Genomic DNA, 57,671 nt, shown 5'->3' on the forward strand with positions numbered 1-57,671 from the left:
CTCGGCCTGCTCAAGTGCTTGTTGTAGGTTCTCTGGTAACTCGTGAGTTTCCATTTGTGAACCTTGTTCTAACACATAAGCGCGAATTTCTTTCTTCACTGCGGCAAGTTCTGTGTAAGCAACACGCTCAAGTTCTGCGGCTTCTTGTGCTGCATCTCTTTCTTTCTCAAACTGAGCCAACGCCATACCTTCAGCAGACCAAGGGTCCATGTCTGGCAGTTCTTCGATGTTGATCGTTGGCTCGATATACGCATCTTGATGGCGTAGGTCGAGGTTAGTCGCACGAACCGCTGAAATCATCAGCATCACAGAGATAGCAAGCAGTGGTAAGCCACCAACAATCGCCGCCGTTTGTAGCGTACTTAGACCGCCTAAGAACATTAGAATCGTTGGTAAGAACGACAGAGTAAATGCCCAGAACATACGGTTCCAGCGCATTGGCTCTTCGGTCACGTTATTTTGTACAACAGACGCTAGGATGTATGAGATAGAGTCAAATGTTGTTGCCGTGAAAATGATACACAGCATTGTAAATACAGCGATAACCAGCGTGCTCATTGGCAATTGTGCAAGCATCGAGAAGATAGCTTTGGTTGCGCCTTCCGCATTCAAAATGGCAACGACATCTAGCTCACCAGAAAGCTGCAGTGATAGGCCGTAGTTACCTAAGATCATGAAGAACAGGAAACAACCTAGAGAACCAAAGAAGATCGACCCTGACACCATTTGTTTGATGGTTCTGCCGCGAGAGATACGCGCAACAAACAGACCCATACTCGGTGCAAATACTAGCCACCATGCCCAGTAGAAAATCGTCCAGTCTTGTGGGAAGTGAGTGTTTTCGAATGTACCGTAACCACCAAATGGTTCAGCCCACGTTGCCATCACGAAGAAGTTAGACAGTAGACGACCAATTGAGTCTAAGCCTGTTTCTAACATGAAGATTGTTGGACCCGCGATCAGAACGAAAGCCAGTAGACCCATCGCACCCCAGAAGTTGATGTTACTTAGTATCTTGATGCCTTTTTCCAATCCAGCATAAGATGAGTAAGCAAAAATCGCAGTACACACTAAAAGCACCATCACTTGCGTTAGGTTATTTTTAGGTAGACCAAATAGATGATTTAGACCTTCAGTGATCAGAGGAGCGGCTAAACCTAATGTTGTTGCAGCGCCGCCTAATAGACCGAAAATGAATAGGATATCAACGATCTTTCCTGGTACGCCTTTACTACGGTGTTCACCAAGAACAGGCATTAATGCGCTTGAAATCTTTAGAACAGGTTGTTTACGTACGTAGAAGAAGTAAGCGATAGGAATTGCCGGGATTAGGTAGATAGACCATGCGATTGGTCCCCAGTGGAATAGGCCGTAGGTCGCAGCCCAGCGTACTGCTTCTTCACTGCCAGGTTCTAGTTGGAAAGGCGGTGATTGGTAGTAGTAAGCCCACTCAATACAGCCCCAATACAAGATACTTGCACCGATACCGCCACAAAATAGCATGGCAGCCCATGATGCAGTTTTAAACTCAGGCTCTTCATCAGCTTCGCCCAGTTTAATTTGTCCCATATCACTGAATACTACGTACACCATAAATGCACAGGCTGCGAGACCTAGAGCAAGATACAGGAATCCGAGTTGATCAGTCATGAATGTTTTCGCAACCGCAATCCAGTCTGCGCCCTGTGCAGGGAACAAAATGAGCGGGAAAACTATCGTGAGTAGGAGTGCTATAGCACCAAAAAAGGTTGGCTTATCGATAAGCTCAAAAGTGTTTTTCACGAGTATTATTCCATTAAAATGAGAGCGGAATTATGGAATGAACTCGTTTTTTAGACCTAATCGGGTCTATTGTCGTAACGATAAATCGCTTTTATTCTAGAGAATGCGATAGGTTGGCAAGGCTAAATGAGTGCGAGAAGAATACCGCCTACGGTTGCCGCTGCGGACAGGTATTGCCCCGCTGAATAAGAACCATCATCTTCTTCTTCAATCTTATCTGGGTGATCCATACCCAAGGCACCATGAGCGAATGACTCAACTTTATCGGTAACTGTCGCGTTTTCTGCTTCGACTTTCTTCGCTTCTTTATCAATTTCTTTTAGGGCAGATAAGAGTGCTTTGCCTTCATCAGAAAGCCTAACCGTATTTTGCTCAACCTTAAGCGGTGTAGGCTTTTCAGCTTCGTTAGCTGAACTCTTAGCGTTCATCTGCGAAGGCGAATACAGCTGAGTATTACTCGTTCCTACTGGCGTCATATAGCTCTCCTTACCTATCCTTAAATATAGTATCGGCAGAGGTGTGAAAAACTTGTGCAATTAATCATCGATAGTGATGTTTTTTTATTCGCACATTACATTTTCGTCTGCTTGGTTAAATCGTCTATTTACTAAGCAAGTCTTGTGCCGATAAGAATGTTTGATTTTAGATAGAGTTAGGATGAATGACGGGAACGTGATCAAGTTGTGACGATGGGCTAATTATCTAGGATTAGCCCATCGACTCTTTAGCTTAGAAGAGTGGATCAACAGATCCTACTCACACTCTAGGCTAGCGCTACGTTTTGACAGATGCTTGTATGCCTTCATTCGGTTCTCTTTCTTTACAAAGCGAGCCGGCGGCGAAAGCACTTCAAGCTGATAATCACCGCTATCCGATGAGATCGCTTCAACCGGGCTGATGATGGCGATTTTTAAATCAGGGTTACGACGTAGAATTGATGCCGCCGTCCCTAAACCACCCTCGGTGTGGAACTTGCCAGCCACGTGAATCACTTGTTTATCAGGGTTTGATGCTAGGTAATCCACAATCGACTCAGCCATGGTTTCGTCCCAGGTAACCTGAGCGGCAAACTGCTTTTCTGTTTGCTCTGGCGTACCGTGATGCATAGAAGCCATGAACTTTTCTTTGTAAGGGCTATCGCCAGTATCCACTTCGGCAGCAATCCATTGGCGTTGCTCGGTCGATAATTGGTCTAGGTAAGGCAATCCTTTACGGCCAATACACTGCACGAATGGCTTTGGTGCATTTGCCGCAATAACATCGACGTCGTTGGCTTTTGCGAACTCAACTAACGCGCGGTAATCACTTTCGTAATTTGGCCAAGCTGCCGCTTGAGACATGAGAATTTGTTCGCCAATTTCGCCGTTTAAGTATTGGTCAAGTGTGGCTTGGTGCTCTCGAGTGAACTGTTCCATTGAAAGCGCAATGTTTGATGTTGCGTTGCGGCGCGCTTTTAAGAAGTCGGTTTGGAAGCGGTGAATGGCAGAATGCGTGTGCCATTCGCCAATTAGAACCACATCAGCGTCAATCAGCTGCTCGGGTAATGCATCGAGAGAAAGTGTTTCGCCTTGTGGAGAAGCGAACTGGTAGTCATAGAATGTGGAAACGGATTCCGTTTGAGCCACTTTTTGAGAAGTGTCTTTTGCAGGTTGACTAGCACAAGCCGTGAGAAGAGTAGCTAATCCGATAAGAATAATACGTTGCATGAAATGCCTCCTTGAAGAACACGCATACTAAAGGAGGCAAGATAAGATTTCAATGCAAACGATAATCAATATCAATTAAATTTGTTTGCGGTACACTCGCAGCATAAAGTCAGCTTCACAGTTGAATTGCTCTGCCTCGGTGAGTTGTAGTTTAAACTCTTCACTCGCCTTCCAAGCAAACGGCGTCATCTGTAGCAGGTCGAATGCATCTGACCCCGATAGTTCCATCATATAGTTTAGTTGCTCTTGATGCTCAAGCGTAAAACCTTCGATCACTTCTGGATCTTCATCGTGCAAGCGAACGCCATCATAAATCGCATCGCGCAGCTGATACAGGTGTCGGCTGGCTGGTGTCACGGTGATCACGACGCCATTGTCTTTGATGGTGCGCTGTAACTCTTCAGCCTTACATGGCGCATAAATGCGCAGAATGCCATCTAAGCTATTTTCAGCAAAGGGTAGACGATGACTCGAAGCGACTGAGAAGTCGACCGCTGGGTAGCGTTTAGCGGCATATTTGATAGCAATCTTAGAGATATCTAGACCAAAAGTAGCGCCATTCTTTTCTTGAAGGTTTACCGCAATTTCATTGGTGTAATAACCTTCACCACAACCTATATCTAATAGGCTAGGGGCTGTTTCTGGCAGATAGCTAGCGCATAAACCAACAACGGCTTGGCGCATTGGATCGTAGTGGTTGCCTTCAAGGAAGCGGCGACGAGCCTGCATCATCTCTTTGTTGTCACCTGGATCTTTTGAGCGTTTGTGGTGTGCTGGCATCAAATTGACATAGCCTTCTTTTGCTAGGTCGAACTGATGGTTCTTTTCACATTTAAACGTACGATCGTTTTGAGATAAAGGTTGGTGACACAAAGGGCATTGGTAAGTCATGGAGACCTCTAAAGGAGAATAGACAGCGCAAGTGTAACGAGCTAAAACCAAAAAGTAAAAGAGCGACATAAAGCCGCTCAAAAATCGTTTTTTATAACTGTATTTATACGGTTATTGGGCACTAATCACAGTGAACAGTTGGTGGTTTTCACCCGGCCGGAGTGTTTTACCGGCTTCTAGGCTTGGCGCGTGCAGTGTTGATTCTACGCACATCATAGTTAGGTAACCATCGTCTTGCATGTCGCCCATACTTGCAGCGCCTTCTGCCCACGGGTTCCACAGTACTGCAGAGTTATGACCGTGGTTTTCAACCGTTAGAGTACGATCCAGCTTTTTATCAGCAACAAAGATTTGCGCTTCTGGCTGAGTGTAAACGCGATCAATAGTGTCGGTCAGTACCAGTTCAGATCCACCTTGGCAGATCTTGCCACCTTGCAGGCTATCAATGTACTCAGCACCCATACCAGTGGTGGTTGTGTTGTGGATATCGCCAACGTTTAGGTAAGTGTGTAGTGCACCAGAGAAAGTCCATGGCTGAGAATCAGTGTTCTTCACGTCCAGCGTTACTTTTAGTTGTTCGCCGATCTCAACATTCAAGCGAGCATCAAACTGATGAGGCCATACTGCTAGCGTCTCTTCGCTTGGCTTCAGACCTAAGCTAACAATCACGCCAGCTTCGCTTTCACGGTGTTCAACCAATTGCCATTCACTTGAACGGGCAAAACCATGTGCTGGTGCTGCAATGCGACCAAACCAAGGCCAACATACTGGAATACCACCACGCAGAGCCGTTTTACCATCGAACTTAGCTTGTTGGCTCATCCAAATTAGGTCTTCTTGACCTTGCGGTTGGAATGACACCACATGGCCGCCAAACAGTGAAATCGCTGCGTTTGCTTTATCGTGGATAACGCGAACCAGTTTTACACCTTCGTGTTCAACGATAGTGACGTTGTCAGAAAGTACCGCCAGTGCAGGTAGAGTAGATAAATCCATTACATGATCCTTCTAAGGAAATTGAATTCAAATGCTGACTAGAGTGATGCTTGTGTTTTCATGAGTAACAAGCAGAGTCAGTATTAGAATTGAATTTTGCGTTTGGGCTATCTTGATGAGCTTAGACAGACGCGGTTTAAAAGATAGCAGGCATTAAAAAGGCGACACTAAGGTCGCCTTTTTCAAAGTCTGCTCAAAACAGTCTTCGCTAATGCTTATCTAAAGCGATTTCTAAAAAGAAATTACTTAGAGATGTGAGCGATTAGGTCTAGAACTTTGTTTGAGTAACCGATTTCGTTGTCGTACCAAGATACAACTTTAACGAATTTGTCAGTTAGAGCAACACCAGCTTTAGCATCGAATACTGAAGTTTGAACTTCACCGATGAAATCTTGTGATACTACTTGGTCTTCAGTGTAACCAAGAACGCCAGCCATTTCGCCTTCAGAAGCTTCTTTCATTGCAGCACAAATTTCTTCGTAAGATGCAGCTTCTTTTAGGTTAACTGTTAGGTCAACTACAGATACGTTAGCAGTTGGTACACGGAAAGCCATACCAGTTAGAAGGCCGTTTAGTTCTGGAAGAACAACGCCTACAGCTTTAGCAGCACCAGTTGAAGATGGGATGATGTTTTGAGAAGCACCACGGCCACCGCGCCAGTCTTTAGCAGAAGGGCCATCTACAGTTTTTTGAGTTGCTGTAGTAGCGTGAACTGTAGTCATAAGACCAGACTCAATGCCCCACTTATCGTTAAGTACTTTAGCGATAGGTGCAAGACAGTTAGTAGTACAAGAAGCGTTAGAAACGATGTCTTGACCAGCGTAAGATGCTTGGTTAACGCCCATTACGAACATTGGAGTTGCATCTTTAGAAGGACCAGTAAGAACTACTTTCTTAGCGCCAGCAGTGATGTGCTTACGTGCAGTCTCGTCAGTTAGGAAAAGACCAGTTGCTTCAGCAACTACGTCTACGTCGATAGCATCCCACTTAAGGTCTTCTGGGTTACGCTCAGCTGTAACACGTACAGTTTTACCGTTAACGATTAGGTTACCGCCTTCAACTTCAACAGTACCGTTGAAACGGCCGTGAGTTGAGTCGTACTTAAGCATGTATGCCATGTACTCTACGTCGATTAGATCGTTAATACCTACTACTTCGATGTCTGCACGCTCTTGAGCTGCGCGGAATACGAAACGGCCGATACGGCCAAAACCGTTAATACCTACTTTGATAGTCATTGTAGTTGCTCCACAACTTAATTTCTGATTAAAGATAACTGGTAGTAAAATTACAGAATCCAGTATACATCTGCAATAGATAATCCGACTTAACTTGTTTAATGTCAAAAAAAAGCGACGCTTTTCTTAACAATTGGGTGTAAGTGGTTGAAAATTGACCATTGCAAGTGGCTCTGTACCCTTCCAGTTGGGTAAAATACCCCTAAATGATGATTCACTTATGAGTGTATATGTACAATGTTTCCTGGTGAGAAAGTATGTGCTACAAAACGACTCATATGCAAGCCTTTATAGAAAAAAGTAAATATAATAACTGAGAATGTGGAGAGATATTAACGTGATTCAAAAGGGAGGAAATATGATAAAGCCTGATGAATACTGGCGTGAGCGCCTAACGGACGACGAATTTTCAGTGTGTCGTGAGCGTGGTACTGAAGCCCCATATAGCGGCAAGTTACTGCACAACCATAAGACTGGCGTCTATAGCTGCACATGCTGTGAAAGCCCTTTGTTTCTGTCGGATAACAAATATGACTCTGGGTGTGGTTGGCCAAGCTTTGATGCCCCAGTGAATGATGAAGCAGTACGCTATATAGAAGATCTAAGTCACGGAATGAAGCGTGTAGAGATCCGTTGTACCGCCTGTGATAGCCATTTAGGTCACGTTTTTCCAGATGGCCCGAAGACCACAGGTGAACGGTTCTGTGTTAATTCAGTGTCGTTAATTTTCAACAAAAATGACGAAAGTACGAAATAACTTGTAACTATTGTCTAATCCTTACAGGTCGCATTTGTCGATTTAGGAATGCTGAAACGCCCAAGATTTCAGATTTAACTCTAGTACAAATAAAAACAGCTACTAAAAAGGTAGCTGTTTTTATTTGAAAGCAGGTGAATAACAAGCTTAAGTAAGAACACTATAAATGAAGCGATCAGTAACTCGGGACGATTGAAGGGCTGTAAATTCCATCCTCAATCGCTTCGACGATGTTATCTGCGTCTTTATTTAGCTTCTTATAGGTTGCCTTGTCGAAATGGTACAACACCGTGAGCTCGGCTTCAGAAGCAATCGGCACGTCAAAGTCTTTGGCAACCATTGCCCAAACGTACGCTTTTTCCATATGTCCCAGGCTGTGGTTGATACTGGCCATCGACTTGAAGATTTCAGTGTTGGCTACCGAGCCATTAGAAAGCGTTAGCGCATTATTGAGTAGCTTAAGTGTCTTTATATGATTGCGGGTGGTATAGAAGGTTGCCAAGGCATATTGCATCTCAGCTGTGTTTAACGCTTCAGAGCCTTCTAGTTGTAGGAAACTGCGTCTGGCATTGGTGTCCCCAGTTTGCGACCACAAGAAGTAAAGCGTTTCCGGTGTATCAGATTTCGATAGCTCATCAACAATGCGCTCAGACTCTTCGATACTGTGCATTAAAGAGGTAAAGCGACGCTCTTGCAGCTTAGATTGATCGATCGTTTCGATCTGTGCCGCGAGCTCTAGGCACTTTTTGTAGGCAGTGACTAATTCGAATTCTTTAATTTTGTTGATTTCGGTGGGTTGCTTCTGAACTTCAAATCGATGCCAGATGAGGTCGGTACGTGCGACACGACATTGCCCATCGTTCATGTTCAATTGTTCACACTGAAGACCCGGATTGCTTTGGCACAGTTGATCGGTATTTTTGTTCCCTTCAAGACACCCAACCAGAGTGAAAGGCAATAGGCTAATCGCCAACCATTTCATAATTTTCATATTCCTTCACTTGTGATCAGATGCACTTATTATTGGTCAGGTTCTTGACTCAATTCTGTTACGGGTTATTTTCTGGTGAAAATTGTTAAAACTAAGGCTTTACCATGGATGCAGAACAACTTCTTAGCGCAATGACACCCGAGGTCTACGAACGTTTAACCTACGCAGTTGAAACGGGTAAATGGCCAGAAGGTACGGCGCTCTCAAAAGAACAGCGCGACTCGTGTATGCAAGCGGTTATGTTATACCAATCTAAACATAACTCTGAAGCTCAACATATGACAATTGCAGCTGGTGGTGAGATTAGCTTTAAATCTAAGTCTGAACTAAAGAAACAGTTTAAGTCAGATCAAGAAGACATTGTTAGGGTTAACCCGAATCATTAAGCTTAAATTACAACAAAGGGGTGGCAATGTGCCACCCCTTTTAGTTTAACTCGTTTATTTATAAGCAATAAAACGATTTAGTTCACGTTAAGCCGCCGTTACTTTCATAGAATAACTGGCTTTAACGTGAATCCTTGAACAGGTTATAAGCTCATCTCACCGCGCAATACTTGTTGCATCTGAGCCTTCACTTCTTCGTAGCCTAGGTTTTGGCTTAATAGATAATGCAACTTCGCCAGTGCCGCTTCTGGTGTCATATCGTAACCACTCACCACGCCCGCTTCTGCTAGTGCACAACCTGTCGCGTAACCACCCATGTTGACTTTACCAGCCAAACATTGAGTTAGGTTCACCACAATAACACCGCGCTCTGAGGCATCTTTCAGGTGCTGAAGCAGTTCTGGGTTTTGTGGTGCGTTACCCACACCGAAAGTAAGCAGAATCATTGCGTTAACAGGTTGTAATAGCGTGTTACGGATAACTTCGTGTGAGATGCCTGGGTACATTGTGATTACGCCGATAGGTTGCGGAGTAATGTTATGAACCTTGAAAGCACCTTTAGGTTGTTCGTTTACCTTTACGTTATTGCTAAGTTGGATATTGATACCCGCTTCTAGCAATGGATTCAGGTTTGGAGACGTAAACGCATTGAAGCCATCTGCGTGTGATTTTGTGCTGCGGTTACCACGCATCAACTTGTTGTTGAAGAACAGTGTCACTTCGTTGATAGGGTAGTTTGCGGCAATGTGTAGCGCATTCAGCAGGTTTGCTTGTCCGTCTGAACGAAGCTCTGCTAGTGGGATCTGAGAGCCCGTAACAATCACAGGTTTGCCGAGGTTTTCAAGCATGAAAGACAGTGCAGAGGCAGTGTAAGCCATAGTGTCTGTGCCATGCAGGATAACGAAACCATCGTACTTATCGTAGTTCGCGCGAATGTCATCAGCGATAGTCTGCCAATCAAGTGGCGTCATATCTGAAGAGTCCATTAATGGAGAGTATTCGTGAATGGTGTACTTAGGCATCTCTGGGCGATGGAATTCAGGCATGCCAGCTAGCTGCTTATCCATGAAACCTGCGACTGGAACATAGCCGTGGTCAATAGACTTCTGCATGCCAATTGTGCCGCCGGTGTACGCGATATAGATGTGTTTTCTTTCCATGGCGATTAATACTTAGTGTGATGTAGGGAACAGGGGGGCGATTATAGCGAATTATCATGCAATAAAAAGAGGCACCTCACACAGAGGCACCCCTTAGTCATTGAGTTATTGGCTCAACTTATTGAACTTGGCAATTTAAGCAGAAAGCGTATCGGCCTTGTGGGTCGTTAAAGCTGCCTAACAGCTGGCTATCTTGAGCTAACTGCTGAGTAACAGGCTGTAAACTGCTTGGTATCATCGATTGAATATCTAGGCCTATCGACATCTGAACTTGGTTCATAAATTCTTGAATAAATTGTTCAGTGGCCGAAAGTGGCTCTTCTACCCAGTAAATGTTGTAGCTTTCAAGCTCTGCAAGTGAAGCCGCAGCTGCAACCGCATCATCGAAATCACCAATCTCATCGACTAAGCCTTTCTGAATCGCATCTTGACCTGTCCAAACTCGACCTTGAGCAATCTTGTCGACAGCATCGACTTCCAGACCGCGATTTTCTCCAACTAGGCTGATGAATCGGCGGTATCCGTTTTCAATGCCCATTTGGAACGCGTCTTTCGCGCCATCGCTAAGTCCAGTTGTAATACCAAGACCTGAGAAAGGTGAGGTGCCAACGCCATCAGTGTAAACACCAATATCGTTCAACCCTTTTTCGAAGGTGGTGATAACACTGAAGATACCAATTGAACCCGTTAGTGTGGTTGGCTGAGCTAGGATCTTATCCGCACCCATCGAGATCCAGTAACCACCCGAAGCAGCAAGGCTCGACATCGACACAACAACCGGTTTACCCGCTTGCTTGATCGCTTCTATTTCATTACGGATAACTTCAGAAGCAAAGGCACTGCCACCTGGGCTATCGACACGAAGTACAACCGCTTTCACTTTATCGTCGTTACGTGCTTGGCGCAGTAGGGCTGCTGTGGTATCGCCGCCAACGGTGCCACGTGGTTGCTTGCCATCCATAATTGCGCCGCTCGCTACAATCACGGCAACGTCGTGTGATTCACTAGTCATGTTTGGAAGCATGGTTGTACGGTATTCGTAGTAACCAAACGCGTTGTAGCTGTCTTGGCCGTCACTGCCGAAAACATCGGCAAGCTCTAGTCGAACTTGCTGGCGTGTCGCTAGCTCATCCACTAAGCCAAGTTTCTCGGCCAGTTTTGCAATGTCACCGTCCACAGACTCAAGTTCTTTCAAGAAGGTGTCCATGCTTGGGTTCAGTGTCTTAGCGTCTATTTGACGGTTGTTGCTGACGTCATCAACGTACGCACCCCATAGTTGGCTTAACCAACGAGAAGCGGACTCTTTCGCTGCGTCTGACATGTCATCACGAATGAAAGGCTCAATAGCTGACTTATAAGTGCCCACACGGAACACGTGCGTGTTTACGTCTAGTTTCTCTAACAACGTTTTGTAGTAAAGCGAGTAAGCGCTATAGCCTTTAAGAAGAACCCCACCATCTGGTGATAGGAAGACCTTAGTTGCGTAGCTGGCTAGGTAATATTGGCTTTGGTTGTAAAAGTCACCCACCGCATAAATCGGTTTGCCTGTTGCTTTGAACTCATTCAATGCTTTAGCAATGTAGCGTAGCTTGGTCAGGTTGGTTTCTGGCAGCTCTTTGAGAGCTAAAACGATACCAGTAACCTTGTCATCGTCTTTTGCGTAGCGAATCGTTTCAACGATATCAAACAGGATGTTCTCTTTTGGAAGGTCTTTGCCAAGTAGTGAACCTGTGACCGAATCCATCGGATTGATATAGCGGCTTTGTTCCACAATAGGGCCAGACAGATTAAGCACTAAAGCCGAATCCTGAGGAACCGTCGGTTGAGCCGTATCTGAATGGAAGTACACAAAGTAGATGATGGCGATACTGAGTAAAAAGACTAGGTTAACCAGCGCAAGACGTACAAACGTAATGAGCTTCCAAATCCCTTTAAAGAACATGCCTATAAATTTGAATATTTTTTTCATTCTGTCTCCGCAGTGAGATTACGTCGCTTTAACAAGCCGTAGTACCATTAATCTCAATAATATGAACTGCTTAGTATCCTACGATAATTCCCAAGCTCAAACTACACCAAGAATTGTTAATCGATATATATTCTCATTAAGTGTAGTCAAATTAAGGGCTTCTGAACGATTAATACGTGCAGCATTATGATCGGTGTTACAAAAATGTAAACGGTTGTTTGAACTTTTGGTGATTGAACTATACTGTGGTCAGACCACAAGGATAAAATAATAGAAGTGATGTCTGCCATGTACCCACATTTACTTGAACCACTCGATCTTGGATTTACCCAGTTACGTAACCGTGTATTGATGGGATCAATGCATACAGGTTTAGAAGAAAATAAAGAAGGTCTCCACAAACTCGCCGCGTTTTATGAAGAGCGAGCAAAAGGAGGCGTTGGCCTTATTGTTACTGGTGGTTTCTCTCCTAATTTACGTGGCAGATTAACCCCATTCAGTGCTGAATTCAGTAAAGTAAAGCACGCTAAAGCGCACCAAGTTGTTACCGAAGCCGTCCACAAGCACGGCGGTAAAATTGCGCTTCAATTGTTGCATGCAGGTCGTTATGCGATGCACCCATTTGCGCAAAGTGCGTCTGGCATTAAAGCGCCTATCGCTAAGTTCGCTCCAAGTGAGATGAGCCCTCGTCAGATTAAAAAGACCATTGGTGCCTTTGCCAACAGTGCCGAACTCGCCCAAGTCGCGGGTTACGACGGCATTGAGATTATGGGATCTGAAGGTTACTTGATTAACCAATTCATCTGTAAACGTACCAATATGCGTTACGACGAATGGGGCGGTTCTTATGAGAAGCGCATGCGTTTCCCGCTGGAGATTGTTAAATCGATTCGCGAAGCAGTGGGTGACGACTTCATTATTATTTTCCGACTGTCGATGCTGGATTTGGTTGAGCAAGGCAGCACCTTTGAAGATGTTGTTCTATTGGCTCAAAAGCTGGAAGAAGCAGGCGTGACTATTATCAATACCGGCATCGGTTGGCATGAAGCGCGTGTTCCGACTATCGCGACACAAGTACCACGTGGTGCATTCTCTTGGGTGACGGAAAAAGTGAAACCATACGTGTCGATCCCAGTGGTGACATGTAACCGAATTAATACGCCAGAAGAGGCCGAACGTATTCTTAGCTCTGGGCAGGCTGATATGGTGTCTATGGCGCGTCCATTCTTGGCAGACCCGGATTTTGTTAATAAAGCAGCTCAAGACCAAGCTCAGTTCATCAATACCTGTATCGGTTGTAACCAAGCTTGCCTTGATAACGTGTTTAAAGGTAAACGTGCGAGCTGTTTGGTGAACCCACGCGCTTGTTACGAGACTGAAATTGTTGTTCAGCCAGCGCAAGCGACTAAGACCATTGCGGTTGTTGGCGCAGGCCCAGCCGGTTTAGCTTGTGCGACGACACTAGCCCAGCGTGGACACAAGGTTGACTTGATTGAGAAAAATGACCGTATCGGCGGCCAGTTTAGATTAGCAATGCAGATACCGGGCAAAGAAGAGTTCAGAGAAACGATTCGTTATTTTGCTAACCAAATCGATGCATCCGGCGTGAATCTGAAACTGGATACGGAAGCAACGTTTGAGATGTTGTTGAAGTACGATGAAGTGGTGATGGCTGCTGGCGTAGAGCCAAGAAAGCTCGATATTGAGGGCATTGACCAAGAAAACGTGGTCGATTACCAAACCTTGATTCGCGAAAAGACACCAGTAGGCGAAAAGGTCGCGATTGTTGGTGCTGGTGGTATCGGTGTCGATGTGGCAACCATGCTCACCGAGCCGGCGTCACACAACCTAGATGATTGGCTGCATGAGTGGGGCATCGATAAGAACATGGAACACCCAGGTGGTTTGTATCCTTACCCGGATTCATTCAGCGACAAAACGGTTTGGGTGATGCAGCGTAAAGCGGGGCGCGTTGGTAAAGGTCCGGGCAAAACTACAGGCTGGATTCACAAACGCACACTAGAAAAACGCGGTGTTAATCTACTGGGTGGCGTGAGCTACAACAAGATTGATGACCAAGGTCTGCATATCAGCGTTGGTAAGAAAGAGCAGGTGCTGGATGCTGACTCGGTTATCGTATGTGCAGGTCAGGTGTCAGTTCGTCCATTCGAAGACATGTGGCAAGAGTTTGGTGGCAAACTGCATGTGATAGGCGGCGCCGATTACGCGGGTGAATTGGATGCAGTACGCGCAATTCGTCAAGGTGTTGAGCTAGCGATTAAGTTATAGAATCAGCTATCAAACTGTAATCTTATCAGTAGATATTGTTACTTAATTTGCTGAGTTAGATTTTGAACAAGGCTCCTAAGTCATAGATTTAGGAGCCTTTATTGTTTCTAATCTAGCCTAAATGGACAGCCGTTGAGATTTATTATCGTTTGTATTCTGTGCTAAAGTTCAAGTATACAAATAATAAAGAAATAGTAAGGACTTCAAATGGATGCTTTGGATCTGTTGCTCAACAGACGCTCAATCGCAAAACTCTCTGATCCGGCACCTGAAGGTGTGGCGTTAGAAAACATCATCAAAGCAGGGCTGCGTGCTCCAGACCACGGTGCACTAACACCATGGCGCTTTGTTATCGCGCAAGGTTCAGGCCTACAAAAGCTTTCAGACATCTTGGTGCGCGCCGCTGAAGCGGATGACAGCGAAGAAGCGGTTATCGAGAAAGTAAAAAAAGCGCCGTTCCGAGCTCCGATGGTGATTACTGTGATTGCCAAAGTAACTGAGCACGAGAAAGTGCCTGCTATCGAACAACATCTGTCTGCGGGTTGTGCTGCACAGGCGATGCAAATGGCCGCAGTCGCACAAGGTTTCCAAGGCTTTTGGCGCTCAGGTAAATGGATGTTCCACCCAGAAGTACACCAAGCATTTGGCCTAGAAGGCGACGATGAAATTGTTGGCTTCCTATACCTAGGCACTCCAGGCTGTACACCAATGAAAGTGCCAGAGCGCGACTTCTCTAAGTTCGTTGAGTTTTTATAAAGAAAGCTGAAGCTTGAATAGTGGAATGCTAACTGTATAAACAACCAGTTTTTCTTGATTTATTAGAGCCACATTAGATAATGTGGCTCTAATTGTTTGTAGCATCTGGAAAAACATGTCTCGCCTTATTATTGCTGAAAAACCAAGCCTCGGCCGCGCGATCGCCGCTGCACTACCTAATCCACAAAAGAAAGACCAAGGGTTTATCAAATGTGGCAATGGGGATGTGGTGACTTGGTGTATTGGACACTTATTGGAGCAGGTTGAGCCGGATGCTTATGACGACCGTTATAAGAAGTGGAATTTAGCCGATCTTCCTATCGTGCCGGAGCAATGGCAGCTAAGACCGCGTAAGACTTCAAGCAAACAGCTCACGGTGATCCGAAAGCTATTGAAGGACGCCACTCAAATTGTTCACGCCGGAGACCCGGATAGAGAAGGGCAGTTGCTGGTTGATGAAGTGATTGATTACTGCAAAGTCTCTAAGGCTAAGAAAGAGTCGATGGACAGGCTACTGATCAGCGACTTGAACTTACCTGCCGTAAAACGTGCACTTTCTCAAATGCGCAGCAACCGTGACTTTATTCCGCTTTCTATTTCCGCATTAGCGCGCTCTAGAGCCGATTGGCTGTATGGCATGAACATGACTCGTGCTTATACCTTACTCGGTCAAAAGGCTGGCTACCAAGGTGTGTTGTCGGTCGGGCGAGTACAAACGCCTGTACTTGGTTTGGTGGTAAGGCGCGATGAAGAGATCGAAAACTTTATTCCGAAAGATTACTTCACTTTGCACGCTTTGATCCCTTATCAAAATCACGGCCAGAGCTTTGATATTCGTGCGCGTTGGAAGCCAAGCGAAGCATGTAAACCATGGCAAGATGAAGAAGGGCGCGTGCTCAATCGAAAGCTGGTTGAGAATGTGGCTAACCGAATTGCGAATCAACCCGCGACGGTGACGGAATCAGAGCAAAAGCAAAGTAAACAAGCTGCGCCACTGCCTTACTCGCTGTCAGCCTTGCAGATTGATGCGTCTAAGCGTTTTGGTATGAGTGCTCAACAGGTGTTAGATACGTGTCAGTCATTGTACGAGAAACACAAACTCATCACTTACCCACGTTCTGATAGCCGCTATCTACCTAAAGAGCACTACTCGCAGCGAGAATCGATCGTTGATGCTATCGCTAACAATGCGAAAGAGCTGCAAAGTGGCGCTCAAGGTGCGGACCTTTCTCTTAAATCAAAAGCATGGAACGACAGTAAGGTCGATGCTCACCACGCGATTATTCCTACTCCGAAGAAGTCATCGGTGAACGGCCTGTCTGCCAACGAGATGAAAATCTATCAGCAAATCGCTCGTCAGTATCTAATGCAGTTTTACCCACCTGCGGTTTTTGCTGATGCTAAGCTGGTCTTTGATATCGCTGGTGGCGTGTTCATCGCAAAAGGGCGTCAGCTTATCAACCCGGGTTGGAAGGTGTTGATGGGTAAAACGGATACCGAAGAAAAAGGGGATGGCACGGATACGGTTCCTCCATTGGATAAAGGTACGGTGTTGACGTGCCGTGAAGGCGTGATTGGTGATAAGAAAACTGAGCCACCAAAACACTTCACGGAAGCGACATTGCTTCAAGCGATGACAGGTATCGCGCGTTTTGTTGCGAACAAAGATCTCAAAGCCATTTTGAAAGAAACCGATGGCCTTGGCACAGAAGCAACCCGTGCGGGTATTCTAGATACTCTATTCAAAAGGCAGCTGCTAACGCGCCAAGGTAAGAGTATTCACAGTAGCCCTGCGGGCAGAGGCTTGATTCATGCCTTACCTGAGGATTCTACCTTCCCAGACATGACGGCACATTGGGAGCACCAGCTGCAAGGCATGGCAGAACGAAATCAAGCGTATCAGCCTTTCATGCAAGCGTTAGAAAGCAAGATTGATGGTTTAATGGGTAAAGTAAAAACCGGCGAAGTTCCTGAATCACTCCGCCACCTTCCTAAAGTCGAGAGACCTGCCTTCAAACGCCGTAAAGGCGGTGGGGCGAAGAAGTCTTACGCCAAGACAGGTACGTATGCTAAGAAAGGTACTTCCGCTAAAAAGAGCACTAAAAGCTAAGACTTATTGAGGTTAGGATTAGCGACCGACTTTACGGCCACAACGTTTAAACAGTTGCTGCCAATAGTCAACATGGCGACGAGTGGATGATCGAAAGGCTTGATGTGCATCTTGGATGGGAAAGTAATAACTGTGCAGTTCAGGTTGCGCGTCAAACATTCCTAGTTGCGGGGCTATGTGCTGATAGTAGCCATCCAGTTGCGCCATGTAAGGCTGAACCTTACCTATGTATTGTTGCTCGAACACATTGTTGAGATAGCGGAACTTAGTGGTGTCTCGTTGTTTACCACAGATGATCTTGTCATCAAAAGTTGTCAGCTGTTTGGTGATGGTATCAAGCTCAACTGACGCCCGAGCGAGCGAGTAGTATAAATCCCCAAGGGTCGAACTCTTCTCTAATACTTCTTGAACCTCAGTGGTTTTGCCGGAAACGAGCGATGTGTTTAACGCTTGATTGATGTGTTCTAACGCATCACTGGTTTGTCGTACCTGATCGCCTATATCAGCGCGTAACCACTGACTACCCCGCATTTGTGACTGCATAGCATCGCTGGCATAGATGAGATTCCATTGATGCAGTGGAAACTGTGCGAGTTTCTGTTGCTCAATTTCTCTTAGTAATTCTACGATCTCTGGGTCTAATTCATTACTGGATAAACATTTGCCCACGCCTTCAAGTAGCGCGACTTGATAATCGTAATTACGAAACTCATCCGCGACCTTGCCCAGAACCGAATTTCTTTCTGCAATCAGATTGAACAATCCACACTGACGAAGCTGGTAGCTGTCGATGAGGCCGATAGAGAGTGAGGGCACGTCAAGCAGCAGTTCTCGTTTTCTCGGTAGGCTTTCAAATTCCCATTCCTCTATTATCTCGTCAGCATCTTGTACTCTGGCTATCTTTGTTTGATAGTCGTCGAACAAGTCGCCGGGGCCATCACTGAAACAGCCAGCTAGCATCACTGTTAGACAAAACAGCGTTGAGTGCTTAACTAGGTTTGAGAGATGCCCTGCATTCATCTGTGGATTACCAGTCAATTTCGCTGCCATCGAAATTGAAGAAGTGACCACTCACTTCGGTATTCGCTGACTCGATGACTTCAATCAGGCCGGAAGCTGAAGTGTCGGTGTCGATCAGAGCATTAGGGCCACCCATTTCAGTCTGCACCCAACCTGGATGCAGTGCTAACACCGTAAAGCCATCATCGGTTAAGTCGTTGCTTAGGCTCTTCACCACGGAGTTTAGAGCGGCTTTAGAGGAGCGATAGATGTAACCGCCGCCTGAGGTGTTCTCTGACATACTGCCGACTCTAGAGGATAAACAAGCGACCTTTTTGATATCGCTGTCTTTGAGTAAAGGCAATAGCGTTTCGACAAGCTTTAGTGGAGCGATGGTGTTGACTTCGAATACACGACGCCACTCTTCAACATCGGTATTACCCAGCCCGTAGCCTTTAGGGCCATAGTAGCCAGCGTTGTTGATCAAGATATCAATCGACTTTATTTGCGAAGGGAGTTGGTTTACTGCTTGGTAATCGGTTATCTCTAATTGAATACAGGTAAGGTTGGTGTTGTGGTCTGCGAGTGAGAGCAGTTCTTTTGCTGAATTGTCATCACGATAAGTCGCGTACACCTTGTGATTACTTTCCAAGTATTGTCGAGTCAGGCTTAAGCCAATGCCGCGGTTCGCTCCAGTAATAAAAATAACGCTCATGGTGATTCCTTTTCAGTTCAATTAGTTAAGTTTGATGGCTTAACACGAGAAAATCAACGCTCCACCAACTGGCCATTAGCATTCCTACAAAAATCATTACTGCTGCCGCTGAGCCGCAGATCACCCCAAAGATGAGTATTACGTTTTTCATTATGGTCTCTACTTTATAATTAATAACAATGATAACCATTATCATTAATTAAGGTTGTCGCCAAGTTTGAGGCTGTTATGATTTTGAGAAAGATACGCAATTAGCCTGATTATGATTCCTTTAATTTACCACCCAATCTATTCACAGTTACCTTTACCAGAAGGTCATCGCTACCCAATCAACAAATATCAGTTGTTGCATAGTGCTGTTGAGGCGCTGATGAATAGCGAACCTCGATGGAAGTGCAAGTTTGAAGTGTGCCAACCAACGCCGGTTTCGGTTGAGCAAGTAAAACAGGTACATGATAGCGAATATGTTGATTTGCTCGTGTCTGGTAAGTTACCTGCAGCAAAGATGAGACGTATCGGTTTCCCGTGGAGCGAGCAACTTATCGAAAGAACACTCTACTCAAGTGGTGGAACCTGCTTGGCCGCTGAAATGGCAATAGAGACTGGTTTAGCGATTCATTTGAGTGGTGGTTATCATCATGCGCATCATGATTTTGGAAGTGGCTTTTGTTTGTTGAACGATTTGGTTTTAGCGGCAAAACACGCGCTGACCTTTGAACATATCGATAAAGTGCTGATCGTTGATAGCGACGTTCATCATGGTGATGGCACAGCAACTCTTTGCCAAGACAACGACGACATCATTACTCTGTCGTTCCACTGCGATAAAAACTTCCCTGCACGAAAGCCGCTATCCGATTTAGATGTGCCATTAAGTCGTGAAACAGAAGATGAAGAGTTCCTACGTTGTTTTGAACAAGTCACTAAGTTAGCGATTGCTCACCATCAACCTGATCTGATTATTTATGATGCGGGGATAGATATTCATCAAGACGATGAACTGGGTTATTTGAATGTCTCGACACAAGGGATATTTGAGCGCGACTGTTTCATGATTGAATTAGCGAAATCAGAGTCTATTCCGATGGCTTGCGTAGTCGGTGGCGGGTACCGCACTAAACACCAAGATCTGGTGCCGATTCACATGCAGCTGTTAAAAGCGGCCTATCATGTTCACGGTTAACCTCTCAAATTAGCGGCTGATAGTTCATTGAAATGATGGTGTGAAATAAGCGCCTTTTGCACCATAAAAGACACGCTTGCACCATTGTGACTCATATAAAGTACTTTTTTATTAATTACGTATTTGTGTGGTTAATTGTGGTCTGTAAATTGCTTGACCCATGTGTCTATAAAAACACAAGGGATAAAAATGAACCTGACGGACAAGGAACGTAGTTGGCTTAATTGGTTTGGCGCAACAGGAAAACTGGCTATGCGCAGAGCTTGTTTCCTCAATCGAAGTAGGACGGAGGAGCTTGAACAAGCTTTTGAAAGTATTGCTCACACGCGAGTTCAACTTCTGCATAACTGGGTCAAGAATCAATGGGACTTTTTAGAAGACTCTGCTGTTTATTTGGCAAGTCGAACGGAAGAGCAAGCACAGGGGACGTTATCTAGCCTTCTTAAACGCAGTACGGATTTTTCTGAGTTGGCGATCGTCGATGCTAAGGGGATAGCACAAGCATCGAGTTATCATGAGCATGTAGGGGTTAACCTTGGAGACAAGAAGGCTTTAGTTGAAGGGGCTTCAAAGCGTTATCTGCATGGGCCGTATATGGATCAGCGCACGTTGAACGTAGGGGCTTCGAGTTCATCGTTTCATGACCAAGTAACGCTGATGTTTTATGTCCCCTTTTCTCGGGATGAAGGGGCGCCGCAATTCCTATGTGGTCGTGTTCCAAATGATGTTATTGGTGACATTATTCAAAGAGAAGCGGGGCATATTTATAGCGAGTCGGGTGATAACTATATCTTTATGGTCGACTCCATTCATGATCCTCATACTCAGCCGGGTGTTGCGCTCTCTCGTTCTCGCTTTGAAGATAATACCTTTTCACACGGCGAGAACTTAAAGCAAGGGGTTCATACTGATTGGGGAACGGTTAAGATCCAGCACCACACCGAATTTGAGATTCGCTTTACAGACCCAGCCACTAATCAGCTTCACCCAGGCGTAAGAGAAACCATTAAAAATGGCAATAACTTGTTTATTGGTTATCCGGGGTATTCTGACTATCGCCACATACCCGTTATTGGCAAAGGTATCACTTTTCAATTGGATGGTTCACCAGATACCTTTGGCATGATGTGTGAGTCCGATTTAGAAGAGGTCTACAGAGACCGAAGTCTAAGTTATACCTTATCTAAGCACTTTATCAGCTGCATGCTACTGCCTCTATTTGTTCCATTACTGTTTGCCAACCTTTATACACTCACACCTTTTATGCAGAGTGGCATTATGTTCGCTTGCGCGTTGCTTTCATTGGGCTTATTCCGTTTAGTTAGCGCCAAACCACTAGCGAAGAAGATTCATGAAATGACCGGGGTAATGCAGACCTTAGCTGAAGGTGATGGCAACTTAAGTCGGAGACTTGATCCCACCACATTCAGTCATAATGAACTTGGCAACTTAGGGCGCTGGACTAACAGTTTTATCGACAATTTAGATAACACGGTGAGTGAGTTGATCCATGCGAGTCACGAAGTTAGAGAGGTTTCGGAATCGATGTTTCGTCGCAGTGTCGTGATGAAGCAAACCAGTGATGATGCATCACAAGCGTTAAGCAATATGCTTCAGTTGAGTCAGTATCAACAGAGCGAAATTACTCATGCGAGTGTCTCAGCAACGCAAATGGACACGGTGATGAAACAAGCCGTCCTGAGCGCAGATAAGGAGTACAATCAGTCCGTCGAAGGCATGGAGATTGTTCGCAATATCGTAGAAAGCTCGGCGCATAGCGTGAATGAGGTGAATAATGAAATGACTAAGGTGTCTGACATTATAGATATCATTACTGACATTACCGCGCAGACTAACCTTTTGGCCTTGAATGCGGCCATTGAGTCGGCAAGAGCAGGTGAACACGGGAGAGGGTTCTCTGTCGTCGCTTCTGAAGTAAGAACTCTGGCTGACCGAACTTCACAAGCTGCTAACCATATTAGTGACCTAATGAAAGAGCTGCATAGTAAGTCTCGCAGTGCTGTTGAGTCTATGGAGCGAGGCGTGGAGAATGTGAGTAAGGGAAACTTAACAGTAGACTCAAACACCCGCAGTGAACAAATTCAAGCAGCGGTGAGTGACCTCTTTACCACGATGTCTAACTTAGATGAGAACAGTCAGAAAAACGGACAAACGGCAGATAAAGCCCAACGTTCAATATCTGACTTACAACTGTCTACTAAGCAACTCGCACGTCGAGTTTCTTTGATGGGCAATGCATTGAGCCGCTTAGACCAATTGATTGGACGCTTTGAAGTGAGCCGAAAGGTGGCGTAGTAGAAACTACGTAAGCTCTTTACGTAAACGCCAGATACAAAAAAGCCGCTGATTTCTCAGCGGCTTTCTTTAATGTGGTGGAGGGATAGGGATTTGAACCCTAGAACCGCTATTAACGGTTGCCGGTTTTCAAGACCGGTGCTTTCGACCACTCAGCCATCCCTCCAGTGGCGCGTATAATATAAGGGTGGCTTTCGCTTGTAAATACCCTTATTAACTGACTGCTTTTTTTATGAACGCTTTTTGGTATTTTTGTTCTGAATGATTATTTATTGTTCGGTTTATTAAGAAGCCGACAAAATCTAATATTCAATAAGCCAAGTATTCCCAACTTTTGTTATACGTGAAGTGTTTCTGTGCTATTAAAAAAGAAAGTATCTAATTGGCTTGCAGGTAAAGTTATGAGGGGAGTGGCTTAGGCGCATGAACTTTTAGTTTAGAACGGTGAGATCGGAATTTAAAACTAGGTATAAAGTGAATGGGTTTGAAACTGGGACTGTAGAGAGTTTTGTTAGATGAGCTTTATATTTTAAAAAGCTTCAGATGCAAAAAAGCCGCTGATTTCTCAGCGGCTTTCTTTAAAGTGGTGGAGGGATAGGGATTTGAACCCTAGAACCGCTATTAACGGTTGCCGGTTTTCAAGACCGGTGCTTTCGACCACTCAGCCATCCCTCCAGTGGCGTGAATAATATAAGGGGTGGAGGATCTTGTAAACCCTTAATTTTCATAATTTTGTTTTGTTGCTTGTTTTCTAATCATTCACGGCAATAAAAAAGGGAAGCCATTGGCTTCCCTTTGCTGTTTGCTGATTATTTAGTCATTTTTTGTGTAGAAACGCTGTAGCTCTGTCAGGCCTTGCATCAACACAGGTAAGCGAGGGCTTACGTTTTTCAGGCGCTTGTAATTTTGGTCGTACAATTTGTAGTTACCAAATTTATCCAACACCGTTGTTTGCTGGTCAGTAACAAGAGCAAGTTCACGAGAGTCGCCCGCGAGAATCCACTTTCTGTTACGTTCATTAAACAGGCTGCGACCACTACTGAAATCTGTTGGGTTCGAAGATACACCCAATAGCTCTTGCATCAGTGTTACTGACACGTCTAGATGACTAGAACGGTGGGTGTATTCAGAAGCAGACTTGCCAGGCCAGCTGATAAACAGTGGTACTTGTAACTGATAACGACTGTAGTTGGAGTTTGCACCCCAGCTGTTGGTTTTGGTTTCGTTAAACTCAGTACCGTGGTTAGAGGTAATGATAACCACCGTGTTATCGGCAAGCTCTAAGCGTTCCAGTTCAGCGTAGATAGTTGCTAGCTGAGCATCGGCCGCTGTCGCCGACTTTTGATAGTCTGCTGCAAAACGCTCTGCTGTCGTTAGCGTAGAGTCCGACTCTGAACTTGAATCGTAGCTGGCGAAGTTATCCAGTGTGGTTAATTCAATAAAGTTAAACCAAGGGCGTTTAGCTTGCGGTGATTGAATCCAGTTAGACCAAGCTTTTATGGCACTCTGGTCATCATAAGTTGCTTGCTCTAGCATCACATCACGGCCTCGGAAGATAATATCCGAGTAAAGTGCATCGCTAAAGTTGTCGCCACTGAAAGCAGCGAACTTGTAATCGTGATTCTCTAAAACATCGAGCAATACTGCGCTTGACCCCTGAGCTTCAATGCTGCTTGCGTAGCTGCTCGGTAGGCCGTAGAACAAGCCAAAAATACCGAACATATCGTTACTTGAACTGTAGTGGTTGGTGAAGTTGATCGACTGTTGCGCGTAGGCATAGCTGTTTGGCATCGCCGTCGCATTAAGTGCGTCAGAGCGAAGGTTGTTCACACTCACCATCAGGATATTAAGATCATCACTGCGGCGGTTGTATTGAATTTTTTCTAGCGGGTAGCTAACTAGGTTTACGTTCTCTTTGTTCGCTTCTAAACGCTCAAGGTACTCTTCACGGTCTAATAGGCCATGTTTTTCCATAAAGCTTTTCGCTGTCATTGGGTAAGACAGTGGGAAGTTCGCTTTCTGGCTAGTAATTGGGTTATAGAAGTACGCATCAGCCCACATGTAGGTCAAGTGGCTGCTGATGAAACACAAGAAGAAGACGGCAGTAATCGGACGGCCAATGTGTTTATGAGACAGTTTACGCTGCTTACGCCAAACCCACTCAGACAGACCAAGCTGTAGTAAGAAGATAAATGGCATAACAATGAAGAGGTGCTGCAAATCAGACGTGAATGCAGATTCCTCTCCACTGAATAAAACCTCCCACACGACAGGCGTCAGGTGGAGGTTTATATTTTGATACGTTTGGGTATCAATCAGTAGGACAGTTAAACCTATGGTCGCGAAGATAACGGCAACCAAACGTAATAACTTCCTCGACGGAAGAATAAAAGTGAGCGGGAACAGCACTAATAGATAGAGCGCGAACACTAAAAAGCCAAAATGACCAACCCACGATGCAGCCAAATAGAATTGGCCTAGCAAGGTTTCTGGCCAAGCAGATTGAGTAATATAACGAGTACCAATCAACATCGCAGCAATGATGTTGAAAAATGCAAACCAGTGACCCCAACCAACCAGTCGAGATACACGATCGCTATATGAGTTTGCGCTGTCTACCATTTATAATTCTTTTATCCGTCAATCAAATTTAGTGAGACTTTTTATCTTCAAGAGAAGAAATTAAAGCCTCGGCAAATTTTTCAGCAATTCCTTTGCGTTGTGAAGCAGCAACATTCTGATTTAAGACATTGGTTGCGATATTTCCAGCGATCATCAGTGAAAGTTCTGGCGAAGCTTTGTGCTTAGTTAGTACAGCACCTACTTCAGCTAGGATTTTTTCAACTTGATCATCTGTGTATTTAGATATAATCGGCATAAGGACTCTAATAATGATAGTAAAAGCGGCTTATGATAACCTACTATGCACGACAACTGAAACCTGAACGGTAATATTTTCACTATGAGCCTTCACCTTTCCAACGTAATTTTACACCAGCTGAGCAAGAACGATCAGGATGAGCTGATTGTTAACTATCGTGCTGAATCTCTAGAAAACGATGCTTCATCTGAAAGCCTAGTTGCTGAACTTCACCGTGTTTTTAATTCAAAAGCAGGCAAAGGGTTTGGTTCTTTCAAATCTGACAGCGAATTCCAGCAGTGGTTGCATCAACTTCGTGCTGGTGAGACAAACTTTTACGATTTTTCTCAAAAGAGTGCGCAACGTCTAAAAGACGAACTATCAAAGTACCCATTCGCTGACGAAGGTATCTTGGTAATGGCTGAATATCAGTCACTTGCAACAGATTATCTTTTCATTGGTTTATTGCCTTCAAACCAAAGCCTAAAGGTAACTGAAGGGCTTGATATTAGTGCGACTGACTACCTTGATATCTCAAAAATGGATATCGCGGCTCGTCTAGACCTTTCAACTTATGAGACTGATAAAGAGTCAAACCGTTACTTAACTTATATTAAAGGACGTGTTGGCCGTAAAGTCGCGGATTTCTTCTTAGATTTCTTACAAGCTGAAGTCGGTTTGGATGCGAAACAGCAGAACCAAGTACTGATGCAAGCGGTAGAAGACTTCGTTTCTGACTCTAAATTAGAGAAAGAAGAAGCGATCAGCTACAAAAAGCAGGTTGCGGATTACTGTAACGAGCAGCTTAAAGCGGGCGATGAAGTACAAGTTCGTGAACTTTCTGGTGAGTTGCCAGCAAGCACAGATGGCACAAGCTTCTTTGACTATACTAGTGAGCAAGGCTACGAGTTAGAAGACAGCTTCCCAGCCGATCGCGCAACTATGCGTAAACTAACAAAATTTGTTGGTGCTGGTGGCGGTTTGAATGTTAGTTTTGATAGTCTGCTTCTAGGCGAACGTATCTTTTACGATCCGGAGACAGACACGCTAACGATTAAAGGCACTCCACCGAACTTACGTGACCAACTGACTCGCAATAAGTCATAGTCCGAAGTTAACGGATAAAAGCGGCAGCAGGACGTTGTCGCTTATTTTGTGCTTAATCTTTTAGCTACGGTCATGGCTTCAAGTTAACACGCACAAGGAATATAGATGGAACAATCAGTAGCAAAGCCCAAACGCTTTAAAAAACCAGCCACCTTTTTGGTTGTGCTCTTGGCTCTGTGGTTACTTCCTTCATTGGCTCTTCTTAATCTAAGCCGTTCCTACACCAATTCTCTAGCTCAAATCGAAGAGCTCGGTATTCGAGTCAACGAATTGAGGCAATCGCTTTATTTCTCAGAACCGCTTCGAGTCTCTCGTATCAATGATCTCGCACTCGATGCTCAGTTGGTTTATTCGATCCGACTGCAGATTGAATCTGATTTCCAACACGCCTTGTTTCGTCCTGATGTCAACCAACTGTTGTACGTAGCTGATCAGTTCCTAGAAAAGTTCGATGAGTTCATTCCAATAGAAAGCCAAGTTCAAGACATCGTTGATAACATTAAGATCTTGCGTGCTGATAAAGAGCTTTCCCCTCAGCTAAAACCGCTCCTCAACGAATTCGGTGTTGTGGTATTTGAAGCCATGTATTCTGAAAATCAAAGTTCGTCAGCGACTTATCGCGCCTTTGATTCCATTCTAGAAAAATCTTATTCCTTAGAAAACGAAGAACAAGATGCACTCCAACAACTACTGGCTGATGCGTCAGCATTGTTGAGTGATTACGCTCAGCTTAACTATTTGGTTGATAAGATTAAGAAAAACTCAGTAAATGAACAGATCATAAAACTCGAAGCTGAGTTCCATGATCGTCAATTCAACCTATTGTTGGTGATGCTAGGCTTAAGCTTGGTGGCGATGAGCGGGATAGTGTTTTGGGGCGTTAGGTCCACAAAAACGATGAAAGAAGCAGACCAAGAACTCAGCTCTGAACTAGAAATTAATTCAAATAAGGAAGACGCTTCTTATAGCGATGTTGTTTCCTCAGCAGTGAAACAAGCAGATAGTGACGCTTATGTATCCGAGAACAGGCCAACGCGCCAGTCTTCCGACTCTCAACCTCCGCAGAGCGTTAACGTTACAAGCCAACCCGTTGTACCGCAATACTCTATTCAGCAAGTCCCTGAACAGGCGCCAGTAGTAGAGAAACACGTTGCCAGTGTCACAGATTCAAAGCCTGCGATTGATATCGAAGACATGTTAGAAACGCTCGATGGTGATGCTGAGTCTGTCGAACTCTTGCTTGGTGTGTTTGTACAAGACCACGCAGGTGACTACGAAAAGTTTAAGTCTTTGTTGACCAAAGATGAAACCTCCGCGGCTCGCATTGTACATAGCTTAAAAGGCGTGGCTGGCAGTATTAAAGCGTCTCGGTTAGCCATCATTGCCGCAACCATTGAAATGACAATGAAGCAGTCCAGAGCAATCAGTGAACATGATTTAGCTGAACTAGAGCAGGCTATAAAAGCCTCTGTGGATTCTGCTCATGAATATTTAGACAGTCAGCGTTAACTTTTACAGGATTTTTGACAATACTATGACGAAGCGCTCATACAATCAGCGCCCTTAGTCTTTGTCAGAGGTTTATATGTTACGAGTTTCGAGTCGAAGTTGGATGGTGTTGGTGCTTAGCATTGTGCTAAGTGGTTGTTCTCTCTTAGAAGTTAAGTTAGATAGTCAAACGACGCCTCTCACTCAACAAGAGTTAAATGCTCGGATCATGACGCGTGAATACGCCAAGATGTTCTTTACACGAGTAGAAGATTCGGCCGATCTCATCGCGCAATCTTACCCTGCTGATGACACCTTACATCAATCTTATGTGTTGCTTTGGAAGATCCATGCAGAGCAGGGCTTACAACAAGCGGCTTACCAAACTTCCCCTATGTCTGCGTTAATTGACTCGTGGGTTTTCACTGCCCAAATGAATCAGTTTTATAGCCAAGGCGACGGCGCGGATCTGTTCGCGACGGATGATGCAGTAGAGACCGCTCGTTTTCTTGATCAAGAAGCCGAGAAGCTGGCAAAGGGTGTATTGAGCTCGAGTGATTTCAAAAACAGCAAAGCGTTCGTTGCGCAGTTTTCTGCTAGCCACCCATTTAAAGACCTCACATTCAGAAGCACACCTGCTTACCGTGAATGGCTAAATTACCTTGGTAAAGACGAATCGCAAATCGTTCAGAGCTTAGGCACCATGCCAGAAGCAATGAGTGACGCATCTGATCGTTTAAGCCTTATGGCTGACCAGACACCAAAACTGATGTCGTGGAAGGCGGAGTTGGTTGCATTGAATAGCTCACTAACGGGTGAAGACCTATCGATGACGCTGGAAAGCCTTCGCCAAACATCAGCAAGCATGCAAGACTTCATTGAGAACAATCCGGAGTACATGCAAACACTGGCTTCTATTATGTCGACAGAAATGCAACCATTGCTCAACGACCTCAGTGATAAAACCGACCAAAAATTAGCGATGCTGAGTGATGAACGTGTGGCATTAGAAAAAATGGTGACACGTGAGAGAGAAGCTCTAGTAGAGATGATTGCGAAAGAGCGCATCGAGATTGCCGGCATTGTGACTTCAGAAAGAGAACTGTTCACGCAAGACCTTGATCGCGTCTCTCAAGAGGTGGTGGTACTGGCGATTGATAAGCTAATGGAGTTAATCAAAGGTGTGATTATCTACTTCATCCTGTTTATCTTAGTAGTGTTCTTTGCACCGTTAGGCATCGGTTACTGGTTGGGTAAACGAACCGCCAACAAATAAGTAAATCAGCAGATCAAAAAAGAGCGCCCTAGGGCGCTCTTTTTGCATTTAACCATTAACGTTTTGAGTTATGTTCGAAAGCGTTAGCTCCTGAACTTAAGCTTGTTGCTTGCTTAACTCTGTTGCTTCTTCAGCTTCAAACGCTGGTGCTGTTGGTTCACACTTATCAACGAACCAACCCATGTAAGATGTCACGATAGTCACGATGATACAGATGAAGCTTAACCACATGAACGGTGCGTAAGACAGCGTCGCAACACCAAGAATACTCGCCATGTAGATACCGTTATCACTCCACGGAACCATACCCGACGTTAACGTGCCACCAAACTCAGCATTACGCGATAGGTTCTTACGTTTGTAGCCTAAACGGTCGTAGTTTTTCGCACAGATTTTTGGTGTAAGGATTAACGATACGTACATTGCAGAACCGAATACGTTACCCATGAAAGCCGTACCAATTGTGCTAGTCGCTAGTGAGCCTGCGCTGTTTACGCGGCGCTCAAACACCTTAGCGATTGTCTCTAGTACGCCCACTTTATCCAGTAAGCCACCAAAACCTAGACCAAATACGATAACCGCAACTGAACCCAGCATTGAAGACATGCCGCCACGGTTAAGAATCGAATCAATAAACTCTACGCCAGATGAGATTGAGAACGGTGCCCAAGCCGTGTTGAATGCCGTTAGGAAGTCGATATCTTGGATCATGACTGCCCAGATAATACCCAGCAGAGAACCAAAACTGATGACCGGGAATGAAGGCATACGGAAAGCCAACAGACCAAGCACGATAAGTACCGGAACGAATGAGTAAGGCGTGATGTAGAACTGAACTTCCATTGCTTTGATTACAGAGTCTACTTGGCTCATGTCAACGTTGCCCGCGTAGTGGAAACCAAACGCAGTAAACATGATGCCTGTAATCACGTAGCTGATTAACGCAACTGGAAGCATGCCCTTGATGTGTTCAACCACTTCAACACCAGACATTGAAGAAGCCAGAATCACTGAATCAGAAAGAGGAGACATCTTGTCACCGAAGTAACAGCCTGACAGCACGGCACCTGCAGTAATCGGTGCTGGAACACCTAGGCCTTGGCCGATACCCATCATCGCGATACCTGCTGTACCCGCAGCACCCCAAGAAGTACCGGTCGCCAATGCAGTTAGAGAACAGATGATCATGGTCGCTAAAAGGAAGATAGAAGGGTGGATAGCTTTCAGACCATAGTAAATGATAGTAGGTACGATCCCGCCTGAGATCCAAGTACCAACAAGAGCGCCAACGGCTAAAAGTATTAAAACCGCGCCTAAGCCATTGGATATTCCTTTGAGTGCTGCTTTTTCTAAGTCTTTGTATTGGTGTCCAAGACGAATACCAAGAACCATGATAATGAACCAGCCAATATACAAGGCAAGTTGAATTGGAAGGTCAAGCTTTGCAGTAAAGGAAAAAGCAAGGGATAGAAATAGTCCTAACGCGATGAATACCTGCAATAGGTTCGGTAGGCGAGTTTTACTCTGCTTCATAAAAGCCTCTTGTGATTTCGAGCATTTATAGTGCTTCGTTATAGTGTGTGGTGCAAAACGGACACTACAGTAATTAGTTTATTATATCGAAAAAATACGCCCAAGTTGTGATATTTGACTGTTAACTCAATCAATTGTGGTTTCATAATCTAAATTTTTGTTACATTCATGATTGTTACATGTTGAGATCTGTCGCGCGTTGTTTTCGTTTTGTAAAATAAAACTCTGATTAACCTTGGTTTAAAAGAGGGATTTACTGTTTGTGATGAGCGTCGATTGAATCGACTTTGGCGATGTAAATGTTTGAATTTGAAGATAATGGACGCTTAATCAATGAGGTGGAGATGGAATGTCGATACAGAGATAACTGCACGATTCATTACGTTCACTTAAAAGAAACGAAAAAGTTACACTTTTTGACAAAAAGCACTTGAGTTCTGTTTCTGAAAAACTTATAGATGGGGGAGAGCAATTTTTAATTTATACATGGAGAGTGAGCGATGAGAGTAGGTCTAGTTGGTTGGCGCGGTATGGTTGGTTCTGTACTGATGCAACGTATGGTTGAAGAGAAAGACTTCGACTTGATTGAGCCTGTTTATTACAGCACATCTCAGATTGGTATTCCTGCCCCTGTTTTAGGTGGTAAAGATGCGGGTCTACTTCAAGACGCTTTTGATATTGATAGCCTAAAACAGCTTGATGCTGTGATTACCTGTCAAGGCGGCGATTACACATCAAAAGTATACCCAGCACTGCGTCAAGCAGGTTGGAAAGGTTACTGGATTGATGCAGCATCTACTCTGCGTATGGATGCTGATTCAATCATCACTCTTGATCCTGTTAACTTGGCTCAAATCCAGCAAGGCATTCACAGCGGCACCAACACGTTCGTTGGCGGTAACTGTACTGTGAGCTTAATGCTTATGGCTCTAGGTGGTCTGTACGAGAAAGGCATGGTTGAGTGGATGAGTGCCATGACTTACCAAGCAGCTTCTGGTGCGGGTGCTAAGAACATGCGTGAGCTGATCTCACAAATGGGTGTGATCAACGACAGCGTAAGTTCTGAGTTAGCAAACCCTTCAAGCTCAATTCTTGATATCGATAAGAAAGTGGCTGATACGATTCGTTCATCTTCATTCCCAACAGACCAATTTGGTGCTCCGCTTGCAGGCTCACTGATTCCTTGGATCGATGTGAAGCGTGAAAACGGTCAGAGTAAAGAAGAGTGGAAAGCCGGTGTTGAAGCGAACAAGATTCTTGGTCTAGATGGTCAGCCAATCCCAATTGATGGTACTTGTGTACGAATCGGTGCAATGCGTTGTCACGCTCAAGCACTAACGATCAAGCTTAAGCAAGACGTGCCAATGGACGAGATCGAAGAGATCATCGCAACGCACAATGATTGGGTTAAAGTGATTCCTAATGACCGCGACATCACGGCACAGGAGCTAACACCAGCGAAAGTAACAGGCACAATGTCTGTACCTGTCGGTCGTCTGCGTAAGATGTCGATGGGTAACGACTTCCTAAACGCCTTCACGGTTGGTGACCAACTACTTTGGGGTGCTGCAGAACCACTACGTCGTACTCTACGCATTATCCTTGCTGAGAAATCGTAATAGGCAAGATTGCTTAAATTCTATTAGCTGATAAACCGAAAGGGTTGACGACAAACGTCAACCCTTTTTAGTTTATTGCTACCTCGTTATTCGGCCCTCGAAACTGCCCTTAAATCTCTTCGCATCTCGCTACTCGAATCTCGTGTCTGCTTTTATTTCTCGTCGGTGACGACACGCTTGTCTGGATCCGCTAATTCGCTAGCACAGTGCTTGCAATACATGGCGTCTGAATCATGACCCGCTCGGTTACAATTCGGGCACTTAACCAACTCTTTGTGCGAGTTCATCTCATTACTGAGTTCTGCAGTAATGATCCCGGTTGGCACTGCTAAGATAGAGTAACCCAATAGCATGGTCAGTGATGCTATGGCTTTACCAAGCGCGGTCTGCGGCACCATGTCACCATAACCTACCGTAGTGATAGTCACGATGGCCCAATAGATACTGTGAGGAATACTGGTGAAGCCATTGTCAGGACCTTCAATAACAAAGATCAAGGCGCCAAAGATAACCACCAAGATGCCGACGGTGCTAAAGAAGATCAGTATCTTTCGTCGTGCCATTAATAGTGAGCGCAACAGAATATTGGAATCTTGCAGGTAGCGAACCAGCTTTAGAATTCGGAAGATACGCATCACACGCAGCAGTCTCACCACACCCATAAATGAAGCGCCTGGGAAGATGATTGCTAGGTAGGTCGGAAGAATCGCCAATAGGTCAACGACACCATAAAAACTGGTGGCGTAAGATTTTGGCTTTGGGGAGCAATAGAGCCTTAACAAATACTCAAGAGTGAAGAGTGCAGTGAAGGTGTATTCGATATAACGCAGCTGTTGTGACCATTCGGTCATCACATTAGGGATGGATTCTAAGATCAGAACCAACAGCGAAGCCAAGATTGCAACGATCAGAGTTATATCAAATGCACGTCCGGCTGGCGTGTGAGTACCAAAGATAATGACGTACAAATGATGCTTGAGTGGCTTGCGTGACATAAGGAGAGGTTCGTCTTCTGTTAAATGCATTAACAGTCATTATACAAGCTTCATAATAACGAGGCGAGTGAAAGCCCAATTGCTTTACTCGCCTCATCTATATTTCAATATTGTTGCCCTTTATAGAGCAACCGAAATGTTGTTAAACGTTATGCCAAGCCTGGGAACAGATTACGTAGACCATTGGCGATGAACTCGATGCCCAATGCGCCAAGAATCAGGCCCATGATACGAGTGATCACGTTGATACCCGTTTGACCTAAAAAGCGAACGATAACCGGCGCTGAACGGAACAAAAGCCAAGAGCATGTTGCGAATGCGATGATACTAATGCCGATGCCGACCGTATCAATAGCAGCAGGGTAGCGAGACCCGTAAACAATGGTCGAGCTGATAGCACCTGGGCCTGCCATTAGCGGCATAGCCAGTGGAACAACACCGATTTGCTCTTTGCTGATGTATTCAGATTTTTCTTGTTTGTTCTGCTTATCTTCACCGAGCTTACCGCTCATCATCGAAAATGCGATGCTCAGTAATAGTAAACCACCTGCAACACGGAATGAGTCCAGCGAGATACTAAACATATCAAGCAGCATTTGCCCCGCAACAAGAGAGACAATGAGGATCACGGCAACAGCAATGTTTGCTTGTAAGGCTGTCCTGTTCCTCTCTTCTGGCGGCATATGAGCAGTAAGAGAAACAAAAACAGGCATGATGCCGATTGGGTTTACGGCAGCAACAAGCCCAAGGAAGAATTGCATAAAAATTGCGAGTTCTAAGCCTTGCATGAGAGCGATCTCCAGTTAGCGTACTTAAGGTTGAAGGGTTGATCTGTGAATAGTTTAGGCGCGTAATGTAAGGGACAAACTCGATTTACGCGAATGAAAAAAACTAACTTGAAATGGGTGATTCTTTTTAGAAAAACTAATTGAATCTCACTTTTGTTTTAAGCCTGTTGCAAGCTAGTTGGTAGTGTTTAATTTTGTAATTTATTATTGAGTAACTGTTAACCGACGCACGAAATTAATAAAAATTATGTCAGAATCTAGCCCGTACAACGGTATGGATATACTCTCAGTAGCACGAATATAGCTGTATACATGTAATTTAACGGACTAAAAATGAAACTTTTTTACAGTTTGTTACGCTATGTAGAAAAAATTTGTCTGTTTGCTTGTTTTTTGCGCGAACGAAAAGTGTGAGTTTAATCTATATAAATCATGCTCTTAAGTTCATTTTTGCGATTGCCTTACTACTTTCTGGTTAATTCTTTTTGGGTAACTGATCTGGGTCAATTTTTTTCACACAGTGAAATAATATACTCAGCCCTGAAAGCAATTTACTAAGAACGTTGGTGTTTAAGGTTAACGGCAAGCAGCGAGTTTAATAAAAAGTTTTTAATATTTATTATTTTAGGAGATCCACCATGCCTGTAACTAACTTAGCGGAACTTGATGCTCTAGTAGCTCGCGTTAAAGCAGCACAAGAAGAGTTTGCAACATTCTCTCAAGAGAAAGTAGATGCAATCTTCCGCGCAGCTTCTCTTGCTGCTAACCACGCTCGTATTCCACTTGCTCAACAAGCAGTTGCTGAATCTGGAATGGGTATTGTTGAAGATAAGGTTATCAAAAACCACTTTGCATCTGAATTTATCTACAACAAATACAAAGACGAAAAAACATGTGGCATCTTAGAAGAAGATGACAACCTAGGCACAATGACTATCGCTGAGCCTGTAGGTATCATCTGTGGTATCGTTCCAACAACGAACCCAACTTCTACAGCAATCTTCAAATCTCTAATTTCTCTTAAGACACGTAACGGCATCATCTTCTCGCCACACCCACGTGCAAAGAACTCAACTAACGACGCAGCGAAACTAGTTCTAGACGCAGCTGTTGCAGCTGGTGCTCCACGAGACATCATCGGTTGGATCGACCAACCATCTGTAGAGCTTTCTAACGCGCTTATGAAGCACGACGGTATCGCACTTATCCTTGCTACTGGTGGTCCAGGCATGGTTAAAGCAGCATACTCTTCTGGTAAGCCTGCTATCGGTGTTGGTGCTGGTAACGTTCCTGTCGTTATCGATGAAACAGCTGACATCAAACGTGCTGTAGCATCTATCCTTATGTCTAAGACTTTCGATAACGGCGTAGTATGTGCTTCTGAGCAAGCTGCAATCGTAGTTAGCGAAGTATATGACGAAGTTAAAGAGCGTTTCGCTTCTCACAAAGCTCACGTTCTATCTAAAGCTGACGCTGATAAAGTACGTAAAGTTCTGCTTATCGACGGCAACCTAAACGCTAAAATCGTAGGTCAACCTGCTCCAGCAATCGCTGAAATGGCTGGTGTTAAAGTTCCTGCTGATACAAAAGTACTTGTAGGTGAAGGTCTTGGTAAAGTTTCTTACGATGACGAATTCGCTCACGAGAAACTATCTCCAACTCTAGGTCTATTCCGCGCAGATGACTTCGAAGACGCAGTTGCTCAAGCGGTAACTATGGTTGAAATCGGTGGTATCGGTCACACATCTGGTCTTTACACTAACCAAGATACTAACGCAGACCGCATCCGTTACTTCGGTGATAAGATGAAGACTGCTCGTATCCTAATCAACATCCCGACTACTCACGGTGGTATCGGTGACCTGTACAACTTCAACGTTGCACCTTCTCTAACTCTAGGTTGTGGTTCATGGGGTGGTAACTCTATCTCTGAGAACGTAGGTCCTAAGCACCTTATCAACAAGAAAACTGTAGCGAAGCGAGCTGAAAACATGTTGTGGCACAAACTACCTAAGTCTATCTACTTCCGTCGTGGTAGCCTTCCAATCGCAATGAGCGACCTAGAAGGTAAGAAACGCGCATTCCTAGTAACTGACCGTTTCCTATTCAACAACGGTTACGCAGATGACGTAGTTAGCTTGCTTAAAGCACAAGGCATCGAAGTTCAAACTTTCTTCGACGTAGAAGCGGATCCAACGCTATCTGTTGTTGAGAAAGGCGCTGAAGCAATGAAGAGCTTCCAACCTGACGTAATCCTTGCTCTAGGTGGCGGTTCTCCAATGGATGCTGCTAAGATCATGTGGGTTATGTACGAGCACCCAGAAACTCACTTCGAAGAACTAGCAATGCGCTTTATGGACATCCGTAAACGTATCTACAAGTTCCCTAAAATGGGTCAAAAAGCTGAGCTTGTATGTATCACTACAACTTCAGGTACAGGTTCAGAGGTTACTCCATTCGCTGTTGTTACTGACGACAAGACTGGTGCTAAATACCCACTAGCTGATTACGAAATCACGCCAAACATGGCTATCGTTGATGCGAACCTAGTAATGAACATGCCTAAGTCTCTAACAGCGTTCGGTGGTTACGATGCAGTAACTCACGCTCTTGAAGCTTACGTATCTGTTCTAGCGAACGAGTACTCAGACGGTCAAGCTCTTCAAGCTCTTAAGATGCTTAAAGAATACCTACCATCAAGCTACAAAAATGGTGCGGCTGACCCAATAGCTCGTGAGAAAGTACACAACGCAGCAACTATCGCTGGTGTAGCATTTGCGAACGCATTCCTAGGTGTGTGTCACTCAATGGCTCACAAAATTGGTGCTGAGTTCCACCTACCACACGGTCTTGCTAACGCACTACTTATCTCAAACGTTGTACGTTACAACGCGAACGATAACCCAACTAAGCAGACTGCATTCTCTCAGTACGACCGTCCACAAGCACGTCGTCGTTACGCTGAAGTTGCTGACCACCTAGGCCTAAGCCAAGCTGGTGACCGTACAGCTCAGAAGATTGAACGTCTACTGACTTGGTTAGAAGAGCTTAAAGTTGACCTAGACATCCCACTATCTATCCAAGCTGCGGGTGTTAACGAGTCTGACTTCATCGCTAAACTAGACGAGCTAGCTGTTGAAGCGTTCGATGACCAGTGTACAGGTGCTAACCCACGTTACCCTCTAATCACTGAGCTAAAAGAAGTTCTAACAACTTCTTACTTCGGCCAACCATACGTTGAAGGCGAAACTTTCGAAGGTACTACAGTTATCCTTAAGAAAGCAGACCAAAAGCCAGCTGAAGCGAAAGCGCCAAAAGCTAAAAAAGAAAAAGCTAACGCATAATAAGTAAGCATTAGTTTTGAGATAAGTTTTCGCTAGCACGATACTTATCTATCGGGAAAAGATGAAAGCCCCAGTCGAGAGACTGGGGCTTTTTTTTTATGTTTGGTTCGTTTGTAAAACGGATTGAGAGGCAATAGCTCTGCTACTTAATATGAGCTGAGCCAGTCATGTTCAATTGGAATAGGGAGTTAAACCTCTGCCGCGACAACTCGCCCACTGAAGTAGTCATTCGAGACAATGTATTCGGTTGTTCTGGTCAGCTCGTCTTGCAGCTGCGCCCAGTGACATCGGTTGAGCTTGCCATCGGAGTTATGAACGGCGGGAACAACGCCACCGACTCGAATGCCAAAGGGAGTCAGCTCTTTCGCCCAACTATGGGTAAAGCCAGTGATCATTGAGTTTGCGCTCTCTAAGCCAGACACATCGTGAAAGTCATCATGAGATATCACATTCACAATCACGCCTTCCTTATCTTCCTCTCGCAATCTCTCAGCACTGATTTGCCCAAATGCGAACAGGGTCGATGCCATCGATGAGAGATCATTAATAAAGCTGCTCACAGGCTGATCGCCAATTAGGCTAGGCATTGGGGAGCTTATCCAGTTATTGACCAGCACATCGGGTGTCGTGTTGAAGGTGGTTTGAATAAAATCATATACGCTGAGAATCGCTTGGCTGTCATTGCCTTTGAGCGTGTAGTGGTAAACAGAGTCAGAAAACCGGGCACACTGTAGATACGTCGCTTTAAGTGCTTCCGTGTCTTTATCACAAAGGATGACGGTGGCTCCAAGGTTAACAAAGTGGTTCGCAATCGCCCCCCCCAGTCGCGAGCCGGCAGATGTCACCAATATGATTGAGCTTTTTATTTCCATCCCAGTACCTAAACAAATCGTCCATGTCGGATAAGGGTGGGTTAAAATTTATACAACGGGTGTGAATTGGTTCAAACTAAGGTGTGCCAATTAATAAGTTTTTATGAACTTAGTGGCACGTCACATTTTGTAGTAACTTCAAGCGGTAACCGACATCAGGTGTTTTTAGGTTGCCTAAGGCTAATGGTTCATATCATTCGTGTGAATACTTTGAAGTGTGCGAGTTAGTCGAAGAAGAGCTATGGATAGACAGCGAAAAAGGGAAAGGTAGGCGACCGCTATACTTGAGCTTGAATTTGATACTGACGTTGCGCGGTGGTTAGCTCATTGTAGAGCGTGGCATGTGGCAAATCAGCTAAATGCTTGTTTGCGAGTTTGCGTCGGTCATGACCAGAAAGGTTTTGGTAAACCTCTTCGGGTAAGTCGGCTGTATCTTCAGGCATGAAGGCAAGCGCTTCAGGTTTCAAGTAATGGCTGAGTTTGGCGCTGGCAAGGCTAGCTTGATGAAAATGATTAGATTGCTGAGCTGAAATCTCATATGAAGACTGGTTTGAACGCAGTTGTTGAGGTTCTGCTACGCCAAATTGTTTGCGCAGGCGATCTTCATTTGTCTCTGTGATTTCAATGGTGTCAATTGGCGTGCAATCACGGACATCATTAGAAAACATAGATAACAGCAACGCGAAATCTGCACGGCGACCTTGCTCAACCGCTTGGCTGATCCCGATGCCGAACTTCAGTTCGTTGATGATTCCTGCTTTGTCTAAAGTATGTATTTGCATGTCGCCTCTCATTGGATACACCTTTAACGGCATGGAGTCGGCAAACTTTAGTGTTTAATTACAGGCAAATAGAGAATTTATGTAGGGTTGGGAAGAAGGCTATCAATAGTTCGAGAAGTAAGCGCTATTGGCGGGTTTATTACGAAATGTTTAGATTTTGTGGAACACGACAGATACAAAAAAGCTCACGCCGAGGGCCGAGGCATGAGCTTTCAATAGATAACTCGCTATAAATAGCGCAGCGTAAGCAATAATTACTTAGCTAGGTTCTCTTCTACGAAAGACCAGTTTACTAGGTTCCAGAATGCAGCCATGTAGTCAGGGCGAACATTGCGGAAATCGATGTAGTAAGCGTGTTCCCATAGGTCAACAGTTAGAAGTGGAGTAACACCTTCTTCTGTTAGAGGAGTAGCAGCGTTAGAAGTGTTAACGATGTCTAGAGAACCGTCAGCTTTCTTAACTAACCAAGTCCAAGAAGAACCGAAGTTGTTGATTGCTGAATCAGTGAATTTCGCTTTGAATTCTTCGAAAGAACCGAATGCAGCGTTGATAGCTTCTGCAACAGCGCCAGTTGGTTCGCCGCCCGCTTTAGGAGCAAGACAGTGCCAGTAGAACGTGTGGTTCCAGATTTGAGCAGCGTTATTGAAAACACCACCAGTAGAAGTCTTAACGATCTCTTCTAGTGTTTTGCCTTCAAACTCAGTACCTGGGATAAGGCCGTTTAGCTTAACAACGTAAGTGTTGTGGTGCTTACCGTGGTGGAAATCTAGCGTTTCTGCTGAGATGTGTGGTTCTAGCGCGTCTTTCGCGTAAGGAAGAGCCGGTAGTTCAAATGCCATTGCTCAATTCTCCATTGATATGAAAGAGTTAACTCTTTCGATTGCTTCCAGTGATATTATTATTCATGGCTCGCTATACTGCCAACCATGGTCAATTTGCTGACTTGCGATATAGTTTAGCAAGTTTTTACTTTATTAAAAGCTTATTTCATTACTTTTGTGTGAATTGTTAGCTTAGCTTGTTAACCGCTTTTTTTATATGGTTTTTATTCTTTTAGTTTGGGGTAGAATAAAGGCAATAAAAGCCGTAATCCATTAACGAGGAAGCAATGGAAACTATCGATAAAATCAAACAGCAAATTGAAGAAAACACTATTCTACTGTACATGAAAGGTTCTCCTAAGCTACCTAGCTGTGGTTTCTCTTCTCAAGCGTCTCAAGCTCTAATGGCATGTGGCGAAAAATTTGCTTACGTAGATATCCTACAAAACCCTGATATCCGTGCAGAGCTTCCTGCTTACGCACAGTGGCCAACTTTCCCACAACTTTGGGTTGAAGGTGAGCTAATCGGTGGTTGTGACATCATTCTTGAGATGTTCCAAAAAGGCGAACTTCAGCCAATCATCAAAGAAGCAGCGGCTAAAGTTGCTGGCGATGACGCTGAATAAGTTCTAGCCTTTGCGCTGAATAGTTAAAATGAGGGGCCTTAATCAGGCTCCTTTTTTGTTTGAATTGATCGAATCATTGACTCGATAAGGAATGAACAATGAACGTAAAACTTCATTATGTGCATGATCCAATGTGCAGCTGGTGTTGGGGTTACAAGCCAACACTTGAGTTATTGAAACAACAATTGCCTGCGAGCATTGAGTTTAACTATGTAGTGGGTGGTTTGGCCCCGGATTCTGATGAGCCAATGTCAGAAGAGATGAAAGGCAAGCTGCAAGCGATTTGGAAGCAGATCGAAGCTAAGTTGGGTACTGAGTTTAACCATGATTTTTGGACAGAGTGCCAACCTGTTCGCAGTACTTACCCTGCGTGCCGTGCCGTGATTGCTGCAGGTTTTCAAGACCACTACGAAGCGATGCTTGAAGCGATTCAACATGCTTACTACCTTCGTGCGATGTTGCCACATAGCCAAGACACACATTTGCAGTTGGCTGAAGAGCTAGGTATGAATGTTCAACAGTTGGAAAATGACCTTTCTAGCAAGTTATTGGAAAGTGAGTTAGATGACCAGCTAGGCTTTAAAGAAGCGATGGGTGTATTTTCTTACCCGACCTTAATGCTTGAAGTGAACGGCATCTTTAGTGAAGTTGAATTGGATTATCATTCAACGGAAGCGACGCTTAAGTCTATTCGCGAAATTTTAGTGAGTAATGCTCCCGCTGCGTAATTCAGCGAGAGTCATCTGTATTCGCAATGATTTCTAAGGCTTACTCATCAGAGTAAGCCTTTTTTGTTTGGTGTCGCTAGTTCAATGAGAGTGAGCGGAAGGAAGAGTAGAATGAATCTCAGAGACAAAAAAGACCGCACGAGGCGGTCTTTATAAAAGTGAGCGTAGGACTGTTTAACTACAGAACCTAATTACAGAACCATGGCTGCAATCCAACCGAATACGATCAGTGGGATGTTGTAGTGCAGGAACGTCGGTACTACGGTTTCCCATACGTGCTCGTGTTGACCATCAGCATTTAGACCAGACGTTGGACCTAATGTTGAGTCAGAAGCCGGAGAGCCCGCATCACCAAGTGCAGCAGCTGTACCTACTAGAGCGATTGTTGCCATTGGCGAGAAGCCAAATGCTGCTGCTAGTGGAACGTAGATAGTTGCAAGGATTGGAATCGTAGAGAACGAAGAACCAATGCCCATAGTAACCAATAGACCAACAATTAGCATAAGTAGTGCTGCTAGAGGCTTGTTGTCGCCGATGCTTGTTGAAAGTGCTTCAACCAGAGATTCAACGCCACCTGTTTGCTTCATAACTGCCGCGAAACCTGCTGCTGCAATCATGATGAAACCGATCATTGCCATCATGTGAACGCCCTTGGTGAAGACATCTTGTGTCTCTTTCCAAGCAATAACGCCACCGAAGGTAAATACCATGAAACCCGCTAGAGCACCGATGATCATAGAGCCAGTCGATAGTTGAACTGTTAGCGCTGCTACGATACCAGCTGCTGCTACTAGGATGTGCTTCTTGTTGATCTCTTTCACTTCTGTTGAAACAACAGTGTGAGAGGTTTCTTTGTATTGGCGAGGCTTACGGTAAGTAAAGAATACTGCAGTAAGAAGACCGAAGATCATGCCCGCAGCGGGTAACAACATCGCCATTGGCACTTGGCTTGCTACTACGTTTTCAAGACCATTGTCGTGAAGGTTTTTAAGCAGAATGTTGTTTAGGAAGATGCCACCAAAACCAATCGGTAGCACCATGTAAGGTGTAATCAGACCAAAAGTAAGTACACACGCAACTAGACGGCGGTCTAGGTTCATTTTTGCGAATACGCCTAGTAGAGGTGGGATTAAGATTGGGATGAAGGCGATATGTACTGGAATCACGTTTTGCGAAGACATGGTCACTAAGATCAACGACGCAAGCATGCCGTATTTAAGACCAGTCGATGCCGCACTGTTCTCTTTGCCGTGAATGCGTTTGATAACACTTTGAGCAAGGAGATCTGTGATACCAGAACGTGAGATAGCAACAGCGAATGTACCAAGCATAGCGTAGCTAAGTGCAATCGTTGCACCGCCGCCTAATCCACTTTCGAAAGCCGCGACTGCGTCGTTCAAGCTCATACCAGAGGCTACGCCACCGATAATTGCACTGAACGTCAGAGCAACGACTACGTTTACGCGCATCAAAGCTAAAACAAGCATGATGCAAACTGAAATTACAACAGGATTCATATTATTCTCGGGATGTTGTGTTTTTTATGAAGGCAATACGAAAAAACGTTTACCGACTCTATTTTTTATTCTTCGTCAACAAGAGGCCAACCACCAAGGGCTTTCCATTTGTTTACAATGCCGCAAAATAAATCTGTGGTTTTTTGCGTATCATACAAAGCAGAGTGTGCTTCTTTGTTGTCAAATTCCATCCCTGCAGTGCGGCAAGCTTTAGCCAAAACGGTTTGACCGTAGGCAAGACCACTAAGAGCTGCAGTGTCAAAAGTAGCAAATGGATGGAAAGGGACGCGTTTAAGCTTACAGCGCTCACTTGCCGCATTAACGAAGTTCAAATCGAATGTAGCGTTGTGAGCAACCATGATTGCGCGACTGCAATCTGAAGCTTTTTGTTCTTTTCTCACTAGCTTGTAGATTTCTTTAAGGGCTTCTTGTTCCGACACAGCACCACGTAATGGGCTAAATGGGTCTTTAATTCCGTTAAAGTCTAATGCTGCCCGCTCTATATTTGCGCCTTCAAAAGGCTCAATGTGAAAATGAAGCGTTGATGCAGGGTGCAGATCTCCGTTCTCATCCATTTTTAATGTAATGGCACAGATTTCTAATAATGCATCGGTTTCAGCGTTAAACCCTGCGGTTTCCACGTCGATGACCACTGGAAAATAGCCGCGAAAGCGTTTTTTTAGGGTCAGAGCTTCGTTTTCTACAGTCATGTTAGCCCAAATAAGTGTGATTAAGGCTGCATTATTGCAGATAATAGCAGTGATAAAAACTAGGGAAGGGCAATAAATCTTAAATTACCTAACCCATTGCGGCTTGATAATTGCATATTTAAACGTGAGAGAAAAATGCGGCAATTGGCTGCATTGTTAAACGAATTGCTTAAGAGATACTCCACTTTATGAAGAAACAACTCATAACAGGTTCAATGCTATTTTCGCTACTTGTGTCGTCATCGGTCATGGCACAAGAAAAGCGTTACGGAGCATCTCCTCAACAGTCGACATGGGAGATGGTAGCCAACACGCCACTTGAATGTCGCTTGGTCCACCCAATTCCAAACTTTGGTGATGCTGAGTTCTCATCTCGCGCGAGTAAAAAAATCATTTTGGACTTTGAGCTTAAAATGCGCCGTCCAATGGGTGCGACGCGCAATGTAAGCTTGATCTCTATGCCGCCACCTTGGCGTCCGGGTGAAAGTGCTGATCGTATGACAACCATTAAGTTCTTCCAGCAATTTGACGGCTATGTCGGCGGTCAAACAGCTTGGGGCATCTTGAGTGAGTTGGAGAAAGGGCGTTATCCGACATTCAGCTACCAAGAGTGGCAGAGCCGAGATCAACGTATCGAAGTGTCGTTGTCGTCGGTGTTGTTCCAAGAAAAATACAATGTGTTCAGTGACTGTGTTGCTAACCTGCTGCCTTACAGCTTTGAAGATATCTCTTTCACTATTTTGCATTACGACCGCAACAGCGACCAGCTGAACAAGTCGTCGCGCAAAAGGCTGAGCCAGATTGCCGATTACGTTCGCTATAACCAAGACATCGACCTTGTGCTGGTGGCAACGTACACCGACTCTGTCGACAGCAAAGGTATTAGCCAAAACCTGTCAGAACGAAGAGCTGAGTCTTTGAGAGAGTACTTTAAATCACTTGGTTTGCCGGAAGATCGCATTCAAGTGCAAGGCTATGGTAAGCGTCGCCCGATTGCGGACAATAACTCGCCAATTGGTAAAGATAAGAACCGACGTGTTGTGATCTCTTTAGGTCGCACACAGGTTTAAGCTAAACAACAGCTTGTTTTGAAATGACAAAGCCCGTCTTGATGACGGGCTTTTTTATGTTTTAAATTTGGAGTCGTTGTTTTAACGGAACTTGTTTAATTCAAGCGGAAGCGGGCGATCATTTCACAGTTGGTCGCGGTATCGATCTTTTCCACCATAGAGGCAATTTTAGGGTTTGGGTGGCGTTTCATGAAATCGATCAGCGCTTTCTTACAGCAACCAATAGAATCGATAAAGCTTGAACATTGAGTATTAGGGCACTGAGGGATCAGTGTGAGTACCTTTTCGGAAGCCAGTTGAAGATACTTGAGCTCGTATTCAGTGTCGCCAGCCCAACGCCAGAATTGAGCAAGATTGTGGCAAGAAATCACCGAGATCAGTAAGCGTTCATCGGCTTGAATATCGGTGCGTTCTGTAATTTCTTCACTTAAGTTCAAAGCCTGCTGATAATGAAGAATACTTCGTACAGGATCGTCGAGCTGCAATGCAGTATCGGCAAGTAACGTGTGTTTTTCCCATTCGCTAATCATTGTATTACCTCACTAATCAATAGGTGGTTAATTTAAATGATAATCATTATCATGTAAAGTTTCATCAATGAGATTGTTAAGAATAATTGGTAAAGAATATCGATTATGGTGAGAGTGATAAAAAAGAAGCGAGCATAGTGCTCGCTTCGTTTTTCATTTCTTCAGGCGTTCAAACCCAACTTCTCAAAGAGGTTAAGGAATTAACCTTCTAGACCTGCGCTTGCTTGTTTGTTCTGAATCAGCTCAATCATGTAGCCGTCAGGGTCTTTTACGAATGCAATGTGAGTAGAACCGCCTTTTACAGGGCCGGCTTCACGAGTCACGTTACCGCCAGCGGCTTTAATCGCGTCACACGTAGTGTAGATATCATCAACACCGATCGCTACGTGACCGAAAGCTGAGCCTAGGTCGTATTCAGTTGTGCCCCAATTGTAAGTTAACTCAATAACAGCACCTTGAGATTCGTCACCAAAGCCAACAAAAGCCAGTGTGTATTCGTACTCTTTATTTTCGTTCTTACGTAATAGCTGCATGCCCATTACATTGGTGTAGAACTCGATAGACTTGTCTAGATCACCCACGCGTAGCATGGTGTGTAAAATACGACCGTTTGACATGATTTGCTCCTAGCTTGTTATTGGTTGTTTCTTTTATAGCACTATATATGAGCAAGCTCATAAGCAACACCAAAGAGATGATGAGTTTGGTCATATTTTCTTATTCTCATCATCTATCTTACTCTCCCCCTCTGCCTTTTTTCTTATTTGTATTACAAGAAATTAAAGAGCGACGGCCTTATTAATTTGTCAGTCACTAGCGCTTAATTCGCAGTTTTGCATAAATAGTAAGTTTGAGTGTTGGTCTTTTTTGTAATGGCCAAGAATGGCCTTGGTTGTTGAATTGTGACTTATATCTCCATCTTGTTGCTGATTTCCTTTCGTTTTTACAATTGGCATCTAACTTTCCATTTTATCAATTTATGATTACGCCAACATCTCCCTGTTTATAGAAAGGTTATTCCGATGTTTTACTTCGTTATTAAGGAATTTTCGATAAAATAAGCCGATAACCAATGGTTTTTACGAAAGTGCAAAGGGTGTCTATTTTTTGTGCTTATCTTTTTTAAACAATAGTTTGGGCTTGTATTGTTTGTTTTATGTTTGATGTTTGATGTGGTTGTGTTTTCAAAGTAGTTGTCAAGTGTGTATCAAGTGTATCTTTTGCGATCTTTGCTAAATAGACAATCCTTACTATATAGTTTTTCAAGCGCACCAAATCGACTAAATATTCACTTTTGATTTGTGCGATTTTTCTATCACATAAGAATAAGTATTATTTTATTACATTAGCCTCGGCGTGAGGCATTGATGTGGAGTACTCAAATGACGAGTAAATGGTTTACACAACAAAGTTCAGATGTTTTAAACGAACTGAACGCAGATCAAACGACAGGTTTATCAACTTCTGAAGCGGATGCACGCTTAGAGAAGCACGGCACTAACGAACTGACTGCACAAGAGTCAGCTTCTGCGTGGGAACTGTATATTCATCAATATAAAAACCCACTGATTTTTATTCTAGCTGTTGGTGCAATCGTTTCTTGGTCTACTGGCCACGCGATTGATGCTATGGCTATTGCAGTGATTATCCTTATCAATACTGGTATCGCGTTCTGGCAAGAATTTAAAGCTCAGAAAGGGATGGAAGCGCTAAAAGAAATGGCAGCTCCAGAAGCCGAAGTGATGCGCGATGGTAAATGGATCAGTGTTCCAGCTAAAACCCTCGTTCCTGGTGACATCATCAAAATTAATACTGGCGATATTCTGCCTGCTGATGTTCGTATTCTTGAGTCAAACCGTCTGACGGTAGATGAGGCTGCACTGACCGGTGAATCTGAGCCAGTGAATAAGCAGTCTGAACGCCTTGAAGATGAGACCCTTGGTCTTGGCGATCAGAAGAACATGGGCTTCATGACAACAATCGTGACTACAGGTACAGGCCTTGCTGTGGTAACAAGCACAGGTATGCAAACTGAAGTTGGTCACATCGCTGATATGATGAACCAAACGGAAGAGACGAAAACACCAATGCAAGAGCGTATGGACACCATCGCACTCGCATTATTGGTTGTTGCTCTTGTGGTTGTTGCTATTGTTTGTGCTATCGGTGTTTACCACGGTATGCCATGGTTAGAAATCCTAACAACAGGTATCTCTTTATCGGTTGCCGCTATTCCTGAAGGTTTACCAACGGTGGTTACTATCGTATTAACGATGGGCTCGACTAAGATGGTTAAGAATAATGCTTTGGCTAAACAGCTAGCAGCAATCGAAACGCTTGGTTCTACAACCGTTATCTGTTCAGATAAAACCGGTACGCTAACACAAAACCAAATGCAGGTGATGAAAGCGTACGATGTGTCTGGTCGTTACTGGGATGTGTCAGGTAAAGGTTTTGATCCTAAGGGTGAATTCATTACCAAAGGTCACAATGTCGAAGCGACAAACAGCCCTGCAATGATGAAAGGTCTTGTTGTTGCAACGCTTTGTAACGATGCTGAATATGTAAATGCTGATGGTAAATGGACGGTTCGTGGCAACCCGACAGAAGGTGCACTAATTGTTGCAGCTGCAAAAGCAGGTCTTAAACAAGATGAAATGCTATCAACGGGTGGCTACTCAATCGTTAAGAAGTTCCCGTTCGATTCTGGTCGTAAGATGGCTTCTGTTATCGTTCGTGACCCACAAGGTAAGCACTTCCTAGCATTGAAAGGTGCGCCAGATGTTGTTCTTGGTAAATCAACCAGCTTCATGGTTGACGGTGGTTTCGTACCAACGATTGGCTGTGAAGTTTCAGGCAACTTGGCTCTCGATACCGCACCGTCTCAAGAGCTTCATTTAAACTTTGAAGCGGCAATCCAAACCTTTGGTGGTGATGCTCTGCGTACACTTGCCGTTGGTTTCCGTGAATTAAAAGAAGAAGAGCTTGAGTTAGATTTCCCTGAGCTTGAAAAAGACGTCAGCATCCTGGGTATCTATGGCATCATGGATCCACCACGCCCAGAAGTACGCGATGCAGTAAATAGCTGTTATAGCGCTGGTGTTCGTACGGTAATGATTACCGGTGACCACGCAGTCACGGCAGCAGCGATTGCTCGTGAAATCGGAATCATCCGTAGCGAAGACGATCTAGTGGTAACGGGTGCTGAGCTTGACCAAATGGATGACGAGAAGCTGTTGTCTATCTGTTCTCAGGTTGCAGTATTTGCCCGTGTTACTCCAGAGCACAAGCTGCGTATCGTAAAAGCGCAGCAAGAGAACAATGAAGTTGCCTCTATGACCGGTGACGGCGTGAACGATGCGCCAGCACTGCGTCGTGCAGACATTGGTGTTGCGATGGGTATTACAGGTACGTCTGTTGCGAAAGACTCAGGTGACCTTATCCTGTTGGATGACAACTTCAGTACTATCGTGAAGGCGGTACGTCAGGGTCGTCAAATTTTCGATAACCTACGTAAGTTTATCCGCCAAGCACTTACAGCGAACGTGGGTGAGGTTTCGGTAATCCTATTTGCATTCCTACTCATGGGACCAGATGTAGTACTTCCGCTAACTCCACTAATGATTTTATGGGTTAACCTCGTTTCTGATGGTCTACCAGCACTCGCACTCGGTGTTGAGCCAGAAGAGAAAGATCTCATGGAGCGTAAGCCAGGCAAACGTGACCAAGGCTTCTTCTCTAATGGTCTAGGCGCTCGTATCCTAACTCGTGGTCTCGCATTAGGTGGTCTAAGCTTTGTGACATTCTCTTACGCACTCGACGGTGGTTACAGTGCTCAATACGCACAAACCGTTGCGTTTTTAACACTGATCTTTGCTCAACTTTGGAGCTTGTTCGATGCACGTACGTTTACAACGATTTATCGTAAGAATCCGTTCACTAACCACTACCTACTTGGTGCGGTGGCAGTATCGGCTATCTTGTCTTTAAGCGTTGTGTACACAAGCTTCGGTCAGTTGGTATTCAGCACAGAAGCGCTAGAGTTTAATCACTTAATATCGTTAATCTTCATTGCAGCAGTACCAACATTTGTTCTATCTGCTATCAAAGAAGTGACTAAAGTGGAGTTTATCTAAGACAGACTTCTTAGCTAAATAATTGAATCCCGCCATAAAAGGCGGGATTTTTTATGCCTGTTGTCTTGGGAACGCAGAATTAGAAGTGAAAACTTATGTAGAGGCGGATTCTAGAGAGTGGCAATAAAAAAGCAGCGCTTTAAGCGCTGCCGTATTGATTAATCGTTGTGAACGGAAAGACTAATCTTCGCTCTTTTCTTTGAATTCACAGAGGTCTTCAATGATACAGCTGCCACAGCGTGGTTTACGTGCGACACAGGTGTAACGTCCATGAAGAATGAGCCAATGGTGGACATCCAGTTTGAATTCTTTTGGGATAACTTTAAGTAGTTTTGCTTCGACATCGTCGACGGTTTTACCCATCGCTAGCTTAGTGCGGTTTGATACACGATAGATGTGAGTATCAACGGCAATGGTTGGCCAACCGAATGCGGTATTTAACACTACGTTTGCTGTTTTACGACCGACACCTGGAAGGGCTTCTAATGCAGCGCGATCTTCCGGTACTTCACCATTATGTAGGTCAAGCAGCATACGACACGTTTTGATGGTGTTTTCTGCTTTTGAGTTAAATAGGCCGATGGTCTTGATATACTCTTTTAAGCCATCAACACCTAGGTCGAAAATTGCTTGCGGAGTGTTGGCTAAAGGGTACAGCTTATCCGTCGCCTTGTTCACGCTGACATCGGTTGCTTGTGCAGACAATAGAACGGCAATCAGCAGCTCGAATGGGCTGTTCCAGTTAAGCTCAGTCTCTGGCTTTGGATTGTTTTCTCTTAAACGCTCAAGTATTTCTACTCGTTTTACATTGTTCATAGCGACATTACTTTCAAATAGTTAGGGCATGAAGCTTGGATTGCTTCTGCTTTATCATCGGTTACGCGCTCTTATGAGCGTCATTATTATATGTACTGTTTAGATCTGATTTCCCCCCGCTGAGTGGTTGAGCTAACTCAGCGAGGTTTAAGCTAATTTAACTTATTAGGCATTGGTAACGCGAGCGCGTTCAATGACTGGTTTTTCTTGTTTTGGTTGTCTAGATTTTGCTTGGTTATCGATAATGTTTTTCAAAGCAATTAAGAAACCAACACCAATGAAGGCACCCGGTGGAAGCAGGGCTAACAAGAAGCTGTTATCAAATTGGAATATCTGGATTCGTAACACAGAAGCCCAGTCACCAAGCAGCAGGTCTGCGCCATCAAATAGGGTTCCGTTACCAATAACCTCACGCATCGCACCTAACACGACCAATACTGATGTCATGCCAAGACCCATCCAGAAACCATCTTGAGCAGCAGGTAAAACTTCGTTTTTAGAAGCGAAGGCTTCAGCTCTGCCAATGATGATACAGTTGGTTACGATCAGTGGGATGAAGATACCCAAAGATAGGTAAAGCCCGTATGCGTAGGCATTCATCAGTAGTTGAACACAGGTTACCAGTGATGCAATGATCATCACGAATACTGGAATACGCACTTCTTTTGGCACATGGTTTCGAACCAAAGAAACAGAAACGTTCGAACCGACCAATACAAGCAAGGTAGCAATACCTAAGCCAAGTGCGTTCGTCACTGTCGAAGAGACAGCCAACAGCGGACACAACCCAAGAAGTTGCACTAGGGCAGGGTTGTTGGCCCACATGCCATTTTTAATTAGTGTTTTATGGTCACTCATTATTCACCACCACAATTTAGAGGTTGAGCAAGCAATGCTTGGTTGTTTTGGTTAACGTATTGAACCGCCTGTTTGACGGACTTAACGACCGCTCTTGGTGTGATGGTTGCGCCGGTAAACTGGTCGAAATCACCACCGTCTTTACGAACCTTCCAACGGCCAAGATTAGAATCTGTTACTTGTTTGCCTGCAAACGAAAGAATCCAATCACTCACACGCAAATCAATCTTATCACCCAAACCTGGAGTTTCTTGGTGAGAAAGCACGCGAGTACCTAAAATAGTACCGTCGATCTTCATTCCAACAATCACTTTAATCGCGCCGTTGTAGCCGTCAGGGGCAATCGCTTCAATCGCAATCGCACTCGGCTCACCATTGATTTTAGCAATGTAAGCCGGCATCGCTTGCTCAGTGCCCAGCTCTTCTGCTTGAACCAGAGTACAGGCTGAAAAGAGTTCATTATCGTGCAGATCATGCGGGATCACTTGGTTAAGCACAGACAGTAACTGAGCCTGTTCTTGCTGTTTGATCTGATCTTTGGTCAGGTAGTGAGTTACCGCGACCAAACCTGTTGAAGCACACGCAAAAATCGCAAGTACAAGACCGTTTTTCTTAATTGCATTTAGCATAGTATCTGTTTCCTTAGTGGCCGTATGTACGAGGTTTGGTGTAGTAGTCAATCAGTGGAACACACATGTTGGCTAACAATACAGCAAACGCTACGCCATCAGGGAAGCCGCCCCAGCTGCGGATGATAAAGACTAGACCACCGATCAGCGCACCAAATACCAAGCGACCTTTCACTGTCGTCGAGGCGGAAACCGGATCGGTTGCAATGAAGAATGCACCAAGCATGGTTGCGCCAGACAATAGGTGAATGGTTGGCGAAGCGGTTTCACCTGGAGTTAAGATTAAGAATACCAGGCTAAACAGCGCAAGGCTGCCGATGAAAGCCACAGGGATATACCATTGAATAACACGTTGCTTAATCAGCACTAAACCGCCGATTAGGTAAGCAAGGTTTACCCACTCCCAGCCTACGCCAGCTAACCAACTAAATTGAGGTTGAGATAGTGCTTCTGAGGCAGTATTGCCTGCCGTTAATGCCGTTTTGAATGCATCAAGCGGCGTCGCCATTGTGGTGCCATCAATGCCAAGGCGTGCTTGTTGCAGAGACAAACCTTCGTTATTGAAGCCAGTAAAGATCATCAAGAATGAGTCAATAAAGCTTGTTGCTTCTGCTGTCAGGCTCGCGGGAGCATTCCAACTGGTCATTTGAACTGGGAATGAAATCAGCAAAACAACGTAAGCGACCATCGCAGGGTTAAATGGGTTCTGCCCTAGGCCGCCGTATAAGTGTTTCGCGATAATAATAGCGAAGAACATACCAATGACGAGGATCCACCACGGAGAGTGTGGGGGAATCGCGACACTCAGTAGCCAAGCGGTTACAACAGCACTGTAATCACGCAGTGCCATTACTGGCGGGCGTTTTCTCAATAGCATGACGGCTGCTTCAAAGGTAACAGCAAGTGCAATAGCAAATACTAACTGGATGAGGGTACCCCATCCAAAGAAGTAGGTTTGAGCTAGTAGACCTGGCAATGCACAAATAGTCACCCATTTCATTAGATCTGGGGTGCTTCTACGGCTATGCGCGTGCGGTGAGCTGGCGATAAAGAAGGCCACTACTCTTTCTCCTCATTGTTCTTTTTATCTAGCTCTTGCTGTGCTTTTCTTGCTTTAGCACGAGCAATAGCGGCAGCAACGGCTGCTTTTTTAGGGTCAACAGCTTCAGATTGAGTTTCAGCTGCCACTTCGAGCACTGGCTCTGGCGTTTCTACTGTTTCGTCTTGTTTCGCTTGCTGGGCTTTTTTCGCTTTAGCACGAGCGATAGCTGCAGCAACAGCAGCTTTCTTCGGATCGACCTGTTCAGATTGAGTATCAGTTTCTACTTCAACTACTGGTTCAGATGTTTCTGCTTGCTTAACTTGCTGTGCTTTTTTTGCTTTAGCACGGGCTATAGCGGTAGCAACGGCGTCTTTCTTAGCATCGCCAGAACTTCCAGCTTCAGTTTCAACTGCAGGTTCAGGAGCTTCGGTTGTTTCTTGTGTCGCTTGCTGTGCTTTCTTAGCCTTAGCGCGAGCGATGGCCGCAGCAACAGCAGCTTTCTTAGGGTCGACTTGCTCCGATTGAGTCTCGGTTTCAACTTCAACCACTGGTTCAGATGTTTCTGCTTGCTTCGCTTGCTGGGCTTTTTTGGCTTTAGCACGAGCGATAGCGGCAGTAACAGCATCTTTCTTGGCATCGCCGGATTTTTCAGCAGGAGCTTCAGCAGCAGATTCAGCTTGTTGAGCTTTCTTGGCTTTAGCACGAGCAATGGCCGCAGCGACAGCATCTTTCTTAGCATCGCCAGAGCTTTCAACAGGAGCATCCGAAGCAGATTCCGCTTGCTGTGCTTTCTTCGCTTTAGCGCGAGCAATCGCAGCAGCAACGGCGTCTTTCTTCGTATCGCCTGAGCTTTCTGCAGGAGTATCGGCTGCTGCTTGTTGTGCCTTGCGCTCTCTCGCTTGACGCTTGCGCTCTTCACGCAGTTTAGACATTTCAGAGTTGTCTGGTTCAGCGCCTTCCGCTTTTTGAGCTGCAGCTTGTTTCGCTTTTGCCTTCGCAATAGCGGCAGCAACCGCAGGTTTCACTGCTGGTTCTTCATTCGGAGCCTGATCCGCAGCGGCTTTTTGTGCTTTAACACGAGCAATCGCAGCAGCAATAGCATCATCACCGCCGGATGTTTTCATATCTTTACGGCGGTTATCTGCGGCTTTTTTAAAGCGGTTTTCACGTTCGGCTTTATCACGCTCCATACGAGCGTTCTTCTCTTCAAAACGAATCTTGGCGCGTTCTGCAGCAGCGGCTTCATCTTTTCGAGTTTTGATTTCAGCTTTTGCTTGGCGATAGTACTGAACAAGAGGGATTTCGCTTGGGCAGACAAATGCACATGCACCACATTCAATACAGTCTTTAATATTTAGCTCTTCACACTTATCCAACTCGTTGGCTTTGGCGTGCCATTGCAGTTGTTGAGGAAGTAGAGACGCAGGGCAAGCTTCAGCACATGCGCTGCAACGGATACATTCCATTTCGTAAGTGCTTGGTGAGATCTCACGACGCGTTGGCGCCAAAATACAGTTCGACGTTTTGGTGATTGGCACATTGGCATGCGGCAAGGTAAAGCCCATCATCGGGCCGCCCAAAATTAAACGCGGCAGTTTTTTATCTGCTTTGTAGCCAAACTCTTCAAGTAACTCATGTACTGGTGTGCCTAATAGCGCCCAAACGTTACGAGGTTGCTTAAAGGTTTTACCGGTTAATGTCACAACGCGGTTAACCACAGGTTCGCCGTCAATTACCGCTCGCTTAATCGAGTAAAGAGAGCCGACGTTCTGAACCAAAACACCAATATCTGCAGGTATACCACCAGCTGGAACCTCTTTATTGGTGAGGATCTTGATGAGCTGTTTCTCACCACCCGAAGGGTATTTAGTTGGGATAACTCGAATGACGATGTCTTTGTTTTTCGCTGCAACCTCAAGTGCTTTTATTGCATCAGGTTTGTTGTCTTCAATACCGATAACGGTCAGCTTTGGTCGAAGGATATGTTCAACCACTTCAATGCCTTTTAAAACTTCGTTGGCATGCTCTTGAAGCAACTTGTCATCTGAGGTGATGTAAGGTTCACACTCAGCAGCGTTGACGATCAAAATGTCGGTACGACCTAAACCTGATTGAAGCTTCTTAGCCGTAGGGAAGCCCGCGCCGCCCATGCCTGAAATACCGGCTTGGCGAATCACATCCAGCAGTTCGTCAGAGGTTTTTTTAGAAAAGTCTTCAACTGGATTTTTTTCAATCCAAGTGTCTAAGCCATCAGGTTTAATAACCACGCACATTTCGCTCAGACCTGAAGGGTGAGCGGTGGTTCTTGGTTCAATAGCGGTAATCACACCCGAAGTTGGTGCATGTACTGGCAAAGTAAAACCCGTATCTAAGGCCGTCAGTTGTTGACCTTTTAGTACGGTGTCACCAACAGCAACCAATAGGTTACCGGGCTTACCGATGTGCTGTTTCACTGGAAGAACGATTTCTTCAGGAAGCCTTGCATGGGTGATATCGGTAGTATTTGACTGTTTTTTGTTTTCAGCAGGATGCACGCCGCCCGGGAAATCCCAAATAGAGCCCGTGCGAATTTGTTCAATTAAAGAGATCATACCAACTAACCCTATGCTTTTGGCTCTGATGCAGTCGCATCAGTGGCTTGGTTAGTGATATCAGTAACAGGAATGATGTTCATCTGCCATTTCCAATTTTCAGTCGTTGTTGCCACTGGAATCATTTCGATACAGTCAGTAGGGCACGGTGCGACACATAGATCACAACCTGTACATTCATCTTTAATTACTGTGTGTAGTGCCTTGGTACCACCAACAATGGCGTCAACAGGGCAGGCTTGAATACACTTAGTACAGCCGATACACATATCTTCATGAATGAAGGCAACGGTTTTTACTTTGTTATCTAAATCATGAGCGGAGTCTTCAACTTCTACGCCCATTAAGTCTGCTAGCTTCTCAATAGTTGCTTGGCCGCCCGGAGGACATTTGTTGATCTTGTCTCCGTTAGCAATCGCCTCTGCGTATGGGCGACAACCTGGGTAGCCACATTGACCACATTGAGTTTGCGGTAAGATGGTGTCGATTTGATCGACGATAGGATCGGCTTCAACTTTAAAGCGGATAGAAGCAAAGCCCAAAATAGCGCCAAAAACAGCGGCTAAAACGGCTAGCGCAATGATCGCAATTAAAATGGTACTCATGCTTATTTCACCAACCCAGTAAAGCCCATAAATGCCAAAGACATTAAGCCTGCTGTGATCATCGCAATCGATGCGCCTTTGAAGGGCATTGGAACATCAGCAACCGCAATACGTTCACGCATCGCAGCAAATAGGATCAATACAAGAGAGAAACCCACCGCAGCGCCAAAACCATAGATGATCGACTGAATGAAGTTGTGGTTTTCATTGATGTTCAAAAGTGCCACACCTAATACCGCACAGTTGGTGGTGATAAGAGGCAGGAAGATACCCAATAGGCGATAAAGAGTCGGGCTGGTTTTGTGAACGACCATTTCCGTAAATTGAACGACCACCGCGATAACCAAAATGAAGCTCATGGTACGCAGGTATTCAATACCCAGAGGGGTAAGGATGTAGGTTTCTACTAGGTATGCAGATACCGACGCTAACGTCAGAACGAAAGTCGTCGCGAGGCCCATGCCAATCGCAGTCTCCAGTTTCTTGGAGACTCCCATGAAAGGACATAGCCCTAAAAACTTCACTAGCACAAAGTTATTGACCAGCACTGTGCCAACCAACAACAAAAGGTATTCGGTCATAATGGATTAATTCTTGAGATTCCGATCCCGATATTATCCTGCTTTGCTCACCTAATAACAACCAAGGATCACTAGGGATTTAGACACTTGGTGAAAAAAACATCAGGTAATCGATTGATTATTAAAGTTACCGTAAGTATAGACGGCCAATTTTTACTTCGTGAGACAAGTTTGTAGGAGTAGTTGAATTGGATCTTTCATAAGATCATTCTTGAATTGAACTCGATTTGCTTCCTACGAATAGGGTCATATTTGTGGCTTTTTGTGCTCAGAACTATCAAAAAGAGGAGTGAAAGAGGCGAGTAAAATACGAGCCCAAAGCACTAAAACGCAAAAAGCCGCATCGAGTGATGCGGCTTCTTTAAATTTGGCCCCCTTGTCGAGACTTGAACGCGGGCGGCTAGGTTTGTGACATTAACTTGGAACAAGTTAGTCGCAGTTATATACGAAAAAAGCCCAATCTTTCGATTGAGCTTTTTTCTGAATTTGGCTCCCCTTGCAAGACTTGAACTTGCGACATACGGATTAACAGTCCGCCGTTCTACCAACTGAACTAAAGGGGAATTGCTTGTTAGCGACGCGAATTCTAATAATTGTCCGGATTTCTGTCAATAAAAAATATCAGAAAAAAGTAAGATAAAAAACTTTACTTTCTTGAACGCCTTATAGGATTTAGCTTTGCTTTAGTTATCCACCAAAATTGTGGATAAGTGTGTGTGTGAAACTTTAACAACAATAATCGGGATAAATCGAAAAATGTAAAAACCTTATCTAACGTAATGTATTTAAAAGATTTATAGCAAAATATCGCAATTGTATAACTTTTGTAGATTATAAAACGAACAGTAAAACAAGCGGTATTTTTAGGTTTTTTGGGGAAAAGTAGTGGATTAAAATTCGAGTAATTTAGCTGGGGAAACTTTGCAGGGCACGGATAATACCAAGTTCTAAAAATAAAAGCTATAACTGATCTCTGATCTTAAGATGCATTTCTCTAGATAATTGTTGCAACGACACTCCTCCTAGAGTGACAATGACCTGATTAAAAAAACAGTATGGAAATGGCGACCTATGAGTAAACTCTTTGACTTGGTATCGGACTACAGCCCGTCCGGTGATCAGCCGACAGCGATAACCAAATTACTAGACGGATTAGATTCTGGTTTGGCACATCAAACTCTACTAGGGGTAACGGGCTCAGGTAAAACCTTTACCCTTGCCAACGTCATTTCCCAATCTCAAAGACCTGCGATTCTGTTAGCGCCTAACAAGACATTGGCGGCTCAACTTTACGGTGAGATGAAATCTTTCTTTCCAAACAATGCCGTTGAGTATTTCGTTTCTTACTACGATTACTACCAACCTGAAGCCTACGTTCCAACCACGGACACGTTCATCGAGAAAGATGCGTCTGTGAACGCTCATATCGAACAAATGAGGCTTTCGGCAACCAAAGCCTTATTAGAACGAAAAGACGCCATCATTGTGGCTTCTGTGTCGGCT

General features: G+C 44.7%; 47 protein-coding genes and 3 tRNA genes (2 of these 50 cut by a window edge). 17 read left to right on the forward strand and 33 right to left on the reverse strand.

From position 1 onward, the window contains the following. The 6 genes from AB6D06_RS00270 to gap all read right to left on the reverse strand — a co-directional run. A protein-coding gene (locus tag AB6D06_RS00270) for a BCCT family transporter (RefSeq protein WP_017063436.1) crosses the window boundary here: on the reverse strand, positions 1–1,782 show its 5' portion. Its footprint begins 105 nt before the window's first position; 1,782 of the gene's 1,887 nt are visible here — the first part of the coding sequence; it begins with the start codon at positions 1,780–1,782; its stop codon lies beyond the left edge, outside the window. Positions 1,783–1,904: 122 nt separating this feature from the next. Next, positions 1,905–2,258 (reverse strand): hypothetical protein, encoded by a 354-nt coding sequence (locus AB6D06_RS00275; RefSeq protein WP_017059386.1) that lies wholly within the window; start codon positions 2,256–2,258, stop codon positions 1,905–1,907. A gap of 276 nt (positions 2,259–2,534) precedes the next feature. After that, positions 2,535–3,488: a ChaN family lipoprotein gene (locus AB6D06_RS00280; RefSeq protein ID WP_017059385.1), complete on the reverse strand. Its 954-nt coding sequence runs from the start codon at positions 3,486–3,488 to the stop codon at positions 2,535–2,537. Positions 3,489–3,563: 75 nt separating this feature from the next. Beyond that, on the reverse strand, positions 3,564–4,379 hold the full coding sequence (rlmA, locus tag AB6D06_RS00285) for a 23S rRNA (guanine(745)-N(1))-methyltransferase (protein ID WP_017067182.1): 816 nt from the start codon (positions 4,377–4,379) through the stop codon (positions 3,564–3,566). 111 nt (positions 4,380–4,490) lie between these two features. Then, positions 4,491–5,375 (reverse strand): D-hexose-6-phosphate mutarotase, encoded by an 885-nt coding sequence (locus AB6D06_RS00290; protein ID WP_229647120.1) that lies wholly within the window; start codon positions 5,373–5,375, stop codon positions 4,491–4,493. Between the two features lie 242 nt (positions 5,376–5,617). Further along, positions 5,618–6,613, reverse strand: coding sequence for a type I glyceraldehyde-3-phosphate dehydrogenase (gene gap, locus AB6D06_RS00295; protein ID WP_017059382.1), 996 nt, complete (start codon positions 6,611–6,613; stop codon positions 5,618–5,620). Between the two features lie 319 nt (positions 6,614–6,932). Between gap and msrB the strand changes: the two genes are divergently transcribed. Next, on the forward strand, positions 6,933–7,370 hold the full coding sequence (msrB, locus tag AB6D06_RS00300) for a peptide-methionine (R)-S-oxide reductase MsrB (RefSeq protein ID WP_080582205.1): 438 nt from the start codon (positions 6,933–6,935) through the stop codon (positions 7,368–7,370). A gap of 175 nt (positions 7,371–7,545) precedes the next feature. On the opposite strand, the gene AB6D06_RS00305 is transcribed toward msrB, so the two are convergent. After that, positions 7,546–8,352 carry a DUF2989 domain-containing protein gene (locus AB6D06_RS00305; protein WP_017059380.1) on the reverse strand — a complete coding sequence of 269 codons (807 nt, stop codon included), beginning with the start codon at positions 8,350–8,352 and terminating at the stop codon, positions 7,546–7,548. A gap of 113 nt (positions 8,353–8,465) precedes the next feature. Between AB6D06_RS00305 and AB6D06_RS00310 the strand changes: the two genes are divergently transcribed. Then, positions 8,466–8,747: a YeaC family protein gene (locus tag AB6D06_RS00310; RefSeq protein ID WP_010437067.1), complete on the forward strand. Its 282-nt coding sequence runs from the start codon at positions 8,466–8,468 to the stop codon at positions 8,745–8,747. Between the two features lie 143 nt (positions 8,748–8,890). Here the strand turns inward: AB6D06_RS00310 and ansA are convergent, their stop codons facing one another. Together ansA and sppA are read right to left on the reverse strand one after the other, a co-directional pair. Further along, positions 8,891–9,907: an asparaginase gene (ansA, locus tag AB6D06_RS00315; RefSeq protein WP_017063439.1), complete on the reverse strand. Its 1,017-nt coding sequence runs from the start codon at positions 9,905–9,907 to the stop codon at positions 8,891–8,893. 118 nt (positions 9,908–10,025) lie between these two features. Continuing rightward, positions 10,026–11,876 (reverse strand): signal peptide peptidase SppA, encoded by a 1,851-nt coding sequence (gene sppA / locus AB6D06_RS00320; protein ID WP_029235699.1) that lies wholly within the window; start codon positions 11,874–11,876, stop codon positions 10,026–10,028. Between the two features lie 279 nt (positions 11,877–12,155). Here sppA and AB6D06_RS00325 point away from each other — a divergent pair, with 279 nt between their 5' ends. From AB6D06_RS00325 to AB6D06_RS00335, 3 genes are all read left to right on the forward strand, one after another. Next, positions 12,156–14,165 carry an FAD-dependent oxidoreductase gene (locus tag AB6D06_RS00325; protein WP_372109839.1) on the forward strand — a complete coding sequence of 670 codons (2,010 nt, stop codon included), beginning with the start codon at positions 12,156–12,158 and terminating at the stop codon, positions 14,163–14,165. Positions 14,166–14,372: 207 nt separating this feature from the next. Next, on the forward strand, positions 14,373–14,921 hold the full coding sequence (locus tag AB6D06_RS00330) for an NAD(P)H nitroreductase (RefSeq protein ID WP_017059376.1): 549 nt from the start codon (positions 14,373–14,375) through the stop codon (positions 14,919–14,921). A gap of 115 nt (positions 14,922–15,036) precedes the next feature. Next, entirely contained in the window at positions 15,037–17,031 is a 1,995-nt protein-coding gene (locus tag AB6D06_RS00335) for a DNA topoisomerase III (RefSeq protein ID WP_017063444.1), read from the forward strand. A gap of 18 nt (positions 17,032–17,049) precedes the next feature. Here AB6D06_RS00335 and AB6D06_RS00340 read toward each other — a convergent pair whose 3' ends face one another. Together AB6D06_RS00340 and AB6D06_RS00345 are read right to left on the reverse strand one after the other, a co-directional pair. Further along, on the reverse strand, positions 17,050–18,081 hold the full coding sequence (locus AB6D06_RS00340; protein WP_017063445.1) for a DUF3080 domain-containing protein: 1,032 nt from the start codon (positions 18,079–18,081) through the stop codon (positions 17,050–17,052). Continuing rightward, complete coding sequence (locus AB6D06_RS00345) at positions 18,059–18,745, reverse strand: SDR family oxidoreductase (RefSeq protein ID WP_372109810.1); 687 nt, start codon at positions 18,743–18,745, stop codon at positions 18,059–18,061. Before AB6D06_RS00345 ends, AB6D06_RS00340 begins: the two co-directional genes overlap by 23 nt. A 262-nt stretch (positions 18,746–19,007) precedes the next feature. Here AB6D06_RS00345 and AB6D06_RS00350 point away from each other — a divergent pair, with 262 nt between their 5' ends. Both AB6D06_RS00350 and AB6D06_RS00355 read left to right on the forward strand, forming a co-directional pair. After that, entirely contained in the window at positions 19,008–19,928 is a 921-nt protein-coding gene (locus tag AB6D06_RS00350; RefSeq protein ID WP_136973525.1) for a histone deacetylase, read from the forward strand. Positions 19,929–20,117: 189 nt separating this feature from the next. Beyond that, positions 20,118–22,244 carry a methyl-accepting chemotaxis protein gene (locus AB6D06_RS00355; protein WP_372109811.1) on the forward strand — a complete coding sequence of 709 codons (2,127 nt, stop codon included), beginning with the start codon at positions 20,118–20,120 and terminating at the stop codon, positions 22,242–22,244. Between the two features lie 75 nt (positions 22,245–22,319). On the opposite strand, the gene AB6D06_RS00360 is transcribed toward AB6D06_RS00355, so the two are convergent. The 4 genes from AB6D06_RS00360 to AB6D06_RS00375 all read right to left on the reverse strand — a co-directional run bounded on the left by AB6D06_RS00360 (position 22,320) and on the right by AB6D06_RS00375 (position 25,122). Beyond that, positions 22,320–22,410: transfer RNA gene (locus AB6D06_RS00360), tRNA-Ser, on the reverse strand. 418 nt (positions 22,411–22,828) lie between these two features. After that, a tRNA-Ser gene (locus AB6D06_RS00365) sits at positions 22,829–22,919 on the reverse strand. A gap of 138 nt (positions 22,920–23,057) precedes the next feature. Next, on the reverse strand, positions 23,058–24,866 hold the full coding sequence (locus AB6D06_RS00370) for a DUF3413 domain-containing protein (protein WP_372109812.1): 1,809 nt from the start codon (positions 24,864–24,866) through the stop codon (positions 23,058–23,060). Between the two features lie 28 nt (positions 24,867–24,894). Next, positions 24,895–25,122: a YejL family protein gene (locus AB6D06_RS00375; protein ID WP_004734063.1), complete on the reverse strand. Its 228-nt coding sequence runs from the start codon at positions 25,120–25,122 to the stop codon at positions 24,895–24,897. Between the two features lie 84 nt (positions 25,123–25,206). Here AB6D06_RS00375 and yejK point away from each other — a divergent pair, with 84 nt between their 5' ends. The 3 genes from yejK to AB6D06_RS00390 all read left to right on the forward strand — a co-directional run bounded on the left by yejK (position 25,207) and on the right by AB6D06_RS00390 (position 28,975). Beyond that, entirely contained in the window at positions 25,207–26,211 is a 1,005-nt protein-coding gene (gene yejK / locus AB6D06_RS00380; RefSeq protein WP_017061190.1) for a nucleoid-associated protein YejK, read from the forward strand. 105 nt (positions 26,212–26,316) lie between these two features. After that, positions 26,317–27,720 (forward strand): Hpt domain-containing protein, encoded by a 1,404-nt coding sequence (locus AB6D06_RS00385; RefSeq protein ID WP_372099927.1) that lies wholly within the window; start codon positions 26,317–26,319, stop codon positions 27,718–27,720. Between the two features lie 76 nt (positions 27,721–27,796). Further along, positions 27,797–28,975 (forward strand): hypothetical protein, encoded by a 1,179-nt coding sequence (locus AB6D06_RS00390; RefSeq protein WP_017065980.1) that lies wholly within the window; start codon positions 27,797–27,799, stop codon positions 28,973–28,975. A 96-nt stretch (positions 28,976–29,071) separates the two neighbouring features. On the opposite strand, the gene nhaC is transcribed toward AB6D06_RS00390, so the two are convergent. Next, positions 29,072–30,508: a Na+/H+ antiporter NhaC gene (gene nhaC, locus AB6D06_RS00395; protein ID WP_017063453.1), complete on the reverse strand. Its 1,437-nt coding sequence runs from the start codon at positions 30,506–30,508 to the stop codon at positions 29,072–29,074. A 500-nt stretch (positions 30,509–31,008) separates the two neighbouring features. On the opposite strand from nhaC, the gene asd reads away from it, so the two are divergent. Continuing rightward, positions 31,009–32,127 carry an aspartate-semialdehyde dehydrogenase gene (gene asd, locus AB6D06_RS00400; protein ID WP_017061186.1) on the forward strand — a complete coding sequence of 373 codons (1,119 nt, stop codon included), beginning with the start codon at positions 31,009–31,011 and terminating at the stop codon, positions 32,125–32,127. A 152-nt stretch (positions 32,128–32,279) separates the two neighbouring features. On the opposite strand, the gene AB6D06_RS00405 is transcribed toward asd, so the two are convergent. Both AB6D06_RS00405 and AB6D06_RS00410 read right to left on the reverse strand, forming a co-directional pair. Then, positions 32,280–33,122, reverse strand: a complete 843-nt coding sequence (locus tag AB6D06_RS00405) for an ion transporter (protein WP_029235134.1) — start codon at positions 33,120–33,122, stop codon at positions 32,280–32,282. Between the two features lie 149 nt (positions 33,123–33,271). Beyond that, on the reverse strand, positions 33,272–33,910 hold the full coding sequence (locus AB6D06_RS00410) for a YchE family NAAT transporter (RefSeq protein WP_004734056.1): 639 nt from the start codon (positions 33,908–33,910) through the stop codon (positions 33,272–33,274). A gap of 638 nt (positions 33,911–34,548) precedes the next feature. Between AB6D06_RS00410 and adhE the strand changes: the two genes are divergently transcribed. Continuing rightward, entirely contained in the window at positions 34,549–37,254 is a 2,706-nt protein-coding gene (adhE, locus tag AB6D06_RS00415) for a bifunctional acetaldehyde-CoA/alcohol dehydrogenase (protein WP_017061183.1), read from the forward strand. 188 nt (positions 37,255–37,442) lie between these two features. On the opposite strand, the gene AB6D06_RS00420 is transcribed toward adhE, so the two are convergent. The 3 genes from AB6D06_RS00420 to sodB form a co-directional block, all read right to left on the reverse strand. Next, the gene (locus tag AB6D06_RS00420) at positions 37,443–38,126 is read right to left on the reverse strand and encodes an SDR family oxidoreductase (RefSeq protein WP_017061182.1); all 684 of its coding nucleotides are present in this window, start codon (positions 38,124–38,126) and stop codon (positions 37,443–37,445) included. A gap of 278 nt (positions 38,127–38,404) precedes the next feature. Further along, entirely contained in the window at positions 38,405–38,908 is a 504-nt protein-coding gene (locus AB6D06_RS00425; protein WP_372109813.1) for a VC2046/SO_2500 family protein, read from the reverse strand. Between the two features lie 254 nt (positions 38,909–39,162). Continuing rightward, the gene (gene sodB, locus AB6D06_RS00430) at positions 39,163–39,747 is read right to left on the reverse strand and encodes a superoxide dismutase [Fe] (protein ID WP_004734050.1); all 585 of its coding nucleotides are present in this window, start codon (positions 39,745–39,747) and stop codon (positions 39,163–39,165) included. A 269-nt stretch (positions 39,748–40,016) separates the two neighbouring features. Between sodB and AB6D06_RS00435 the strand changes: the two genes are divergently transcribed. Both AB6D06_RS00435 and AB6D06_RS00440 read left to right on the forward strand, forming a co-directional pair. Next, entirely contained in the window at positions 40,017–40,355 is a 339-nt protein-coding gene (locus AB6D06_RS00435; protein WP_004741702.1) for a Grx4 family monothiol glutaredoxin, read from the forward strand. Between the two features lie 98 nt (positions 40,356–40,453). After that, a complete protein-coding gene (locus AB6D06_RS00440) occupies positions 40,454–41,083 on the forward strand; it encodes a DsbA family protein (protein ID WP_372099925.1) in 630 nt (209 codons plus the stop codon). 191 nt (positions 41,084–41,274) lie between these two features. On the opposite strand, the gene AB6D06_RS00445 is transcribed toward AB6D06_RS00440, so the two are convergent. Both AB6D06_RS00445 and rnt read right to left on the reverse strand, forming a co-directional pair. Further along, positions 41,275–42,600: a Na+/H+ antiporter family protein gene (locus AB6D06_RS00445; protein ID WP_029235135.1), complete on the reverse strand. Its 1,326-nt coding sequence runs from the start codon at positions 42,598–42,600 to the stop codon at positions 41,275–41,277. Positions 42,601–42,665: 65 nt separating this feature from the next. Then, positions 42,666–43,310 (reverse strand): ribonuclease T, encoded by a 645-nt coding sequence (gene rnt, locus AB6D06_RS00450; protein ID WP_372099923.1) that lies wholly within the window; start codon positions 43,308–43,310, stop codon positions 42,666–42,668. A 188-nt stretch (positions 43,311–43,498) separates the two neighbouring features. Here rnt and motY point away from each other — a divergent pair, with 188 nt between their 5' ends. Then, entirely contained in the window at positions 43,499–44,380 is an 882-nt protein-coding gene (motY, locus tag AB6D06_RS00455; RefSeq protein ID WP_017063457.1) for a flagellar protein MotY, read from the forward strand. A gap of 95 nt (positions 44,381–44,475) precedes the next feature. Here motY and AB6D06_RS00460 read toward each other — a convergent pair whose 3' ends face one another. Next, a complete protein-coding gene (locus tag AB6D06_RS00460; protein WP_004734047.1) occupies positions 44,476–44,910 on the reverse strand; it encodes a DUF2753 domain-containing protein in 435 nt (144 codons plus the stop codon). 200 nt (positions 44,911–45,110) lie between these two features. Then, positions 45,111–45,527, reverse strand: a complete 417-nt coding sequence (gloA, locus tag AB6D06_RS00465) for a lactoylglutathione lyase (protein ID WP_004734046.1) — start codon at positions 45,525–45,527, stop codon at positions 45,111–45,113. A 765-nt stretch (positions 45,528–46,292) separates the two neighbouring features. Between gloA and AB6D06_RS00470 the strand changes: the two genes are divergently transcribed. Beyond that, positions 46,293–49,046, forward strand: coding sequence for a cation-translocating P-type ATPase (locus tag AB6D06_RS00470; RefSeq protein WP_372109814.1), 2,754 nt, complete (start codon positions 46,293–46,295; stop codon positions 49,044–49,046). 180 nt (positions 49,047–49,226) lie between these two features. On the opposite strand, the gene nth is transcribed toward AB6D06_RS00470, so the two are convergent. The 8 genes from nth to AB6D06_RS00510 form a co-directional block, all read right to left on the reverse strand. Beyond that, entirely contained in the window at positions 49,227–49,862 is a 636-nt protein-coding gene (nth, locus tag AB6D06_RS00475; protein ID WP_017061172.1) for an endonuclease III, read from the reverse strand. Between the two features lie 165 nt (positions 49,863–50,027). Then, the gene (locus tag AB6D06_RS00480) at positions 50,028–50,720 is read right to left on the reverse strand and encodes an electron transport complex subunit E (RefSeq protein WP_017099961.1); all 693 of its coding nucleotides are present in this window, start codon (positions 50,718–50,720) and stop codon (positions 50,028–50,030) included. Further along, positions 50,720–51,349, reverse strand: a complete 630-nt coding sequence (rsxG, locus tag AB6D06_RS00485) for an electron transport complex subunit RsxG (protein ID WP_372099919.1) — start codon at positions 51,347–51,349, stop codon at positions 50,720–50,722. Before rsxG ends, AB6D06_RS00480 begins: the two co-directional genes overlap by 1 nt. 13 nt (positions 51,350–51,362) lie before the next feature. Then, positions 51,363–52,409, reverse strand: a complete 1,047-nt coding sequence (gene rsxD / locus AB6D06_RS00490; protein ID WP_372109815.1) for an electron transport complex subunit RsxD — start codon at positions 52,407–52,409, stop codon at positions 51,363–51,365. Next, complete coding sequence (gene rsxC / locus AB6D06_RS00495) at positions 52,409–54,982, reverse strand: electron transport complex subunit RsxC (RefSeq protein ID WP_102427879.1); 2,574 nt, start codon at positions 54,980–54,982, stop codon at positions 52,409–52,411. The genes rsxD and rsxC overlap by 1 nt, the downstream gene beginning before the upstream one ends. 11 nt (positions 54,983–54,993) lie before the next feature. Beyond that, the gene (gene rsxB, locus AB6D06_RS00500) at positions 54,994–55,587 is read right to left on the reverse strand and encodes an electron transport complex subunit RsxB (RefSeq protein ID WP_004734040.1); all 594 of its coding nucleotides are present in this window, start codon (positions 55,585–55,587) and stop codon (positions 54,994–54,996) included. A 2-nt stretch (positions 55,588–55,589) separates the two neighbouring features. Beyond that, positions 55,590–56,168, reverse strand: a complete 579-nt coding sequence (rsxA, locus tag AB6D06_RS00505; RefSeq protein WP_004734039.1) for an electron transport complex subunit RsxA — start codon at positions 56,166–56,168, stop codon at positions 55,590–55,592. Positions 56,169–56,655: 487 nt separating this feature from the next. Beyond that, positions 56,656–56,731: transfer RNA gene (locus AB6D06_RS00510), tRNA-Asn, on the reverse strand. A 508-nt stretch (positions 56,732–57,239) separates the two neighbouring features. Between AB6D06_RS00510 and uvrB the strand changes: the two genes are divergently transcribed. Beyond that, positions 57,240–57,671, forward strand: partial view of an excinuclease ABC subunit UvrB gene (gene uvrB / locus AB6D06_RS00515; RefSeq protein WP_017066592.1) — the 5' end (the start) only. The gene runs 1,599 nt beyond the window's last position; 432 of the gene's 2,031 nt are visible here — the first part of the coding sequence; the start codon lies at positions 57,240–57,242; its stop codon lies beyond the right edge, outside the window.

This window comes from Vibrio sp. 10N.239.311.G01, assembly GCF_041465805.1.
Lineage (GTDB): Bacteria > Pseudomonadota > Gammaproteobacteria > Enterobacterales > Vibrionaceae > Vibrio > Vibrio crassostreae_C.

What these genes read in the sequence shown, in the direction of transcription:
- AB6D06_RS00275 (WP_017059386.1), bottom strand. Translation starts at nt 2,258, where the DNA reads ATGACGCCAGTAGGAACGAGTAATACTCAGCTGTATTCGCCTTCGCAG.
- AB6D06_RS00280 (WP_017059385.1), bottom strand. Translation starts at nt 3,488, where the DNA reads ATGCAACGTATTATTCTTATCGGATTAGCTACTCTTCTCACGGCTTGT.
- rlmA (WP_017067182.1), bottom strand. Translation starts at nt 4,379, where the DNA reads ATGACTTACCAATGCCCTTTGTGTCACCAACCTTTATCTCAAAACGAT.
- AB6D06_RS00290 (WP_229647120.1), bottom strand. Translation starts at nt 5,375, where the DNA reads ATGGATTTATCTACTCTACCTGCACTGGCGGTACTTTCTGACAACGTC.
- gap (WP_017059382.1), bottom strand. Translation starts at nt 6,613, where the DNA reads ATGACTATCAAAGTAGGTATTAACGGTTTTGGCCGTATCGGCCGTTTC.
- msrB (WP_080582205.1), top strand. Translation starts at nt 6,933, where the DNA reads ATGTGGAGAGATATTAACGTGATTCAAAAGGGAGGAAATATGATAAAG.
- AB6D06_RS00305 (WP_017059380.1), bottom strand. Translation starts at nt 8,352, where the DNA reads ATGAAATGGTTGGCGATTAGCCTATTGCCTTTCACTCTGGTTGGGTGT.
- AB6D06_RS00310 (WP_010437067.1), top strand. Translation starts at nt 8,466, where the DNA reads ATGGATGCAGAACAACTTCTTAGCGCAATGACACCCGAGGTCTACGAA.
- ansA (WP_017063439.1), bottom strand. Translation starts at nt 9,907, where the DNA reads ATGGAAAGAAAACACATCTATATCGCGTACACCGGCGGCACAATTGGC.
- sppA (WP_029235699.1), bottom strand. Translation starts at nt 11,876, where the DNA reads ATGAAAAAAATATTCAAATTTATAGGCATGTTCTTTAAAGGGATTTGG.
- AB6D06_RS00325 (WP_372109839.1), top strand. Translation starts at nt 12,156, where the DNA reads ATGTCTGCCATGTACCCACATTTACTTGAACCACTCGATCTTGGATTT.
- AB6D06_RS00330 (WP_017059376.1), top strand. Translation starts at nt 14,373, where the DNA reads ATGGATGCTTTGGATCTGTTGCTCAACAGACGCTCAATCGCAAAACTC.
- AB6D06_RS00335 (WP_017063444.1), top strand. Translation starts at nt 15,037, where the DNA reads ATGTCTCGCCTTATTATTGCTGAAAAACCAAGCCTCGGCCGCGCGATC.
- AB6D06_RS00340 (WP_017063445.1), bottom strand. Translation starts at nt 18,081, where the DNA reads ATGGCAGCGAAATTGACTGGTAATCCACAGATGAATGCAGGGCATCTC.
- AB6D06_RS00345 (WP_372109810.1), bottom strand. Translation starts at nt 18,745, where the DNA reads ATGAGCGTTATTTTTATTACTGGAGCGAACCGCGGCATTGGCTTAAGC.
- AB6D06_RS00350 (WP_136973525.1), top strand. Translation starts at nt 19,008, where the DNA reads ATGATTCCTTTAATTTACCACCCAATCTATTCACAGTTACCTTTACCA.
- AB6D06_RS00355 (WP_372109811.1), top strand. Translation starts at nt 20,118, where the DNA reads ATGAACCTGACGGACAAGGAACGTAGTTGGCTTAATTGGTTTGGCGCA.
- AB6D06_RS00370 (WP_372109812.1), bottom strand. Translation starts at nt 24,866, where the DNA reads ATGGTAGACAGCGCAAACTCATATAGCGATCGTGTATCTCGACTGGTT.
- AB6D06_RS00375 (WP_004734063.1), bottom strand. Translation starts at nt 25,122, where the DNA reads ATGCCGATTATATCTAAATACACAGATGATCAAGTTGAAAAAATCCTA.
- yejK (WP_017061190.1), top strand. Translation starts at nt 25,207, where the DNA reads ATGAGCCTTCACCTTTCCAACGTAATTTTACACCAGCTGAGCAAGAAC.
- AB6D06_RS00385 (WP_372099927.1), top strand. Translation starts at nt 26,317, where the DNA reads ATGGAACAATCAGTAGCAAAGCCCAAACGCTTTAAAAAACCAGCCACC.
- AB6D06_RS00390 (WP_017065980.1), top strand. Translation starts at nt 27,797, where the DNA reads ATGTTACGAGTTTCGAGTCGAAGTTGGATGGTGTTGGTGCTTAGCATT.
- nhaC (WP_017063453.1), bottom strand. Translation starts at nt 30,508, where the DNA reads ATGAAGCAGAGTAAAACTCGCCTACCGAACCTATTGCAGGTATTCATC.
- asd (WP_017061186.1), top strand. Translation starts at nt 31,009, where the DNA reads ATGAGAGTAGGTCTAGTTGGTTGGCGCGGTATGGTTGGTTCTGTACTG.
- AB6D06_RS00405 (WP_029235134.1), bottom strand. Translation starts at nt 33,122, where the DNA reads ATGTCACGCAAGCCACTCAAGCATCATTTGTACGTCATTATCTTTGGT.
- AB6D06_RS00410 (WP_004734056.1), bottom strand. Translation starts at nt 33,910, where the DNA reads ATGCAAGGCTTAGAACTCGCAATTTTTATGCAATTCTTCCTTGGGCTT.
- adhE (WP_017061183.1), top strand. Translation starts at nt 34,549, where the DNA reads ATGCCTGTAACTAACTTAGCGGAACTTGATGCTCTAGTAGCTCGCGTT.
- AB6D06_RS00420 (WP_017061182.1), bottom strand. Translation starts at nt 38,126, where the DNA reads ATGGAAATAAAAAGCTCAATCATATTGGTGACATCTGCCGGCTCGCGA.
- AB6D06_RS00425 (WP_372109813.1), bottom strand. Translation starts at nt 38,908, where the DNA reads ATGCAAATACATACTTTAGACAAAGCAGGAATCATCAACGAACTGAAG.
- sodB (WP_004734050.1), bottom strand. Translation starts at nt 39,747, where the DNA reads ATGGCATTTGAACTACCGGCTCTTCCTTACGCGAAAGACGCGCTAGAA.
- AB6D06_RS00435 (WP_004741702.1), top strand. Translation starts at nt 40,017, where the DNA reads ATGGAAACTATCGATAAAATCAAACAGCAAATTGAAGAAAACACTATT.
- AB6D06_RS00440 (WP_372099925.1), top strand. Translation starts at nt 40,454, where the DNA reads ATGAACGTAAAACTTCATTATGTGCATGATCCAATGTGCAGCTGGTGT.
- AB6D06_RS00445 (WP_029235135.1), bottom strand. Translation starts at nt 42,600, where the DNA reads ATGAATCCTGTTGTAATTTCAGTTTGCATCATGCTTGTTTTAGCTTTG.
- rnt (WP_372099923.1), bottom strand. Translation starts at nt 43,310, where the DNA reads ATGACTGTAGAAAACGAAGCTCTGACCCTAAAAAAACGCTTTCGCGGC.
- motY (WP_017063457.1), top strand. Translation starts at nt 43,499, where the DNA reads ATGAAGAAACAACTCATAACAGGTTCAATGCTATTTTCGCTACTTGTG.
- AB6D06_RS00460 (WP_004734047.1), bottom strand. Translation starts at nt 44,910, where the DNA reads ATGATTAGCGAATGGGAAAAACACACGTTACTTGCCGATACTGCATTG.
- gloA (WP_004734046.1), bottom strand. Translation starts at nt 45,527, where the DNA reads ATGTCAAACGGTCGTATTTTACACACCATGCTACGCGTGGGTGATCTA.
- AB6D06_RS00470 (WP_372109814.1), top strand. Translation starts at nt 46,293, where the DNA reads ATGACGAGTAAATGGTTTACACAACAAAGTTCAGATGTTTTAAACGAA.
- nth (WP_017061172.1), bottom strand. Translation starts at nt 49,862, where the DNA reads ATGAACAATGTAAAACGAGTAGAAATACTTGAGCGTTTAAGAGAAAAC.
- AB6D06_RS00480 (WP_017099961.1), bottom strand. Translation starts at nt 50,720, where the DNA reads ATGAGTGACCATAAAACACTAATTAAAAATGGCATGTGGGCCAACAAC.
- rsxG (WP_372099919.1), bottom strand. Translation starts at nt 51,349, where the DNA reads ATGCTAAATGCAATTAAGAAAAACGGTCTTGTACTTGCGATTTTTGCG.
- rsxC (WP_102427879.1), bottom strand. Translation starts at nt 54,982, where the DNA reads ATGATCTCTTTAATTGAACAAATTCGCACGGGCTCTATTTGGGATTTC.
- rsxB (WP_004734040.1), bottom strand. Translation starts at nt 55,587, where the DNA reads ATGAGTACCATTTTAATTGCGATCATTGCGCTAGCCGTTTTAGCCGCT.
- rsxA (WP_004734039.1), bottom strand. Translation starts at nt 56,168, where the DNA reads ATGACCGAATACCTTTTGTTGTTGGTTGGCACAGTGCTGGTCAATAAC.